This window comes from Acidithiobacillus sp. AMEEHan (assembly GCF_030996345.1).
Classification (GTDB): Bacteria; Pseudomonadota; Gammaproteobacteria; order Acidithiobacillales; family Acidithiobacillaceae; genus Igneacidithiobacillus.
Genome location: NZ_CP118747.1, coordinates 578,241 through 635,320, shown reverse-complemented (window position 1 = coordinate 635,320; position 57,080 = coordinate 578,241). Strand labels below are relative to the sequence as shown.

Here is a 57,080-nt window from a genome sequence, read left to right as displayed (position 1 = left end):
TTCTTGGAGAATGCTCGCAAAATGTTTCACCGGTACCGATTTGGTTTTTGCGGCACCATGGATATCCACAAACTGCGCCAAGACATACTGAATGTCGTTCTCTCTCAGAAAGACCTCTGCTTCTTCCAGTGTCATCATCACAACCCCCGCAGTACATGGAAATCCGATAGGGAAAGATCGGGCACGATCTTCTCGAGCATTTCTTGAAAATAATGGCTGTAACTGCCATCGAACCAAAGGGATATCTTTTGTAGATCGGCCTCTGGTACGGCAATGACCGATACCCCCATCATGCTGGTGAGAACCACCGGTCGCGTATCGAGGGCGAGGGCGGTAAAATCAACACTGCAGATTTGGCGCAACAGACTGGGCACGCCTCGACCTTCCAGAAGCAGCGCCGCACCATCGTGCCAGACGGGATATACGCTGTCTTGTCGGATACTCTGGCGTAGAGATTGGATGCAGAATTCCTCTGCTTCTAATAGAAATTCGCTACGCCCCAATCGGTATACCGCCCATGCCCCATCCCGGATCCAGCTGTTTGAGCCAGGTGGGATCGGGATGCCTTGGCCCTGCAGCCAAGAGGCCGCCGCTGGGCCCTTGCAACCCCAACGCGGCTGACGGGAACGATCGACCACGCGCAGGAGTGGTGTCGACCAATTGTGCAGGAAGGTTTGTCGCTCGGGCATGGTCATTTGTTGGATGCCTCCTGCTGTCGGCGTTGCTCGGGATCATAAAACGGAAGATCGACAATATCGGCATACACCAATTCACCGTTGCTCAAGCGGATGGGCAATAGCTTGCTGTTGGTGACGAAGTCCCGTTCTACCAGGGCCAGACCGATGTAAGCATCGAGCGTCGGGCTGAAAGCGATGCTCGTCACCCGGCCCACTATATGGTCTTCGGCAATCACGAGATGATTTTCGAGGGGCGGGGTTTGTTCGTACTCCCTGCGCAAGCGGAACCCACAGAGACGACGCTGCTTCGGGTGACGCTGCAAAATCTGCAAACTGCGCTGCCCGATAAAAAATGTTTTGTCCATTTTGACTGCCCAATCCAGGCCCAATTCGTAGGGATGGGTGAGACCGTCGCTATCCTGACCCAGGAGAATGTGGCCCTTCTCCAGGCGCATAATCCGTTGCGCCTCGACCCCGAAGGGTCGTATTCCCGCGGATGCTCCAGCGCTGAGTAGGGCATTCCATACGCCTTCTGCATAGCTGGCCGGTACGTGGATCTCGTATCCCCACTCCCCCACAAAACCGACGCGCAACACACGCGCCGGTGCGCCAGCTATCGTACCTTCCCGAATCCCGAGATAGGGAAAGGATTCGCTGCGCAAATCCAAATTGGTGATCTGCTCCAAAACCTCCCGCGACTTTGGGCCAGCAAGATTCATTGCCGCAAAGGTGCCGGTCAGGTTGACGGAGGTGCAGTCCAAACCCCACCAGGTATTCCAGCGACTCCAGTCCCGATAAACCGTGCTGGCTCCGGAAGAAGTGGTTGTGACATAGAAATGATCCGGCGCCAGACGACCGACTACGCCATCATCAATCACCACACCCTGCTCGTCACACATGACGCCGTAGCGCGTCAGCCCGATTTTGAGCTTGGCGTAGCGGGAGATATACACTCTCTCCAAGAATTCTGCCGCTTGCGGACCGTGGATCTCGATTTTGCCCAAGGTGCTGACATCGATCAGTCCTACCCCATTGCGGACGCTTAGCACCTCCGACCAGATACACGACAGGCGATCTTGTTGCTTGTCTTCACGATAAAACTCGGGACGTACCCATTCGCCCATACGCAGCATCTGTCCGCCGGTAGCCAGATGCGCCGCATGTAGTGCCGTGTGGCGATAGGGGTGAAAACCGCGTCCAGCAAGAATGGAGAGGGGAACGGGGTGATAAAACGGCCGCGCCGTGGTGGTTCCCACGGCCTCAGGCGACATCCCTTGCAGGCGTCCGAGGATTCGCAGCGCATTCATGTTGGAATGCTTTCCTTGGCTGGGTCCCATGCCATTGGTGGTGAATCGCTTCATCAGCTCAATGTTGTCGAATCCCTCCTGAGCGGCGTTTATGTAGTCTTTCAGCTGAATATCCTCGTCGAAATCGACGAAATTCTTGCCCTCGGGGTGTTCCACGATTGGCCAGGGAACGGTGGGGGAATGGGTTTCTGCGGGCGTGCTTTGCCTAGATACCGTGCCGTGACCAAGAAATGCCGCTGCCTCCTCACCCGCACGCAGTCCATCCAGGTATTGGTTGGCAGCAGTGAACACGCCTGTTACGCGGCCGCAGGCAAAGATTCCGTCGGGCAAAACCTCGGGAACAAATTGTTCGACGTGGGTGGCGTAGCGCATGCGTGCCCCTGCCTGGTAGAGCAGGTTGGCAGCGGGCGCCCAGCCGACACTGACGAGAATGCTGTCACAGGAGATGGCCTGGCTGGTCGACCAATCGACTTCCCCGTTGTTCCAAGGAGCGATCCGTGCGCCGGTGACCACATTCTTGCCAACCCCCGACAGCGCCTCGACCACTGCGTATCGGTACAGTAAGTTGACTCCCCTCTTTCTCAGTCGGCACTGGATCTCTTCCTTCACCATCTCTGGGCTACGCAGATCCACGATTGCCATGGGAGGGATGTCGTGAGCCAGCAAATCTTCTGCCAAACGGTAAGCGTCGTCGTTTCCGGCGAAAATCAATGGTGCCCTACCCGCAGCCACCGCGTGGCGATAAAGCAGCCGCTGTGCTGCCGAGCCCAACATTACCCCAGGCAAGTCGTTGTTCCGGAAAACGGCTGGCTGCTCGATACAGCCAGTCGCAATGATCACCGCGCGTGCGCGCAGTTTCGTCATTTGCTCCATGTCCACCAAAGCTAGCCAGTGGTCGGCATAATAGCCAGCTACTGTCGTCTGCATCCGCAGGCGAATATTCGGGTGTTCCGTCACTCGTTGCAGCCAGGCCTGCAGGACCCTGTAATCATCCTGAGAGCCCCCCCGCTGATACTGCGCTGAGCCGCCCGGTCGAGGATTCTCGTCGATCAACAAGACTTGTGCTCCCTGCTCGGCCGCCGCCCAGGCTGCCGCCAAACCAGATGGACCCGCACCTACGATGGCGACGTCGCAAAAATCATAGTCCTTGGGGGTGCTACGCCGCGGGGCCGTGAAATCTACGACACCTAATCCCGCGACCCGACGAAACAGCTTTTCCCAAAGAGGAAAGGTATTTTTTTGATAAAATGCCTTGTAGTAGAAACCCACGGGCAGAACAGGAGACAGCCGATCCAATATCGCCATGGGATCCTGGGCCAAGCTGCCCAGATGGTTCACCGCACGTAGCTGCATTCCCTCCTGTAAGGGAACGACATCTGCACGCAGATGGGGATCGTCTTCGCTCTGCAGCAACACGTTTACGTCGTGATTCGCAAACGACAAGATTCCTCGCGGTCGGTGATACTTGAAGCTCCTTCCAAGTACCTGTTGGCCTGCCGCCCAGAGGGCACTGGACACCGTATCTCCAGAAAACCCGGTGCAGGGTTTACCCTCGAACACGAATCGCAGGGGGCGACTACGGTCAATCCATTCGCCTGCAACCGGGGGTAGCCGAAAACCGCTCATTTCCGCTCCTCCACAGAAGCAGCGAGACCGAGAATCTCATCGGTGCGTGTGTCGCGTTCCAATAAAAACCAGGTATTGCACGGCAAATGGCACCACCACTCTTGTTTCACCCCTGCAGACCCGGCGCGATTGAAGAGGTAGTCTGTCCATTGGGCATCCGTGCAGGTGTTTGGATCGGGCATGTCACGCCGCACACCATAGTAGAGGAATTCCGAGAGGTTTCGGGTGCTACAAATTGGGCAGGGCAGTTGTTTCATGCAGCTTTTCCTTTAGTGCCCAACAGCAGCGGCGCCGCGCTCGCCGGTCAGCGAGAATTCCCGAAAGCGATCTAGAGAAAACCCTGTGATCAAGGGATGCGGCTTACCTTCCGCGATAGTCGCAGCCATCGTCTTACCCGCAATGGGAGTTGCCTTGAATCCCCAGGTACCCCAACCGGCATCCAGATAGAAGCCTTCCACCGGAGTTTTGCCCATGATCGGGGCGTAGTCGGGCGTCATGTCTGCCATACCGGCCCATTGTCGAACCACCTTGAGTTCTGACAAGAAGGGAAAGAGATCAAGAATGTGTGCCGCAAGACCTTCAGTAAAATCGAGGGTGGAGCGGGTGGAATGCAGTTCATAAGGGTCGAGGGAAGCACCCATCACCAGCTCTCCCCGCGCCGATTGGCTGACATAAACATGTAAACTTCCGGATACGATGATCGGATCCAACCACGGCTTGGTGGGCTCACTCACCATCGCCTGCAAGGGATGCACGTAGAGAGGCGAATCCAAACCAACCATCTGCAGAATTTCCGGGCTAGAGCCGGCCACTGCCGACAAGACACAGTCGGTGTGGATGACACCCTTTGTGGTCTCGACAGCGACCGCCTTCCCCGCTTTAACCTGAATCCCGGTTACCGCGGTCCTCTGATGAATTTCCACTCCCCGGAGGTCGGCACCCCGCCCGTATCCCCAAGCCACCGCATCATGCCGAACGATCGCCCCGGGGGCATGGTACAGGGCTCCGAGCACTGGTGCGTGACCGCCACAGCTGATGTCCATCATGGGCAAGGCACGATGGACAACATCCGCATCCACCACCTCCGAGGCAATCCCATAATGCTTGTTTACCTCCGCCCGCCACCGCATCGTGCGCATGGCCGAGTCACTGTGTGCCAAGGTAAAGTGACCGCGTGTGGAATAAAATAAATTCAGATCGAATTCCTCCGAAAGATCTTCCCACAAGTGTATGGAGGCGTCGTAAAACTGTACCCCCTCTGGGGTGAGGTAATTGGAGCGCACAATCGTGGTATTGCGTCCCGTATTGCCACCGCCAATGTAGCCTTTCTCCAACACACAAACCTTGTGGATGCCATAATCGCGCGCCAGGTAGTAAGCAGCGGCCAGCCCATGTCCCCCAGCACCGATGATGACAACATCGTAGTGATTCTGCAGGCGCTCTGGTGGTCGAAACATCCGCGGCTCTGGGTGGGTTTTCGCGGCCGCAAAGCGCAATAGACGTAACGGCATGGTTCCCCCTATCGAAAAACTACGGTTCGCTGACCGTTGAGCAGCACCCGATCTTCCAGGTGGTAGCGCAATCCCCGGGCCAGAACGGTTTTTTCTACATCGCGCCCGGACCGAATGAGCTCCTCCGGAGTATCGCCGTGATCTACCCGCAGCACGTCTTGCTCAATGATGGGCCCCTGATCCAACTCCTCCGTAACGTAGTGGCAGGTCGCTCCCACCAATTTCACCCCGCGGGCATACGCCTGATGATACGGTTTTGTACCGACGAATCCCGGTAGAAAACTATGGTGAATATTGATGATGCGTCCGCGATATCGCGCACACATCTCGGCATCGAGGATCTGCATGTAGCGCGCGAGAACCATGACATCCCCACGAACCTCGTCGAATAGATCGGCAATGGCCGCAAAGGCCTCTCGCTTGTTTGTTGATGTGACGGGTAGGTAGTGATAGGGGATCCCGTGCCACTCGACAAATTCCCGAAAAGTCTCATGGTTAGAAATGACCGCTGGAATATCGATAGCGAGTTCACCCGTACGCCAACGGCCCAGCAGATCGTAAAGGCAGTGTCCCTGCTGGGAAACGAGAATCACCACGCGCTTTCGGAGACGCGAATCGGTAATCGACCACTGCATCGCAAAGTCCTGCGCCAGGGCAGCAAAACGTGCGCGAAACGTCTCCACGTCGAAGGGAAGAGAATCGGTCCGGATCTGCTGCCGCAGGAAAAATCGCTTGCTAACGGGATCCGCATGGTGGCTGGCTTCGACGATCCAGCCGCCGTGTTCGGCAAGGAATCCCGCCACCCGCGCGACGATGCCAATACGATCGGGACAAGATAGCGTCAGGGTATAGTGGGGCGCGAAAGGCATGGGATCCGTATCCTCAGCACATCATCGACTGTGGTAGCATGATGAATGACCTGTTTATCTCATGTCAACTATATTTCCTGATCAGAAACACAGCAAGGAGCCCCCGCGATGGCCAGCATGGAACTCGGCAGTGACCTCGAAAGGTATATCGGAAACACCATCCGCGAACTTCGGAACCGCCAGGACCTCACCATCGCCGATGTCGCGGATTTGACGGGGATCAGCAAAGGCATGCTTTCGAAAATCGAAAACGCACAGACCGCCATGAGCCTGGACACTCTATCCCGTCTTTGCAAAGCCTTGGGCGTCTCCCTATCCGCCCTGTTTCGCAACTACGACGTGCCTGAAGGCAGTGCACAGATGGTAAAGAAAGGTGAAGGCATGGAAGTGGTGCGACGCGGTACCAAACGCGGGCATACCTACCACTTATTGGCCTATGACCAAGGACCGGGAAAGCGTTTTGAACCATTTTTGATCAGTATGGATGATGACGCCGAGGTATTTCCCACCTTTCAGCATCCAGGCACCGAGTTCATTTACATGCTAGAAGGCGTTATAGAATATCGACATGGTAACCACACCTACCTCTTGGAGCCCGGAGATGCCCTCACCTTTCGTGGCGACATACCGCACGGGCCGGAACGCATACTGCAGCTTCCTATTCACTTTCTGTCAATCATAATCTATGGAGAAAAAGAAAACTGATGCCTTTCATAAAAAATTATTAACTGGCGCTTTTTTTCGTCATCATTTCCGACCGTTTTATTTCGAACCGCCTCGATCTCCAACAGTAACTCATCCGTTGTGATTTGGCGACAGTAACCCCTATTGTTTTTCAAAGAAGATTGATGACGCTCAATCGAGTGTGTTGCGCACGCATCTGTTACCAGGGTCACGAGATATCCATAATCACAGGCGTCGCGCACGGTGGAATCAATACACTGGTCGGTAAGAACACCAGCTACGATGAGATATTTAACGCCCAAGTTGCCAAGAACGTAGTGGATATTGGTAGAAATAAACGGCGAGGATGAAGTTTTTGGAATGACGATTTCATCTTGCAAAGGGGAAATCTCATCAAGTACCTGTGCATCGCGCGATCCTTTGGGGCAGAACAATCCAGAAATTTTGTAATCCAACCCCATATCGCGTCCATCCAGTGTCAGACTTTCAATTACCGTATACATCACTTCAATTTTGGCAGTGCGACACGACTGTAGCAGTCGTTTCATGTTGGGCAACGCACGGCCGCGCATTTCTTCAAAAAAATAGCCGTATAGCTCGTTACGCTCTCGTATGCTCAAGTCGCCATACGCCCCACCGTCCAGAGCGGAATATTTTTGAACATCAACAAATAACAGTGCAGTAGATTCTATTTCTATGGGGACATCGCGCGATATGCCAAAATCTTTCATATAGCCTCTACTCAACTCAAATCATTAGCAACTAATGGCAGCAGTGCGGCCAATCTCACGGCCCACTCCTCCTGCCCGGATTCGCTCATTAACAGATCCTGCCGAATTTCAATGGCGACATAATCTAGTCCGCGGTGTTCTGCATGTACGGGAATACTAAAATCCGAGGCATCGCTCACGCGGTATGGCTCATTCTCCGCTACGATAAAGCCCTTTTGATCGCGTAGCAAAGTTGCCAACCGTTTCGAACATCGAGAATTCTTGTTATAGAGCGTTGAAACATGCATGGCGCGATCAGCACCCATATACTGTGGCGTAAAGCTATGCAGAGATACGAGAATTGTTGACTGGCGCGCGGCCATACGCTTGTCTAGCTCAATGGAGATAGCTGTATGATAGGGGAAAAATATTTGCGCATATCTCTCCCCTCTTTCTATATCACTAAGGCTGCTATTCCCTGGAATGAATGTTTTCTCCGATACAACTGGTATAGCGCTATCCCACAAAGGATTTCGGTTGCAATCAATTACCAAGCGAGAGTAATTTTGCATATACGCCGGTGCACCCAACAATCTGGACAGCCTCTCGGTAACACCGGCGATTCCAATATCCCAGGCAATGTGTCGACGTCTATCTTCGGCGCTGATGCCCAGTCCTGCCAACGAAGCAGGGATGGCATTGCCCGCATGGTCAGCAATCAGAACAAACATCGAGCCCGGCGTCCCAGTTATTCTTCGTACCACTGGACAATCATCATCCGACAAAAGCATGAACTGTACCTAGTCAATATACTTCGGAATAACGCTTGCATATTCCCTCTTCATCCAGGTTTTCGAGTGCGGCTATTTCTGCATTTTTAAAGGCAATATAAGAATTCATCGCATCTTCAGACCACCATGACGACGCGGCGGCATCAGCCTGCAAGGCAGCGGTAGCATCCATCAGGGAGCGGGGCAATATTTGACTTTCATCCGGGGACGCCTGCAACGACAAGCCGCGCTCTAAGCCCTCGAGACCAGCCCAAACTAGCGATCCAAGGGCCAAGTAGGGAGACGCGGAAGCATCCGCGACTCGAAACTCGACGTTGAACTGCGCCGCTGGCGTTTCCTCGGAGGTCGAAAAAATAGGTGCGACGCGGAGCGCAGCGCCGCGATCCTGCGAGCGAATATTCGCGTGCACGGGAGCCCACCGATTTGGCGTCAAACGGTAATACGATGCCACAGATGGAGCCGTAAATGCCGTGACTGCACTCATATGATCCAAAATACCCGCAAAAAATGCCGATGCTTCACGACCAAGGCCCAAGAACCCGGCGGGGTCGTGCGTTACTGGTACATCACCACGCCATAGACTCATGTGAATATGCGTGCCATTACCAATACCATCCGGCGTGAGCATTGGCGCGAAAATTGCCCGTCCCCCACTGCGCCAAGCAAGCGCACGTGCCATCTCACGTAACACCACGGCGGCGTCTGCTGAACGCAAACCCTCTTCAGGATGCAACGTAGCCTCATACTGTCCTGGACCATATTCAGGCAGAAAGCTGTCTGGCGCAAAGCCCGCGAGGCGCATGGCTCCCAATAATTTCTCGCCAAACGCACCTTGCCGCCGGAAGGCGTCAAGAGCATATGTCGCGCCGGGGCGCTGCTCGACATTGCTCAGCACGAATTCTTGCTCAAAACTCGCCAAAAGGTGCAGACCGAACCTCCCCTCAAGCCTGTCAAGAGCCCGTTTGAGAAATGTTCGAGGACAAAAATCCCATGGTGTGCCGTCGGTGTTGGTGATGTCGCTGAGGTAAAAACGTTCTGTGATATCATCCTCGAACACGACCTCAACATATGCCTGGGGATCTGGTCTTATTATCAGATCACCTTCCGTGCCAAACGGGGTCGTAAAGATTGGTCCGAAGCACGACATCATTATATTGGAGTGCGTTAATCCCACGCCCTTTTTGAGCCGACTCGCAAGATCAGCAACGGGAAAAGCCTTCCCACGGACCAGACCTGACCAGTCGCAAACACCGGCAAACACCAGTGGTTCTCGTTTCATCTACTTTTCCCCGAAACAAAAAGAAACGATAAACGCACTCCCAGCCTACCTGTGGCGGTGTTTGATTGCGTCGCGCCCACCCCCAGCAAATACCATGCCGCTTCTGAGCCGGAAGGGCAGACCCGAAAGATCTGCAGCACGGCACAGGTGCATGGGCAAACCCCGCTTCGCTCAGCAAGTCCTTGAGGGGGTGCGAGTATACGAACGTCCCTACGCGAGGGCGTGCACGAACCGCTCCTGATTGGCGAGACAGTTTTGTTAGCCCGATGAGGGGAGAATTTCTTCATAGACCTACTTGTTACGATAGCGACCGGGTCCTTGGCCTGCAGCAACAGGCTTGGTGTACCCCAATTTCCAGGAGGAAAGGGGTGGCAACAGGCTGGCTTGCCAGACTGATGATGCACTGTGCTAGTGCACCTGCACGATCTTGGGTCCCTATTCTAGGGCGTAACAGAGGCTGTCATGTATTTCAGAGGTCGCTCATAAGAGCTCGTCTGATTTCTCACTCAAAACGATTCTGAATTGATAGCGGTGTGGGTGTCTCATGAAATGAGCAAAGGCAAGTCGATGCGGGAAGCGCTTACTGATTCCATCGAAAAACTTGATGGTGTTTTTACCTATCTCATCTCCGATCAGAATTCCATTGGTCTTGCCAAAGATAGATATGCTATCAAGCCATTAGCTACCGTACAGGACGATGGGACGCTCTGCGCAGCTACGGAGGCGCAAGCGCTGCGTCGCATCTTTCCTGACGAGATTAAAATCGTCAATTATGAAGGACCAGCGGAAACAGCAAGCTGGGATAGTGGAGTACAGGTGGCATGAACAGTTTGTATACGCTAGATGCTAGTGAATTGACAACCAAGGGACTGAATAAAGAGATTCAGGAGCTTGCTAATTTTCACCCATATCTACGTCTGGTCAATCCGATGTCGCGCCACAATATTGGTATCGGACTGCCGCCAAATCTTGAGCTCTGTATCGAAGGATCTGCCGGATATTATTGTGCGGGGCTTAATACTCGGGCGACTGTGACGGTTACCGGAGATGTCAGCTGGGGTGTAGGTGAATGCATGAGCTCTGGCCACGTTACCGTGGGCGGCTATGCCGGTACGTCGGCCGGCGCTGCGATGCTCGGTGGACTGATCCACATAAAACGAGATGCAGGACCACGGACTGGAGTGGCAATGAAGGGTGGCTGTATTGTCGTTGGAGGACTCATTGGCGCACACGCGGGATTGGAGATGAGAGCCTGCCAGAAAAAGTAGATGTGGTAATTATCGGCGGAGGAATTATAGGCGCCACCTCCGCATTGGAGCTGACGGAACGGGGACTAAGAGTCGCACTATGCGAGAAAGGGGATATAGGGGCCGAACAATCAACGCGAAACTGGGGATGGGTTCGCCGTCAGGGCCGAGATCCTGTCGAACTACCGCTCGCAATGATTGCCCGCGACATGTGGCGAACATTGGCCACGCGCATCGGCGAAGATATAGGCTATCAAGAGTGCGGAATTTATTATCTAGCATCCTCTCGAAGGGAAATGGCTAAGTATGAAGGCTGGTTGGCGAGAGTGGCGGGGGCCGGGCTGGAGACAAAGCTGCTTGGCCCGAAAGACGTCTCAGCTATGCTGCCAGGTGCTAGTAAAAATTTTTTGGGTGGATTGTACACTGCCCATGACGGGCGTGCTGAGCCTTCCGTCGTTACCGCGGCGGTGGCGGAGGCAGCGAGACGGAAAGGAGCATCTTTACTAACCCGTTGTGCTGTGCGCGGAGTTGAGACATCGGCAGGGGAAGTCAGCGCTGTAGTCACCGAACGCGGGCACATTCGATGCGAAGCTGCGCTTGTAACCGCGGGGATGTGGTCGCGCATGTTCCTTCGGAATCTCGGAATAAACTTTGAGCAGTTATCCGTAACTGCAACTGTCGCGCGAATCGATGCCACGACAACTTCGATCGATGTATCCGTCGGAGGGACCGATTTTGCGTTTCGCAAACGACGTTATGGGGGGTATAGTATTGCTGTTAGAAATATGAATATGGCAAATGTGACTGTAGATAGTTTATTGCTAGCCAAGGAGTTCCTGCAGGCATTACGTGCTTCACGGGGCGACGTACGTCTCCGACTCGGTCGATACTTCATTGAAAGTATGGGGCATAGGAAACGTTGGACAAATGACGATATAACCATTTTTGAAAAGGTCAGAATCAACGGCGCCGATCCAATACGAAATATGGCAACCAAAGCGCTTTATAACGTCGTCAGTGCCTTTCCGGAGTTCAACGGATCGAGAGTTACGGATGCATGGTCAGGGGTAATAGACGTAACACCGACCTCTTTGCCGACAACATCTGCGCTACCAATATCTGGTCTATTCTTAGCGAGTGGATTCTCTGGTCACGGATTCGGTCTCGCTCCCGCAGTTGGCGGGATTACGGCTAGTCTAATTATGGGGAAATCGCCAGGTATGGACTTAAGCGCATTTAAATACAGGGCCTAGCGATTGCGATATTCAGCTATGGCGCTCGGCTAAAACTAATTCGAATTCATCAAAATACATAACTTGACAATATATGTTATTGATAACCGTGAGTTCGTGATCATGCAATTGCTCAGTTGCTGCCGTGCAGCCATCCTCTATCAGCACAACATTAAAGCTCTCATCAGCCAGACTGCGCACCGTTGACGAAATACACTGATCAGTGAATATCCCACAAACTACTACATGTTCGATTGCCATATTTCTGAGTATCAGCGCTAAATTGGTTCCGGTCAGCGCCGAATCAGTTGTTTTGGTAACAACAACTTCTCCGGGAAGAGGCGATAACTCCTCAACTATTTGCGATTCAACGCTGGCATGATAAAGAATAATGTCATTAAAGCCGGGGCGTTTTTGACTTAGGGAGCGATCTCGTCCATCCAATGTCAAACAGGCAATTCTTGCGTAGAATACTGGCAATGACCTCGCTCGAAAAAAATTAAGGAGCTTTTTTGCAGTAGGGATGACGCGATTCTTCAAACGATCGTAGAAATCCCCATCGAGCAATGTGGGCGATAGATAAGCATTTTGAAGGTCAACTATCAGCAACGCGGTTTTCTCCATCACCAAATTACAGTCAGGCACGACTGAACCAGCGTAATAAATAGATTTATGCCTTTCTTTCCAGTGCAGTTTTTTGCGATCCATTTTTCACCTCCGACGTCATAGTTTGGCTTCGGGCAGCGTTTGCCCACCGTCGATTATAATCCCCTGCCCAGTAATGAACCCCGCTTCTCTGCTAGCCAGGAATACCGCCAGCGCGCCGATATCTGCGGGTGTCCCCAAACGCTTCAACGGCACCGACTGCTCCATGAGAGATATATAGTCAGACCCCATCTGTGCAAGACCTTCAGTCAAGATATTTCCGGGTAGAATTGCATTTACGGTAATCCCGTAGGACGCAAGCTCCAACGCGGCGGTGCGCACAAAACCAAGCTGTGCTGCTTTCGAGGCGCCGTAATAAGACCAACCAGGAAAACCAGTGATAGGCCCAGTAATTGACGAGGTGACAATGATACGTCAGTATGCGCTTTTTTTCAGCTCCGGCAAGCTTGCCTGTACGGAGCAAATGGTTCCAAAAACATTGACGGAAAAAACATGGTCAAATAGTTTTGGGTTTTCTTGCTCAAGACTTCCGGATGGGAAAATGCCAGCATTGGCGCACAAAACGTCGAGCCGACCATATTTCTTTACCAATGTTTCTATGCCGCGTTGACATGAACTGGCATCAGAGACATCAACTTTGACACAAAGGGGCTCCGGTAACTTTTCGCCGATGAAAATGGATGCGGCATTATCCAGATCCACTGTACTTCGACCGCAAATTGATACCGCATAACCCGCTCGCGCAAACGCCATAGCGATTCCCAACCCGATACCTTTACTACCTCCCGTCACAAACACCACTCTTTGATCCATGATCCGTACCTCTTTCACAGCTTCTCGGGAACATACGCATGTTACATGCCAAGCGCACGTCGCCCTTGTAGCCTAATCGGCGTAATTAAATGCACGTATATGGTGCATTTTGCGTAAGAAAAGTGCACGCCTATGACAATCGCACTATAGCAGTGCGCGTAAGATGTCGAGGTGGTCAACCATTTTCACCTTGAATTACTATCGCTGGTAGTTACCCGGGCACGTTATTTGCTTAGCAAATTGTGTGTTGGTAGCTGGGATCAAACATTATGGACCTCAAACAGCAGTCCGCTGGATACGACTCTATATTTTCTTCAATTGACCTGATATCCACGCTCTATCCTGAGCTAAGTGGTACGATAACGAAAGTTGACTTTGTCACTAGCTCGGAAAACCTAACCTATCGCGTATCTTGTGGCTCGAGAAATTACGCTCTGCGCGTCCAGCGCCCTGGGTACCATAACGAGGAGGAAATCCATGCAGAATTGGAGTTTGTCAAGGTAGTTTCCGATTCTGGTGTTCGCACCGCCAAACCCCTTCCCCGTTACGATGGTAAGTATGTCTCTGTTATCGGTTCGCCAGGAGATGTGGCGAATCTTATTACAGTTTTCAAGTGGGTCGATGGCCGCCACCCCGAAGAACATGAGTTTTCCGCCATATACGCACGACTGGGCGAACTAATGGGCCATATGCACAATATATCCGCTAGAGTGTTAGGAGACCGCTCCCTACGTCGGCCAACCTGGGGACTTGAGCAAATCATAGGTGATAATGCAGTGTGGGGCAGCTGGTATGACTCCAAAAGTGTAGCTCCTTCTGAGCAGAGACTAATTTGCAACTTTCTTGCAGATTTTCAAACCCGTGCCGGCGACTACATTGATGAGGCAAGAAATATCGGATTGATTCACGCGGACATGCGTCCAACCAACATATTGGTCATAGACAACGATATTGCCATAATTGATTTTGATGACTGCTGTTACTCATGGCATCTTTACGATATCGCGGCATCTGTCAGCTTTCTCGAACATTACGCCAACATGGAGGAATGGGTTGCACGGTTTTTAGATGGGTACAGCCATGAAAGGAAAATGACTCGCGAGGAACTGTACCTATTACCATACTTCATTGGTTTGAGACGTGTGCACTTGATGGCTTGGTACCATTCCCATAAGTCAAGCAGTTATGGAACTTCGTTGGGACCAGATTGGTTCGATGCCTCATTTGAGGTGATCGAGAAAATTAGAATCGGTAAACTCCTAAATTGAACTAACAGGAGATGGATTTTATGTTGAAATTAAATAGCTACAACGTTATACCAGGCGGCTCGGGTCCCGAGTTTGTCAGCCGAAGGCGCGCAGTTCTAAGTCACAAATATGAACTCTTCTACGACAAACCATTAGTCCCGAGCGCTGCGTCAGGTCCGTGGATATTTGACGCGGACGGGAAGCGCTATCTTGATGCATACAATAACGTGGTATCAGTTGGTCACGGAAATCCACGCGTAGTAGAAGCCATAGGATCGCAGTCGGCGACGTTGTGCACGCACACGCGCTATGTCAACGACGAACTTTGCCGGCTCGTAGAACGGTTATCTTCGAAACATGCGATTGGGGAATGGCGAGGAATCCTCACGTGTAGTGGTAGCGAGGCGAATGATCTTGCACTACGCATCGCAATGGAGTTTACCGGAGGCGATACCTTTATCGTTACGGACCATGCGTATCATGGATTGACTGCTATGACGCAATCTTTGACTACGTCGATGGCTGGCTACTCACGTCTTGCGGACCGTCTTGGGGTGAGGGTGCTTCGTGTGCCTGCGCCCGTTTCTCACCAAGACGGTGCTAACGATTTTCTTTTAGGAATTGAAGATGCTCTGCATGCTTGTGAATCTAACGGGCACCGTATAGCTGGCGCAATATTTGATTCGTTTTTTACGAGTGACGGTTTATCAATTATGCCATTTGGATTCCTGACCAAGGCAATTGATATGATTCACGAATACGGTGGCATTTACATCGCTGATGAAGTTCAACCAGGATTTGGTCGTTCCGGCACACATTTTTGGGGTTTTCAAGTTCATGATGCAGATCCAGACATCATTACCATGGGTAAACCCATGGGCAACGGATACCCTACCGCGGGTCTACTGTTGAAGAGTTATTTGGATGATTATATACCTGACAGTTATTTTAATACATTTGGAGGGAACAATGTCGCTGTCGCCGCGGCGCACGCTGTTCTTGATGAAATCGAAGAAAATGAGTTAATGTCTAATGCGCGGAAGCAGAGCCTAATCATCGAAACTGGATTTCGAGATGTTGCAAAACGTTTCCCCCATCTCTCTGATATTCGTATTATCGGATTATCTGTGGGGGTGGATATTATCTCTGACGATGGGCTACCAGATGCGCAGGGAGCTCTTCGTATCGTTGATGCCATGAAAGAACTTGGCGTTCTGATTAGTACAAGTGGAAAGATGGGTAATACCCTAAAGATTAGGCCGTTATTAATCTACAATAACGAAGAAAGCCTATTTCTTGTCGAACAACTAGATCGGGCCGCGCGCCGCGTTCTGACATAGGAGATGCTTAATGTATATTAAACGTGAGTTTGAGGAAACGAGGCTACAATATCTGCACCAACTCATTCGCGATTATCCTTTGAGCACATTTATTGCTATGGGAGATGATAGCACTTTTGAAGTAAATCACATTCCTCTCCACCTGGTCCACACTGGGGAAGGTTTCGGGCTTTTACAAGGGCATATTGCACGCGCCAATCCTCTTACCAAACTATTAGCTGCTGACGTTGATGTGCTAGCAATATTCCATGGTCCGCAGGCTTACATCACGCCATCTTGGTACGAAAGCAAAATATCTGATGGCAAGGTCGTCCCGACATGGGACTTCGCCGTAGTTCATACTTTTGGTACTGCTCGACTAATCGAAGACCCTATGTGGTTAAGAACACATCTTGAGAGCATGACGGCCGAGAGTGAAGAGAAGTATTTTTCCGATTGGCGGTTAAGCGACGCTCCAGAGCAATTCATCGAGCGAATGCTAGCCGTAATCGTCGGAATCGAGATTGTTGTCAATCGGTATTATGGAAAATGGAAGGTGAGTCAGAATCAACCGCAAATCAATCAAAAAAGTGTCATTGCCGGGCTGCGGTCAAAAGGCCTTCACGACATGGCATCGTTGGTATCCAACTATATTACCTAGTGGGTCTCTAGGCCGACGGCCTAATAGACCCACGAGTCGTTCTATTATGCGCACTTAATTGGAATGTTTTTTATCTCTCCGTGTGCTTTACACAAATCGTTGCATTTACTATCTAACGAACAGCATAACGAGCAGATCGGGCCGTCGTGCGCGGGACAGCATGCCATATCTTCTTTCTCATATTCAAAGCCACAACTTACGCAGTTCAAAACGCTATGGTGCGTTCCGGCGTGATAGTGCGAATCTCTTGCAATGTAGTATTTCCCTCCCGTTAGTATAGCGATTAATGGCGATAGACTAAATGCCAGGAATAGTGCGATAAAGGCGCTAAAGGATACACCCCACGCACCAAATGCACCGAAGAATGCTGCTACTGAAACGATCGACGCAATAATCATTGCTCCAAAGCCAACGGGATTTATGTTATAAAGATGCGCTCTTTTGAATTCAACGTAGGAAGGACTAATTTTTAGCAGTGGCTTGTTAATTACTAAATCCGCAACCACAGCTCCGATCCACGCTACAGCGACATTAGAGTAAAAACCAAGAATGCTCCCAAGAATGGAGAACATGTTGCCCTCCATTAATGCTAATGCTATGCCAACGTTTAGGAAAATATAAATGACTCGACCTGGGTGCTTATGGGTGATCCGCGAAAAAAAGTTTGACCACGATAATGATCCAGAGTAGGCGTTTGTGACGTTTATCTTGATCTGGGACATGAAGATGAATATTGCTGCCAAAACTATGGCAATTCCAGGAAATGCATAACTAAATCCAGTTATATACATATGAATGGGTTCATTGGCGTTGGCCATCGGCACGCCATGCGTAACAGCAATGGAGGAAAGAAATGATCCCATCAATTGTTTTGTTGCTCCAAGTACAACCCAGCCGGGGCCCGCCGCCAAAACTGCAAACCACCATACCCACTTCTTGCCCGAACGTTTTTCTGGCATAAACCGCAAGTAGTCGGCTTGTTCGCCGATCTGTGCGATTAGGGAAAGAGCAATTCCGGCTGCGCTGCCCCAAAGTAGCGGATCAAAATGACTCCCGCTAGGAGAGCGTCCGCCGAAGTTGAGCCACGCTGAAAACGCCTGCGGGTCATTTATCAGGATTGCACAGATGGGGATAATAAATAACGCAATCCAAATAGGGTTGGTCCATTTTTGCACTACTGATAGCGCCGTCATACCAAATACTACCAGGGGAATGATGATTAAAGATGCTATCACATAAGAAAGGGCTAGTGGTATCCCGAAAAAAATGGTTAACGCTTGGGACATCACGGAACCTTCCAAAGCAAAGAATATGAATGTAAACGATGCATATATTAACGACGTGATCGTCGATCCCAAGTAACCAAATCCGGCCCCTCGTGTCAATAAATCGACGTCAACGTTATATTTTGAGGAGTAGTAAGCGATTGGGATGCCGGTCAAGAAAATTATTACTGCAGCGGTCAATATCCCCCAAAACGCATTAGTGAAACCATATTGTATCGCTAGAGACCCACCAATTGCGAGGTCCGCCATGTACGCAATACTTCCCAGCGCCGACATGGCCACGGCATACTCTGACCATTTCCGGTAGCTGGATGGCGCATAGCGAAGTGAATAATCCTCAAGAACGGGGTTGGACACCCAACCTCCAAATTTCCTTTTCACGCTTGTTGTCGCGGTGCTCATCTTATACTCTCCCTATAGATCTCCCGGGGGAGTAGTACAGGCAAGAGCCATGCCAGGAAACCGCATGTCCTGTTTTATCGCTCATCAGAGAAGGCGCTGGCTCAATCGTGCTTACCATTTTCCTAATCAGTGCCTCAGCATGATGGGTCGGCAGCGTTTCCCGGAGTCTTCGTGCCTGACAAGCAGAAGGTGTATCTTATCAGTGATTCTTTTCCACAGAGGGTAAATGCCCACCTTGACCGTGCACCAAAGTAGGGTTCGTGTTGCACGATAATAGGTCAAAAGCCGCGTTATGCGCCCCCATACGGTGCACGCGCTTGAGAAAAATCTCCGCGATGTTAGCGCGTTTGGCGCGGGTGTAGATGGCATAGTCTTTGCTATATCGTTAACAATATTAACCGAAGGAGATATACATGAAACAACCCATGAAAATGTTGGTTCTTGGTGCGCTGTCCACCATTTGCTTTTCCGGTTTTGCTTGCGCAACTGGGTTTTCCATTCCCGCTCCAATCAAGGTCGATGCAGGCCCTATCGGGAAAATTAACGTTCAAGGAGTCGTCTCCGGCTTTGGCTTTTTACAAACTAATCCGGGCACCAGCGGTGGGCTCAATGGGAAAAACGCCGGCGCTGATATCTCCAGTGGTCTGATCACAGTGAGTAAAAATAGCGGTTTGATTCAGTTCAACCTCACCGCCGGGGCGTATAACTTTCCATCCTTGGGAGAACCTTTCAGTTCCACGAGTTCAACCATTGGCGATTTTGGCGCGTTGCCCTACGCATACGTCACCATCGCGCCGCTCAGCAATTTTTCCGTAAGTATAGGTAAGCTGCCGAGCCTACTTGGTTATACGGGCACCTTCACCTACGAACGTATGAATATTGAGGGTGGCTTCCCGTGGTTCCTTCAGACCACAGTCAGCCGTGGGGTGCAGGTCAATTATAGTGTTGGACCCATTTCTGCTTCGGTATCGTGGAATGATGGGTACTACACCAATCGTTATAATGTGATTTCTGGCTTGGTCACTTACACGATCAATTCGGAGAATTCTGTTTCGGTGTACGGAATGGGTAACGCCGGCCATACCGGGTATGCAAATGCAACGGCCAGATATTCCAGCAATTCTTACGTTGGTGGCGAGCTTGATTTAAACAACAGTCAGATGTACGGTGCTTATTACGCATACACCGGCAGTAACCTTACTGTTGTTCCTGAGGTTCAGTATATTTACACGCCAAAGAGCGTAGCATTTGGCGTCGACGAGAGCACGGATAATATCAGCGCAATGATTCACGCTGCTTACGATATTACTGATAACTGGTCAATCGCGGCTGGTGTAGATTACACTCACAACAGTTCGTCGCGTGCAGGCAGTTTTTCTTACGGTTTCGGATACGGCCCTGGTGCGAGTGCTCTGGGTGTCATGATCACCCCGACATACACCGACGGCGACTTTTTCGTTCGTGACGAGTTGTCCTATGTTCGCCTAACCAATTACACCTCTGGATTTGGCGCCGACAACCGACCTGACCAGCTTCGGGACATCCTCGAAACCGGCTTCTGGTTCTAATCTATCCTCGTAGTGGCTTCGGTGCCAGCCCGTTAGGCTGGCACTTTTTTCACGTCATAAAGCTGGTGAGTTGTGCAACCACAGCTTCCAGCCCTTCTCCCGTCTTTAGGTTGGTAAACACAAAGGGGCGATCGCCGCGCATTCGTCGCGTATCGCTTTCCATCACCTCTAGGCTAGCGCCAACGTAGGGAGCGAGATCAATCTTGTTGATTACCAACAAGTCCGAACGTGTGATCCCCGGCCCGCCTTTACGGGGTATCTTATCCCCGGCCGCAACATCGATCACATAGATAGTCATGTCGACCAGTTCAGGACTGAACATTGCGGCAAGATTGTCTCCGCCGCTTTCCACAAATAATAACTGCACGAGAGGAAAACGTATCTCGAGATCTTCGAGGGCCGCCAAATTCATGGAGGCATCCTCGCGGATGGCAGTGTGGGGGCAACCTCCGGTTTCTACCCCAATGATTCGGTCAGCGGACAGCGCTTGGGCGCGCTGCAAGAATTGTGCGTCTTCTTGAGTATAGATGTCGTTGGTAACTACTGCTATCTCGAACTGGTCGCGCAGGCGTTTGCAAAGTGCTTCCAGTAATGCAGTCTTTCCGGAACCCACCGGCCCAGCAATTCCTACACGCAGTGCCTCCATCACTCCTCTCCTTCAACTACGATACAGACGGCTATAGAGCGTTTCATGTTGCACGCTCGCCAAGGCGAGCCCCGTGCTACAAGCGTAAAGATCCTCTTCCACTGCGGACATCGCAAACTCCACGACCTGCTCTACCAATTCTTGTAGATCCCAAAGCAATTTCTGCCCGGCACTTTGCCCGAGTGGAATCAGGCGCACGCCAGCAATGACCAGATTCGCCAGCCAAGAATGAATATGGGTAAAAATCGCCTCTGCAGCAGGTAACTCTGCTGCCACACTCAGCAGCGCCAGAACTGTTACATACTGGCTTGGGGAACGCAGCAAGCCCAGCAGAGCCTCGTTGCCTACCAATTCCCGCGCGAGACGCCAGAGCGCACGCGCCATTTGCGAATTTTGCAGGGCCAATTCCTCGCTTTCCCGGCTGGCGGCCAGCCAGGCATCCCAGTACTCGAGGACTTCTGTCTGATGATGTTCCGCAGCAACGATCATGTGCCGAAGTACGGTAGCCTCCACACGGATTGGTCCATAGTGCAGTTGCTCTTCCAGCCAGCAACGCAGATCTGATTCTCCCGCCAAATGGCCTTGTTGCACCAATGTCTCCAGACCTTCAGAGTAGGAATACGCGCCTACGGGGAGATTGGCACTTCCCAATTGGAGGTATCGCCCTAGGGAGCGAAGACTATGCATGTTCGTGATGATGGTTTCGGTAGGCCCCGTGGTCTGGCAGAAAGGGGGCAATCTCCTCAACACACGCCACTCCGCCCAGATGCTCGATGAGATGCGCCAAGACATGATCCGGCTTAATGCGAAGATAGTCTCGAGCCAGCTCCATCGCGACATGCCGGTTACCCAAATGATAGGCCGCTCGCAACAGAGCAAAGGGGTCTTGGGCGCGCAAGGTAAATACCGGCTCCGCTTGCGCTTGTATTACCGCCACTGGCACGTCTTCCGCGGTACACAAGATTTCGCCCGGCACCAGAACACTTCCTCGCGGTAGCTGCAGAACAAGCTTACGCCCATCGCCGAGTAGCAGTCGTTGTCGTGCCTTTTCCCGCTCCTCCGCGGTCAATAGCAGGACCGGTAGTGATTCTGCCTCCAGCAGATGCGTCGGATTTCGTTTCTGGGTGATGCGGATCGTCATGACTAAAACAGAAAATAACGTTGGGCCAAGGGCAGCTCGGCGGCGGGATCGCAAATCAGGAGCTGGCCATCGGCATGTACCGCGTAGCTCTGCGGATCAACGTCGATGAGAGGAAGATAGTGGTTGTTGACCATGTCTTTCTTCTCGAGATGGCGCGTATTCGCGATAGGGACAACCTGCCGCTGCAGGCCGAGGCGGTGAGCGATGTCATGTTCCCAGGCGTATTGGGAAACGAAGGTAATCGAAGTATCTCTGCGAGCTGCGCCAAATGCCCCATACATCGGCCGCCCATACACTGGCTGCGGGGTCGGAATGCTCGCGTTGGCGTCTCCCATCTGTGCCCAGGCGATCATCCCTCCCTTGAGGACAAGATCGGGTTTCACGCCAAAGAAAGCCGGTTTCCACAAAACGAGATCGGCCAGTTTTCCCACCTCCACCGAACCGATGACCTGCGCCATTCCGTGGGTGATCGCCGGATTAATCGTATATTTCGCCACATACCGTTTGGCACGAAAATTATCGTGCCTCGCACTGTCTTCGGGTAAGGCACCACGCTGCACCTTCATTTTGTGCGCCGTTTGCCAGGTGCGAAGGATGACTTCACCTACCCGACCCATGGCCTGCGAATCCGATGCCATCATGGAGATGGCACCCAAATCATGCAAGATATCCTCGGCGGCAATGGTTTCCTGACGAATCCGTGATTCCGCAAAGGCCAAATCCTCGGCAATGCTGGCGTCCAGATGGTGGCAAACCATGAGCATGTCGAGATGCTCCTCCACGGTATTGACGGTAAAGGGTCGCGTCGGATTGGTGGAGGAGGGCAAGACATTTTTTTCGCCACAGAGTTTGATGATGTCTGGAGCGTGACCGCCCCCAGCCCCCTCGGTGTGGTAACTATGGATCGTGCGCCCGCGAAACGCGCGAATGGTGTCCTCTACGAAACCGGCTTCGTTTAGGGTATCGGTGTGAATTGCTACTTGCACGTCATAGGTATCCGCAACCGAGAGACAACAGTCGATGGCCGCGGGCGTCGTGCCCCAATCTTCATGTAGTTTGAGGCCAATTGCTCCCGCCTCTATTTGCTCCGCCAAGGCTTCTGGTCGAGAGGAATTGCCCTTTCCCAAAAAGCCGAGATTCATCGGAAATGCTTCCGCACTGCGAAGCATCTGCTGCAAATACCAGGGGCCGGGCGTGCAGGTCGTAGCGTTCGTCCCCGCTGCCGGTCCGGTCCCGCCGCCGAGCATGGTAGTAATGCCAGAGGCTAAAGCCGTCTCTATCAATTGCGGGCAGATGAAATGGATATGGGAATCGATGCCGCCCGCGGTAAGAATCATGCCTTCGCCAGCGATGATCTCCGTTCCCGGGCCAATGATGATGTTTACCCCATTTTGGGTATAGGGATTCCCCGCTTTTCCGATGGCGGCGATCCGCCCCTCTCTCACCCCGATATCGGCCTTGACGATGCCCCACCAGTCCAAAATTACGGCATTGGTGATGACCAGATCCATGGCTCCTTGGGCTTGGGTCAGCGGGGATTGCCCCATGCCGTCTCGGATGACCTTACCTCCGCCAAATTTCACCTCCTCACCATACTGCGTGTGGTCCTGCTCGACTTCGATCCAGAGCTCGGTGTCGGCCAAGCGAATGCGATCCCCCTTGGTAGGGCCGTAGTGCTCTGCGTATCCACGTCGATCGATCTGTGCCATACGCTCATGCCCCCGTATCTAGGAAACCTTGAATATGTCCCCGAAAACCATAGACCTTGCGTTCACCGGCAAGGGGAATTAGCGCTACCTCCCGCTCATCACCAGGCTCGAAACGCACCGCCGTTCCTGCAGCAATATCCAGGCGTTTGCCGCGGGCAAGTTCACGCTCGAATTGCAAGGCGGCATTGGCCTCGTAAAAGTGGTAGTGGGAGCCAATTTGTATGGGCCGATCTCCCGTGTTCGTTACGCGAAGCCGCGTAACGACAGCGCCAGCGTTCAATTCCAGCATTCCTTCCTGCGTTTGTATCTCTCCTGGGATCATTGCCTTCCCCGCTCAGCGAATCGGTTGATGTACGGTAACCAGCTTCGTGCCATCGGGAACGTCGCCTCGACCTGAATCTCGTTGATCATCTCCGCAACCCCATCCATCACGTCGTCGCGGCCGAGAATTTCACACCCTTCACTCATCAGGGCACTGACCGACTTTCCGTCACGCGCACCCTCGAGGATCGCTGCGGAAATATAGGCCACAGCTTCGGGATAGTTCAGTTTGAGCCCCCGTGCCTTGCGCCGCTCGGCTACCAATGCCGCGGTGAAAATGAGCAGCTTATCCCGCTCTTGCGGACTGAGATTCATCGATTCTCCTTAGGTATTCCAGACTCGTGGCAAACACAGGGGGCGCTGACGCAGTTGCTGGCGGAGAATGCGCCAGAGCTCCGTAAAGACGGCTTTCGCTTCTGCTGTCGAAGGCCCCAAGTAACGGGCAACGAGCCCTTGCCCACGCGCAACCCGGCCGACGGCCCAACAAGCGGCTCCTCGCAAACCTACACCTACCGATCTGCACAGATGCAACAACTCCTCCGAGATGGCCTCTCCAATCCAGGCAAGGCTCGCCAAGACGGGGTGCCCGCTGAGCCCAAAACGTGACTGCAACAGTGTCGCACCCCCCGTTATCTGCCGACGGTCTATCCACAACGGAACCCCATCGCGCCAGATTTCTGTAGAGGCCCGCCACTGTCCGCGCAAAAAACGTTCACCCGCACCACTGCGCCCAAAACGCCAGATATCCCAGCCCATCCAAGTGGCTTGGGGGGACAAATCTACCCGCATCGAGCTTTGCATGTTGGCACCGTCAAAGAGAATATTTTCTTGCGGAACCCATTCCAGATGCGCGCCTTGCTCTACCCGAGCACGCACAAATTGTGCCGCCTGCCGCGAACTCCCATAGAATTTCCCGGCCCCCGGGGTGGTGAGGAGCACCGCCGACTGCGGGCCGAGATGAAATTCCATCCCTAGCTGATCACCTTTGGCGAAACCTCCAGGCGGGTGGAGGATAACACCATGGCACACCCCTGGCCCCTCAGGATACAACACCTTTTGAAAAGCCAGGGGCATGCTCACCCGTTTCTCGACCAGGCGAGTGGAAGGGCCCAGGCAATCGAATCGCAGAGAGAGATTTCCCTCCCAGCGTTCGCGCCACTCGGCGGTCGTGTTCACGACAAGCTTTTCTCCTCTACCAACTCAAACACAAAGGTACCCTGCCGTTGATGCCGATGCCAGCGCAGGTACAACACATAAGCTACGCCAAGGGCGAGAAATACCAGGACGGTGCTATCGATTCCAGGGGCAATGTACTGCGGACCAAAGTAGAGAAACAGCAGTTCGACACTGGCCAACGTGAAGACCACAAAGAGGGAGGCAAGGAACAAGGCCCAGTGGCGATGCCGAGATAGGCGCTGGTGCTGATGCTGTTCCCGTTGATGATGTCCAGAGGCGAGAAAGTAGGCCATATTTATGCCATCGAGTAGAAATTCGGCGACGAGAAAGAAACCAGCCGCACTCAATACCAGATCAAACAGCGACCTCGTACTCGGGAAAAACAGTTGTAGCGCAACGATCAACATCGAGAGCACGATTGGCAGCACAATCGCCCAATGCGGTGCGTGCGCTCGATTGAGTCGGGTAAACGGGCTTGGCATGATCCGGTCCCGCCCCATGGCGAATAAGGCACGGGACAGGATGAAGGTCGTTAACCATAGGCTGCCGGCTGTCGATGCAATGACGGCAATCTGCATCCAAGGAACGAAATTTGGAGCCACGTGCGCAGCCCACAGGCCCAAGCTGTTACTGCTCTGCTGTAACCCTGCCAAGGGAAGCTGATGCAGAAGCAGTGGCCAGATGAGCAAGTAGTAGGCAACCACACTACAGGCGCCCACCACCCCACCCCAACCTGGGGCGTGCCGGGGTTTGTGCGATTCCTCCGCCGCATAGGTATCGATCTCCCAACCATCAACAATGGTCGCAGCCACTACCATGCAGACTACCACCCCCACCCACTGGACGTGAGAAAGAGAGAATTTCCCCGCGCCCAGGGCAGCAGGACCCCAATGGCTATACCCCAGAACCGCCATGAAGGCGACGGATATCACCTCGATGATCAGAAAGACTTGGGTGACCCGGGCGGTAATCGACGCACCTTGGAGAAGTACCCAGCCCGCGAACAGTGCCCAAAAACCCGCCAAGGCTAGGCTGTAGGTCGTCGTCGAGGGCAAACCTAGCGCGCCGAGGGTAAATTGCGCAGCTGGCAACAAAATGGGGGGGATGGACCAAAAATAGGCCATCAGCACGATCCACGCCTGGAAGTTGGAATAATTACGCCCCAGGATGCGTCGAGACCAATGATAGGATCCACCGGCATTGGGGAAGTGCTGATTCAACGAGAGAAAAATCCAAGAACTCAGAATGAAAGGGATAGCGATGAGCAAAATCGCGATCGGCACATCCACGCCCGCAGCCTGGGCCATGGCTGGCCCAGCTGCTGCGACGCTGAAAATCGGCGCGACGCTAGAAACCGAAAGAGAGGAGAGATCCGAAAACCGCAACGCCGCGCGAAGAGGGGGAACATTATCCATCGTCTTCAAGTTGGTCTGTCTCCCTCTCCAGCAAAACCGAAAAGAGGCATAGGAGTTCCGCTGCAATCTGAGCACCAGCAATGGCGGTTATTTCGCCATGGTCGTACGCTGGAGCAACCTCCACAACATCGGCGCCAATGAAGTGCAACCCAGCCAGCCCACGCAGCACCGCAAGTATACTCGGCGTGGACAAACCACCAATGACGGGGGTGCCCGTTCCAGGTGCATAGGCAGGATCGAGGCAATCGATATCGAAGGTCAGATATACCGGCCCGTCACCAAGTACTGATCGGATGCGCGCAATCACCTCATTCTCACGCATTTCGTGAAACTCCACGGCGGAGATTTGATGAATACCCAGCGTGTCATCATTCCAAGTTCGTATTCCAACTTGAACGGAATGTTCAACATCGATAAAGCCCGCATGTACGGCCTTATAAAACATCGTGCCATGACTTATGCTCGTCATGCTTGGATCTGGCCACGTATCCGTATGGGCATCGAAGTGCAGTAAACGCAAGGGGGTTCCATACTTATGGAAATGCGCTGCCAACAAAGGATAGCTAACGTAATGATCTCCCCCTAACGTCAGCAGTTTTCCTCCCCGCGCCAACAACGCGCTCGCACCCTCGACAATTTCCGCATAGATATTCTCCGGATGTTGAATATCTAACTGTAGATCGCCGCCATCCTTTATGCCCATTACATCCGACGGATTGAATCCCCACGGGAACATTTTACGGCGCGCAAGTTGTGCGCTGGCAGCGCGGATGGCAGAAGGACCAAAACGCGCCCCTGGTCGGTACGTCGTCCCCAAATCGAAAGGTACACCCAATATAGTAACTCCGGGAATAGTCTCTTCGTCGCGACGTAGCGGCGGACAGCGCATAAACGTACAAAACGTGTTAAATGTATTGACCTCGGGATGTTGCCACCTGCCCAAAGAGTCGGTCATTGCGAACCTCACAAGAGTAGTAATTATAGCTCAAGCGGACCCATCTCCAAAAGCTGATCCCCAGGCCCGGGATTCCCTGCTGGAGATCTGCCACCCAAGTGTCGAAACACACCCCAGACCGCGTTCAAGGCCGTCTGAATTGCTCCTTCTGCCCATCCCGGTGTCCATGATATATCATCTCCAGCCAAGAAGATCCCTTTCTCCTGAATGGGAAGATCTTCTTGATAAAATTGCGTATACATGGTCCTATTATAACGATAATGTCCGGGCAAAGCGCCCTTGAACGCCCCAAGGAAGTTTTCTTCTAGTTCCCATGAAATACTTACTGGACGGCTTCTTATGTGTCGCTCCAAATCCAAATCGGGGTAAATTTTTCGCAATGCCCCAAGAGACAACCTTGTGCGCTGATCTACGGTCAGAGGTAACATCTTGAGCGCGTCGCCCATCCATGAATAGGTGAGACATATTACCGCCGGCTTGTCCTGGCCGTAGTCGAATAAATATGTTCCTCGCGTTAACCGATCGGACAGTGTGGTTCTCAGCGGAATGCCATTCTTATGGTCATCATTTAGCCAGAATGGTCTATCGACAAGAACAAATGTTTTTGATGACTGCATGTAGCGTGTTCTATCCAATGCCATCCATAAACGATCAGAAAAAAGGCTCTCCTCGACATCAATGGATGTAGTCAGCAACCAACTCTGGCAGGTAACCAGGACGGCAGCAAAACTTTGACAATTCCCCCATTCATTTTCCACGACGATATTGGAACTGTCGCGCGCTCTAAAAATTTTTCTCACCTTGCCCTGCGGGGCACCTTGATTTAGATCAGAGACCGATAGACCCTCTGGGCTACATGGTTTTTTCCACAAGCCTAGGGCTATCTGTTGCGCGCCCCCAAGCACCAAGTATTGATCACTATCAAAATCCGCGTAGATAACGCGAAGGATTTCTAGCATGGTATTTTGAAAGTCCGAATCCCATCCACCAGTTCCAAATCCGATCTGCCCAAAAATCTCTTTGTAATCATATGGAAGCGCCTGGAACGCGGGTGATGCGCAAAGAAAATCGTAGAAAGATCTATCATCCCATTCCTGTACCACACGATTCCATATATCCTTCACTTTGGCGACATCACCATCTTTCCATGCCTGTTTAATCTCGGCCAACGACCCTTGTTGGTTTAAGGACAATCTCCACGCATCCATTATCTGACGAAAATGGTCCGGGAAATCATCCAGTTTACTTCCATAATGTAAGTTTCCCATTAGCTCAATCATTGTTGCTCCACTAGCAGGGCACATGGGATTGGGAAATGGCTTGCGAGATAAATCGAGTATGCTAGCGTAATGCCAAAACAATAAGGCTGAGGCCGGAAAGCGCATACCCCCCAGTTCCGCAATGACGTCTTCATCTACGCCATCGAATCGGTGTGAACGTAGGCGTCCGCCTATCCATCCGGCCTCGTACACGACCGGGCGAAGCCCTGCTTTCGCTAGCTCATACGCAGCTACGGTACCCGCCAAGCCAGCACCTATAACGGCAACACGCTCTCGAGAGGTGGCGGCTGGGAGACTCACAACTCCTTCTGGCGAAGTTATCCAGCGCAGGTAGTCGAACGGAAAATCGGGGCATATCGTATTGTACTTACGTTCATTTATTTCGCGTCGCATGTCAAACGCCTAGATCTGGCATTTTTCCAAGCTGCTCGAGATAGGCGCGCGATTCCTCATGAGGCACCGCGCAACGAAGTGCCAGCCAAAGGATAAATAAACTATACAACGCAACGAATGCCATATCCCAGTAGAAGGAAATCCAGCCGATCCCGCCGACTGCCGATGATGGTCCGAGCTTAGTCAAAACCCACATTCCACCAAAATAAGGAACTAACCACCACCCATATTTCCAGCCAAATGATAATTCGCGATTTCTCTTGGTGATATAGAACCAGGCGATGGCGAGCAAAAGGAATAATAGCAACATCCCAAACAAGAAATCCAATGTTTGCACGCCAGACCAAAAGATAATTAGGTTAGCTGCAATAAACGCGAATGGTGCGATTATAGAGGCGCCCCAAAGGCGAAATGGTCGATGTACGTCCGGCGCTGCGCGGCGCATCTGTAGAAGTACCACAGGGCCGAGACCGTACGATAGGGACGTTACGGATGCGACATAGGTCGTCATTTTTTGCCAGGATGGAAACGGTATCAAGAATAATAACCCCACGGCAACAACGGCAAGCACAGCGATAAACGGAGTTCCAGTTTTATTGATCGTTCTAAGGTTTCCAGTTGGTTTTTTGGGATACAATTCGCCAATTGCCATCGTGATTCTAGAACTTGTTGTGGTGTACATCATGGCAGTACCGGCTGGAGAAACCAAAGCATCCGCGTAGAGCAGGTATCCTAACCATCCCAAACCGATCATACCGGCTATAGCAGCAAAAGGACCATTAATACCAGGGAAGGAGATGTTTTCCCACCCCTTTTGGGCAACATATTTCGGATCTACACCAAGCAAAAAAGCATATTGCAATGCGACATATATTATTATTGCCGTAACCACTGAAAAAATAACGCCCACGGGAACGCTTACCTGTGGCCGTTTCGCCTCCCCACCAAGTTCGACCGCTTGTCGGAAGCCGAGGTAGCTGAACACGATTCCTGTGGTCGCAATGCTTGAAAACATGCCTTGCATGTACGTAGCATGATGATCCGCGGCGACGTGCAAGTTTTCTGGATGAAACGCAAAGCTCAGAAACAAAACGATCGTCAACAATGGAATTATTAACTTTACCACCATCAGCGCTCGACTCACATTAAGAATGGTTCCAATCCTTAACAGGTTGATGGCCGCCAACAGCATCATAAGTCCTGCACTTACAATGAAGCCGAGTCCGCTCAGCAATGAACTATGCACGGCGAGCAAGCCAGGAATGTAGTTATTCGCATAAGTAACTATTGCCACCACTTCAGTGGGCGCGGTGGTGACATACCCCAAAAACAATATCCACGTCCACACCATTGCCAGCATCGGACCGTTACCTACCCGGCTTATGTGTACTGCCGATCCACTGCGCGGAATGAGAGGCCCAAGCTCTGCATAACAGAGCGCGAGGGAGAGAATCAATATCCCACCTATGGCCCACGACCAAACGCCGTATGGTCCAGCTACCTGCGCTGTTTCCATTGGACCGAGAAGCCACCCTGAGCCGACGATACCTGTCAAACTCGCAAAGAGGAGACCTATCGTTGTCCCATCCCGTCTAAGCCCGCGTGCAAGCGAGAGTTTTACTGAAGTTTCAGGAATCATGTTGTCTGTCGTAGCCATTGCGGAATCTCCTTAGTAATTACGACACCGCGAAGCAAAGGTCGTGCCGCATACCAACACCCATCGATAACGTCCCAACACTCAACTCAAGATCATGTAATCAATAAGTTACGCCCCCTTTGGGGAGCCACTCCATGATTTTTAGAATACCCTGAATACCGGCCAGAACAACGCAAACCTGCGCTGCACTATGTTAGTGCAGCGCTTCGCGGCATGCACAGCCGACTAAAAAACATGCACGGCTTTGGTGCGCTGGCTCACACCCGTCGCTAGCTACTTGCCGAGCCACTTTTGCCAAAATTCTGCTGAGCCGCCAATGGGATTACTGTATGGCGAAAAGCCGAGCCGACGATACAAATGTTTCGCACGAACATTCTCCGAGAGCACCTCGAGGGTTATCTTGCCGAAACCAGAGTTCTTGGCATATTCGATCACGTGTGTTAGAAAGGTTGTTCCAACCGCTCTTCCTTGCCATGGTTCAGAGACAAAAAAATCATGTATGTTCAGTAACGGTTCTCCTTGAAAGGTTGAAAATCCCTCAATTGTTATCGCCATGGCGACGGCTTCGACATCAATGTATCCCAAGAACGCGTGCACCCAGAGCCGACGTCGCCCGAGATTTTCCCACAAGCTACTAAGCCTATCTTCCGCAATAGGTTTTCCTTGGCCTATTGGCAGAGTGGCATATTCATTCAGAAGGGTAAGTAGATGTCGCTTGTCGACATCAGAATCATAATTTACCTCGGCAAACCTCAGGTTCTGCATCCCTTACCCTATCCTGCGATGGCTTCGGGAAACACTGAGGAATCATTGACATAATTATTCATTAAGCGAGTTTCCTTGATTTGTTCTATATCAGCATCAGCCATTAGTAGATTTTCTCCCGCACCTGATTTACTTAAGACGTTGCCCAATGGATCACAGATGATACTTTTCCCGAAGTATTCAAAACTGTCATCATCTCCATAATAATTAGCATACACAATAAATACCCCATTCTCCACGGCACGAGCTGGGATTAGTATGTCCGAAACAAAATCGTAAGGCCGCATATTTGCTGTTGGCACCAAAATGATCTCTGCACCTGCCCGAGCGAGGGCCCGCGTCAACTCAGGAAACTCAATGTCATAACAGATCGCAAGTCCATATTTTACACCGTTTATCTCTATCGGCTTATGGATCTTCCTGCCTGCTACAAATTGTGTCCTATCAACGTCTCCAAACAGCATATATTTACGATACGTATCTATTCCGATAGCTGGCGAGATCAGGTTCGCAGAATTATACACATTTCCGAACTTATCCAACTCTGGGTACCCGTAGACGATAGTTATTCGATATTCGGAGGCTAATGTAAACACACGCTCCGCAGTCTCTCCATCACTTTCTTCGGCATGCGAACGCACCTGCTCGCTCCCGATAGCGTAACCAGTTGTAAACATTTCCGGAAATACCAATATGTCGACGGCATCCGCACGGGCTTTTTCGCAAACTCTCTTGATGAGATCGACACGTTCTTGTTTATTGCACGTTACAGATGGGGCACATTGGTACGCCGCCACTCTCGGACTCCGTCGCCGCACGTTTGCCGACATGTCCTGGTTCATCATCGCGCTTGTTCCCCTGGCCGAGTCAATAGTCATCATCTGGCCAACCAAGCATATATCAGGCCACGCGCGACGGCCCCTTATCGCAGATGCTCATGATTACGCGAGGACGCCAGCGCCTGCTGGAGGTGCGCGTGCTCATGTCGCGGGCTGTGGGTGGAGCAGGAAGCAATAGGCAGATACCTTGCGCAAGAAAGCGCGATCATCGCACCGTGCTGAGGAAAAAGCAACGGTGAGGGCATCGTAAGCGGGGGCTCTATCCCCTTGGCTTCAGCTATCACCAGAAGCACGCTATCCGCCCGCGACAGCGTCGAGACACGCCACGCCACTTTCGCCGCTCAGCCTCGTCCGATCAGACAGTCCTACCGACGAGGAATCGTCAGTTCCAAACACGCCTTGATTGCGCAGGAACAAGCGCCAGTGTCACCTGATCGATCCGTTGGAACACATTCACTGCCAACCACTAGACCCACATCCGTTGTTCCGTTTCGGGGCAAATCGCACCATTAGAAGGCATTCCTGCACCACTACGAGGCTTACCGTTCTGCAAACCACCCAAATCAGAAGCTAAACAGCACGCGGCACTTGGCATAGGTTATGCTTAGAATATTAGACAGACGACGATTGCAGGAATGAGTTGTGCTGGAACTAGCTACCAAGTCAAACGATACTCTGATCACACACCTTCGCAATGCTCAAGATGCGCATGGCAGCATATACTTGCGGGACCTACAGAAGACTTATGCGAATGGTTACGTGGCAACTGAAGACGTGACGTTGCACATACCTGCCGGTTCGTTTTTCACCCTACTCGGTCCATCAGGATGCGGAAAGACCACCCTTTTACGGATGATCGCTGGATTTGAGAAACCAAGCGCCGGCGATATATTCCTCAACGGTCAATCAATCGTTGACGTTCCGGCATTTAGAAGGCCAATAAATACGGTTTTTCAGTCGTATGTTTTATTTCCACATCTAACGGTATATCAAAATGTCGAGTTTGGCCTGCGCATGCGCGCTATTAAATCTGCTAAAAGAGCCCACCTGGTCAATGCCATACTCGAATCAATGCAACTCGGATCTTTCGCTCAATATATGCCAGCACAATTGTCCGGGGGACAGAAACAGCGGGTCGCGCTTGCACGTGCGTTGATCAACGAGCCTGAAGTTCTACTACTAGACGAGCCGCTCTCGGCGCTAGACGCTAAGCTGCGCCGCGAGTTGCAGGTAGAATTGCTGCGCCTTCAAAAAAGTCTAGGTACGACATTCATATTTGTAACTCATGATCAGAGTGAGGCAATGATCATGAGCGACCATGTGGGCATTATGCAACAAGGTAGACTGCGGCAGGTTGGACAGGTCCATGAGGTTTATGAGCGTCCGAAAAGCGTCTTCGTCGCGCGCTTCCTTGGCTTGCCTAATATCCTCCGACAAGAGGATCTAGGCGATTGGCTTAAAACATCCAGACCCGCGCACCACGTAATGATGCATCCGGAAAATATCAAGTTCTCCGTTTCTATCTCCCAGAGAGAAAAACATATTAACCTAAACGGCGTAATCAAGGAGCGCCTTTACCAGGGTGCGCGGACTGATTACGTCGTGGCGATAGCCGATCACCCGGATCTTCTGGTTGCGGACAGCAGCGCAGGCCACCGTTCGAGGGACGTAGGCAGCGAGGTTACTCTGTCGATCTCTGCTGACGATATTGTGCCGCTGGAAGGATAGGATGAGATCGTCAATACGCAGACTAACCACAAACACTGACGGCCGAGCCTCATCTAAAGGGAGACACGCGTTAGTTCCTGGCCTTCTCTGGATTACCCTTTTTTTAGTATTGCCAACCTTTCTTTTCCTCCCAATCGCATTCACTTCTACCAACCCCTACGGCCTGCCGGCACTACCAATAACCATGCATGCCTTCCGGGAAGTCATGGGATTCAATTTTCTCGGATGGTCCGCGGCTAACCTGCAGATCATATTCCGCTCTCTGTGGCAGGGCCTAGTAACCACCGTGGTATGCTTGGTTATCGCTTACCCCGTCGCTTTTTTTATCGCAAAGTCAAGAGATTACATAAAACCGTTATTGCTAGTTCTGCTGATTTTACCCTCTTGGACCAACCAAGTAGTGCGTGCCTACGCATGGATGGAGCTATTGGGGCCGAATACGTTTATTTCACATTTTGCGGTAGCTCTCGGCTGGATTGATCAGGATATGGGATTATATCCCAGCGCCGTAGCAGTATTCATTGGCTTAGTATATAGCTATTTGCCATATATGGTCATACCGATTTTCGCAAGCTTAGATGGCCTTGATTGGTCTCTAGTAGAAGCTGCATCAGACTTATATGCGAAGCCATCCCGGGTATTCGTGTATGTTATTCTCCCGCAAACATTGGGTGGAATCTTGGTGGGCGTAATTCTGGTCCTGATCCCTTCCTTTAGTAACTACATAATTCCAGAACTAATGGGTGGTAATAAATCTCTAATGTTGGGCAATTTGATTGCTGGACAGTTTTCTACCACGCCGGACTGGCCTTATGGTGCAGCACTTTCAATCACGATGATTTTTATTTCATTCATTCTCTTGGCCAGTATAAAACTACTGACGAAGAGTGCGACCATGACATCCGGGGCTATGTTGTGAGAAGCATAAACATACATCGCAGCGCCATGGGAGTGGCTTGGCTAACATATATTTTCTTGTATGGCCCCCTTATTCTTGTTTTTTGGTATTCTTTTTTGCGCTCTGGGACCGCTGGTATTAATAGCGGTTTTACGGCACATTGGTACACTGCAGCAGTCGACTCGGCCACCGTTCGCGAAGCTTTCCTAAACTCCATAACACTCGCCTGTGGATCGGCAATCATCGCAACTGTATTAGGCACAGTTCTCGCCTATGGACTCCAGCGTGGGAGCGAACGAGCGCGCGCCGGAGCGAGCTATTTGATATACCTACCGATCATTATGCCGAGCATCATTTTCGGAATTGCCGACATGATCTTCTTTCATTTTATCTACCTTGGTACCGGCCTATTACAGGCCGGGCTTTGGACCATGGTAATTGCGCATGTCACTTTTGAGCTTCCATACGTCGCGCTGCTGGTGTACAGCAAGCTACGTAGCCTAGATCCAGATCTACTGCTCGCTGTCAATGATCTGTATGGCAACGGCCGGAAGGCGCTCCTGCATTTATTTATTCCCATTCTTACGCCGACGTTAATTGGCAGTTTTTTATTGGTTTTCACGCTTTCCTTGGACGACCTGGTAATTAGCTTTTTCACTGCGGGGCCCGAGAGTGTAACAATCCCTATTTATTTATATGGAGCAATTGCAAAAAAAGGAGTGACTCCAGAGATCAACGCGATAGCGTCTATCCTGGTACTCGCGAGCATCGCTATTTCTCTTGCCGGCACAATCATTCGACGAGAGACCAGACAAGCATCGTAAACACTTTTAGCCAACGGCAACAGCACAGGAGATGATTCAAATGAAGACGAATAAGATTCGCAACACTATCGTTGCAGCCGCGGTTTGCGGGGTATGTGTCCCAGCTTTCGCCATGGCGGAGCCGACGTTATACTTATTCAACTGGACAGACTATATGTCGCCAAATATCATTAAAAAGTTCGAGGCGAAATATCACTGTAAGGTAGTGCAAAATTACTACAATTCGCTCGGGCAAATGGAGGCTAAGCTAGAAGCGGGAGGCGACTCTCAATATGATATCGTGGTGCCGTCAAACTATTTTATCAAACGCATGGTAGATGCGGGGCTGCTGAGCAAGCTCGACCCTAAGAAAATTCCCAACTTAAAGAATCTTCTACCACAGTTCAAAAACCCTGAATACGACCCGCTTAATGCCTATAGTGTTCCCTATCAATGGGGGATGACTGGCATCGGCTATGATAGTAGTAAAATTACTCTTCCGAAGAACGTCGATGGCTGGGCAATACTTTTCGATCCCAAGCTTAACGACAAGTATCCCTTTGCGTTAATGGGGGGGAGTGGACAGGACACCATTGGAGCTGCCTGCGCGTACCTGGGATACGGGTTCAACTGTACGGGAACCAAAGATTGGGAAGCGGCGGCAAAACTTATAGTGGCTACAGAAAAACGGCATAACTTTAGCGGGTTTCTTGATGGCACGCCAGCACGACACGCCCTAACGAAAGGAGTCATTGCTGCCGGCATTATGTTTAGTGGAACCATTTCCTACGATATACTTAAACATCCAAAAAAATTTGCACATATTCGTTACGAGTTACCTAAATCCGGTGCAGAGATCTGGGTAGATAACATGTGCATTCCCAAGAATGCGCCAGACAAGGCCCTAGCGTACGACTTTATCAATTTCATTTTGAGCCCCAAAATAGGCGCAGAACTATCTAACTACAACAACTACGCATCTCCTAATCAGGCTTCTATTCCTTATTTGAAGCCGCTCTTGAAAACGCCTTACTACCTTCCTCCAAAATCCGTATTGGCACACCTACGGTATCTACCAGAGTTGTCTGGTAAACAATTGCAGGAATACAACCAAATCTGGACGGCAATTCGAAGTCAGTAATAACAACGGCGTGTCCCACCGGGTTTAGGGCCTGGTGGGACGCATGTCGATATTATTTATTATTTGATCACGTATTCCGGCGCTCAAGCGCTGTGCTCTGGAGAATTAACATGGGAAACAATTTACGTAAAGATAGTCTTTCGTTTCTGGAATCCATTGTTATGGGCATTGCTGGCAGCGCGCCGGCCTATACGATTGCCGCTACCACGGCTGCGCTCGTAGGCACGGCGGGTGTTCTGGCGCCTGGGAGCCTGTTAATTTTTGCAATTCCCATGCTTGGGATCGCCCTTGCATACAAGCTGCTCAATCAACGCATGCCCAATGCTGGTGCGGCTTATGAGTGGACCAGCAAGCTATTTGGGCGCCTAACTGGCTTTTTATCTGGCTGGGCCTTGATAGTCGCATCACTGGTGTTTATGGTCACCGGAAGCATGCCTATAGCCACATCTACGCTCGATTATGTTGCGCCCCATCTCAGCAATAACGTCGTTGTCACGACATCGGTTGCGACGCTCTGGTTTCTTGCTATTGCCCTTGTGCTGATTACCGGTATCAAGCTGACTAGCAAATTGCAGATGATCATGAGCACAATTGAGCTGGTCATACTAGCCATCGTCGGAATCGCAGCATTTGCTCATGTTTCTATACATGGCGCGGTTAACTCTTTTTCCTGGTCATGGTTCGGCTTCAATTATTCTGCCGCTACTTTTGCTGAATCTGCTTTGGTGGTGATTTTCTTCTACTGGGGATGGGATGTCACCTCTAATCTGAGTGAAGAAACGAAGGATGCGAAAAGAAATGCTGGAAATGGCGGTTTTGGCAGCGTTTTTGTCACCATCACGTTTTACGTGGCATTCACTCTCGCGGCGCTATTCCTGTTTTCCGTGAAGGACGCCTCTGGGCTTAGCGATAACATTGTCTATAATATCGCCATGGCATCCGGGTTAGGGAGAAGCGGCGGACTGTTGGCCTCCATCGCGGTGATCTTATCTTCCATAGCGACGTTAGAAACCACCATGCTACAATTTTCCCGCACCTTGTTCGCCATGGGACGTGACGGCGGGCTTTCGCGCTTTTTGGGGGTCGTAGATCCTCGTACCCAAACCCCCGTCCGCGCCATGTACGTGCTGATTGGGCTTGGTGTCGCAACCCTCTGGGCGTCCTCTTTTATGCCTTCTATCAGCATGATCATCAATGATTCCGTCAACGCTATCGGCATACAGGTCGCCTATTATTACGGGCTAGCTGGTCTGGCTGCCGCGTGGCTTATGCGTGGCAGCTTTCGCTCCTCTTGGCTTCATGGGTTGGCATTCAGCGCCTTTCCTGGGCTTAGCGGGATTTTCCTCTTCGTAATGGCCGCCTACGCCGTCACCACCTTCGGCCTTGTAACCAACCTCGTTGGCGTTGGCGGTTTAGTCATTGGCCTCCTGTTTTTCCGGCGCCAAAAGAGAGGCACGACCAGTCCTGCCGAACCTGTTTTCGTAGCAGAATAGTCTACTTTTGATGATCGTTTTGGTAACCGTGGTCGAGAAAACTGGGGCAATTACCCTGATTTCTGGTCACTCTTCTGGAGATCTTCGTTATGCATAACAAACCCGTCGCCGTCGTCACCGGGGCATCATCGGGCATCGGCGCAGAGACAGTTCGGCTGCTTTGCGAAAACGGTTATTTAGTATTCATGGGCGCTCGGCGTCTTGATCGGCTACAGGCATTGGCGGAGAAATATTCTGCCATCCCAATCGTCCTTGACGTCAGTTCTGCAGAATCTGTCCACAGATTTACGGAAGAATTGCCAGACAGTGTCCAAGTACTCGTTAACAATGCCGGCGGAGCCCTTGGTCTGGAGCAAGTTGCCGAGTTTGATGAAGCCCACTGGCTAGAAATGTATCAGTCCAATGTTCTGGGCTTGGCACGCATGACCAAGGCCTTATATCCGCGCCTACTGAGCCGTCCCAACCCAGTTTCTCATGTCTTCAACATTGGTAGCGTTGCGAGTTTTGAGACCTATCCTGGGGGAGCCGGCTACACTGCATGTAAGCATGCCGTTCGTGCCATTAGTGAGACTATGCGTTTAGAGTGGCTGGGCAAGCCTATTCGTGTTACTGAAATCGACCCCGGTTTTGTTGAGACCGAGTTCAGTTTGGTGCGCTTTGGCGGCGATGTCGCTCGGGCAAGCAGCGTTTATGCCGGAATGGTGCCACTGACGGCAACCGACATCGCCGAAACCATTCTCTGGTCCATTTCGCGGCCACCGCACGTCAATATCGATGTCATGGTTGTGCGACCTTTAGATCAAGCCCGCATCGACAAAATCCATAGAGAGGCATAATGGCGGCAAAATCCGATTACCACAAACAACCTCTCATTGGCCTAAGTAGTTATGCCATGGATGAAAATGGACGCTACACCTTGCCGGCCGAGTATGTCCAAGCGGTATGCAATGCGGGGGGTATGCCGGTGCTTTTACCCCCGACTGAGGTGGCCAGCAGGAATCTTTTGTGTCGGCTGGACGGGGTAATCCTCACCGGGGGAGGAGATGTCTCGCCCAAGCTATATGGCGGCAATGAGAGGCATATCGCGCTCTACGGGCAGAGTGCCGTGCGCGATGAGTTCGAATGGCGCCTGATTGATTCCATTCTCGCCTATGACATCCCACTCCTAGGTATTTGCCGCGGTATGCAACTGCTCAACGTGTATCTGGGCGGTACGCTGCATGAACACCTACCAGACATTTTTGGGGAACAACTGCCCCATCGCAGTGATAAGCCTGGGCCAATCTTGCATCCGGTCTCTTGCGACCCGCGAAGCCGGCTTGGGGGCATATTGGGTGAAAGCGAGTTCGAGGTTGCCTCTTGGCATCATCAAGCAGTTGATCGCATTGGTTCCGGGCTGACAGTAGCTGCATGGGCGAGTGACGGGGTGGTGGAGGCCATAGAACTTGCCCAACATCGCTGGTGTGTAGCGGTTCAGTGGCATCCAGAACTTCCCAGTGCCGGTAACCGATGCCAGGAGGCCCTTTGGTTGGGCTTTGTCTCCGCGTGCGAACATTATAATAGACATAATATCGAATAACCATTGACGGAAGTATCATCAATGACGTATAGTGTTTAATATACTCTACGAGAGGGCAAAACCATGAGCTCCCAGGGCTTCACAGCATGGTTCACGCAAAACGGCATCACTGAGGTCGAATGTTTAGTGCCCGACCTTACCGGTATCCCGCGCGGCAAAATTGTTCCGGCTGGCAAATATCTGTCCGGTGGCACCCTGCGCTTACCCGAATCGATATTTTCGCAGACCGTCACGGGGGAGTATCCCGAGGACGAAGAGACAGGCTCTGATCCTGCCGGCATCGACATGTTTCTCCTTCCTGATGAAAGTACGCTAAGAGTGGTGCCTTGGGCGAAGGAACCCACAGCCCAGGTCATCCATGATTGTCAGTACATCAAAGGTGGCATTGTCTCCATCGCCCCACGGGCTATGCTTCGCGCAGTGCTTGAACTTTATGCCGCGCAGGGTTGGCGGCCGGTCATCGCACCTGAATTGGAGTTTTATTTGGTCGCTCGCAATACTGATCCCGACTATCCATTGGCGACGCCAATAGGTAGGTGCGGCCGGCAAGAGTCAGGGCGTCAGTCGTATAGCATTGATGCGGTGAACGAATTTGATCCGGTGTTCGAAGAGATGTACGACTTTTGTGAGCTGCAGGGTCTAGACATTGATGCGTTGATTCACGAGGAGGGCGCCGGGCAAGTTGAGATCAACTTTTTGCACGGCGATCCCCTTCAACTAGCGGATCAGATCTTTCTTTTCAAACGGACCATGCGGGAGGTTGCATTGCGTCATGAGATCTTTGCGACTTTTATGGCCAAACCCATGGAGAATGAACCTGGCAGTTCGATGCATTTGCACCAAAGTGTCGTAGACGCAAAAACTGGCGAAAATCTCTTTGGCGATAGAGACGGAGAGACCAGCAACGCGTTTCTTTCCTTTATTGGTGGATTGCAGAAATATCTGCCAGCAGCAATGGCTATTTTCGCGCCAAATGTCAACTCCTATAGGCGGCTTACACGTCATTCCGATGCGCCCATAAATTTGCAGTGGGGATATGACAACCGTACCTGTGGTTTGCGCGTCCCATATTCTGATTTAGCTAATACGCGAGTTGAGAACCGTGTGCCGGGTGCCGACGCCAATCCCTATCTAGCAATCGCTGCATCACTCGCGTGCGGTTACCTCGGTATGATTGAAGGATTGAGTGCGACGCCGCCTTATCGTGGTTCCGCGTATGATCTGCCGTATGCTCTTCCACGTGAGCTTTCCCATGCAATCAAAATCATGGAGAACAGCGCAGAGCTACAGCGAGTCTTGGGGGAGCGTTTTGTCAGAGTCTTTTCCGCCGTAAAACGCTTGGAATACGAAACGTACCTGCACGTAATCAGCTCTTGGGAGCGGGAACACTTACTGCTTAACGTCTAAATTCATAGGACGAAGGGGACTTCCATGGACCTATCTGCAAGCCATTTACGCAATTGTGACCTCGAACATCATTTACACCCTTTTACTGACTTCGCTGCGTTGGCTGCAGAAGGGGGGTCGCGCATTATCAGTCGTGCCGAGGGTGCCTACATCTGGGATATTGCGGGGAACAAAATCCTCGATGGTATGGCTGGGCTCTGGTGCGTCAACATTGGTTATGGTCGAAAAGAACTGGCTGAAGTAGCCAGTGCGCAAATGCAAACGTTGCCATATTACAACACTTTTTTTAAGACAGCGACGGTTCCAAGTATCAAGCTCGCTGAACGCCTAGTAGACCTGACTCCTGCAGGTCTCAACCACGTCTTTTTTGCCAATTCTGGTTCCGAAGCCAATGACACCATTGCGCGGATGGTGCGCTATTACTGGGAACTAGAGGGGCAAGCGCAGCGGCAAATCATCATCGGGCGACAATTTGGCTACCATGGCAGCACTACCCTTGCCGCGAGTATTTCTGGGCCTCACATGCACGGCCAAGGTGGCGTGCCTTTGCCGGGATTTTCTCATATTCGCGCACCTTATCGCTTTGGCGCCGAAGACCCCGGTCAGGACGCCGAAGCATTTGGACGTGCCGCGGCACAAGCATTGGAAGAAAAAATTCTCGAGCTTGGCGCTGAGCGCGTGGCTGCCTTTTATGGTGAACCTGTGCAAGGCTCTGGTGGCATGATTGTCCCGCCATCGTCTTACTGGCCCGAAATCCAGCGAATTTGTAAAAAATATGGCGTGCTTCTCGTTGTAGACGAGGTGATCACTGGATTTGGCCGCACCGGACGTTGGTTTGCTTCGGAGCTCTACGATATCCAACCCGACCTCATGACCCTTGCGAAAGGGCTTTCCTCAGGCTACCTCCCAATATCTGCCGTCATGGTCGGCGATCGCGTTGCCGACACGATTATCCACAAAGGGGGGAGTTTGCGCACGGGTTTACCTACTCCGGCCATCCCGTTTCTGCAGCGGTCGCCCTAGAAAATTTGCGCATCATTGATGAGGAACACTTGATCGAAAACGCAGGCAACGTCGGGGCATATTTACAAGCATGTCTGCACCACCTGGAGGATCACCCTCTGGTTGGTGAGGTACGCGGGGTCGGGCTGCTTGGAGCGATTGAGCTTGTGCAATGCAAGTCGCCTCGTCAGTTTTTCTCTCCTCTCGGCGAAGTTGGGACGCGCTGCCGCAACCATTGCTTTGCCAATGGACTGGTCATGCGCGCTGTGCGTGACACCATGATCATTTCGCCGCCGCTCATTTTTACCCGAGCGCATGTCGACGAATTGATCAGTAAGGCGCGTATCGCCCTTGATCTGACCTTGGCGGATTTGGAGGCAACATCTCCAAAGGACATCAATCATGCGCCAATATCCTGATCCCTCGGGCGTTGCAGAAGAGACAAGGATTAGTAGCCAAACCGTAGATTTGCTCCTGCCTGATCTGAATGGTATTCCTCGTGGGAAAAGAATCCCTGCAAGCATGCTAGATAAGGTCTTACGCGATGGTGTCAGTTTACCTGCATCCATCTTTGCCATTGACATTACGGGAAATACCGTCGAAGCGACGGGCTTGGTCTGGGAGTGCGGGGATGCCGACCATCTTTGTTTTCCAGTGGCGGATAGCCTGCATGCTGCTCCTTGGCGAGGCCCGTCAGCCGCGGATCTGTTGCTGACCATGTCGACACCATCAGACGCCAGCTTTTTTGGTGAGCCTCGTGCTCTTGCACAGCGCATGATTGCGGCGCTCGCGGCCTTAGGCCTCACGCCACAGGTCGCATTCGAGCTGGAGTTTTATCTTCTCCCACGGCGCGATGGAGCGTCTGTTGCGCCAGATACGTTGAGCGCGCCAGGAGACATCCAAGTTTACGATCTCGATAGCATTGACGCATACGGACCCTTCTTTTCCCTACTTGAGAGCACCTGCGCAAAATATGGCCTGCCTCTCGAGGCGATCGTTTCGGAAAATGCCCACGGTCAATTCGAGGTAAACCTTCACTACCAAAAAAATGCTTTGCGAGCAGCTGATGACGCCTGGTTTCTAAAGAGAGTAGTGAAGGGGGTGGCTGCGTCCTGTGGTTACACGGCGACCTTCATGGCCAAACCTTACGCGCAAGATGCGGGATCGGGTCAGCACGTCCACGTCAGTCTGGTAGACGAGGCAGGAGACAACGTATTCTCGCGTAGTCCGGAGCACTTGCACCATGCTTTGGCAGGGCTGCTACAAATGCTGCCCGAATCAGTGGCCCTATTTGCCCCCCATGCGAATTCCTACCGCCGTTTTCAGGAGGGCTCTTATGCGCCAACTCTGGCGTGCTGGGGGGAAAACAATCGTACTGCAGCATTACGTATTCCTCGCTCCGAGGCAGACGCCCGACGTATCGAACACCGCTTTGCCGGTGCCGACGCCAATCCCTATCTCGTCCTTGCCGCAGTCCTCGCAGGAATTTTGCACGGCTTGCGTGAGCGTCTGCCCGCACCCTCTGCAATCTCTGGCAATGCCTACGCAAATGGCGTCGCCAGCAGCGACCGTGGCACCATGCTTCCGCGCGACTGGCAGTCGGCACTGGATTTTTTGCTTACTGGGTCGCATTTGGCAGCCATGTTTGGCGACCCCTTCATCCACCTTTACACAACAGTAAAACGCCACGAGCTACAGACCTTACAAAGTAATTATCACCCCCTCGAATATCAATGGTATTTCGAGCGTAGCTAGGGAACCCGATGATAGACACTACCAATTATTATCAGGCGACCCGAAATCGCTCTCTTTCTACCGCAGAGTTGGCGGAGGACGTACGGGCCGATGTTTGTATCATCGGTGGCGGTCTAACGGGTGTATCAGCAGCTTTAGAACTTGCTGAAAAAGGCTACAAAGTCGCTCTAGTGGAGGCTCAGGACATTGGTTGGGGTGCGTCTGGCCGGAATGGTGGTCAGATTGTTCCGGGGCTTGCAACTGATATTCGGGTGCTAGAGAAATTGGTGGGGACGGAAACGGCAAAGATACTTTGGGACTTTTCTTTGGGCGCCATCGAGTCGATTCACTCGCGTGTTCAGAAACATCAAATTGACTGCGATTTGCGCTCTGGCTATCTCCACGCAGCAATAAAAAAACGTCAGGTGGAGGATCTTCTCTCCTGGCAAACTGCGTTAGATCGTTTTGGCCATCCACCAACAAAACTGCTGCGCGGTGCCGCGCTCCGTGGCGCGCTGGATAGTCCTCGCTACCTCGCAGCTTTGTCCGACCCTGCTGGCGGGCATCTGCATCCATTGAATTACACTCTGGGTTTAGCTCAGGCTGCGCAAGAAGCAGGGGCACAGCTTTTTGTACGTAGCCCAGTACGACAGATCAAACCCGGAACAGAGATCGTCGTAGAGACACCGAAAGGCGCGATACGCTCAGGGTTTTTGCTCGTCTGTGGGAACGCCTATCTCGGGCAATTACTGCCCAGCATTTCTCCCTATGTTATGCCCGTCGGTACCTATATCGCAGCTACCGAACCACTCGGTGAAGATCGCGCTCGGGCGCTGATCCCGAGTCTCGCGGCTGTAGCTGATCTGAATTTCGTTTTGGATTATTTTCGCTTGTCTGCTGACTACCGTCTCTTATTTGGCGGCCGCGTAAGTTATTCCACTGTACCGCCACCGCAATTAGGTAGCGCCATGTTACGACGCATGCACAAGGTTTTTCCTCAACTTATCGGCGTGCAAGCAGAGTACGCCTGGGGTGGGAATGTGGCGATAACGCGCAACCGCGCTCCCCACCTTGGGCGCTTACGCGATAACCTATTTTTTGCCCAGGGCTTTTCTGGTCATGGTGTCGCGCTGACCGGTTGGGCAGGCAAGCTGATGGCGGAATTGATCGCCAAACAGTCGACAGATTTTGACGTTTTTACCCGTATTCCGCATCGCAAGTTTCCGGGTGGACGATGGTTGCGTACCCCGGCCCTCCTCCTCGCTACTACTGCCTATCGTTTGCTCGACCTTGTGTAAGGAGATCCTCATGTCCACAACAGCAGCCCTCGAAGCCTTTTGGATGCCCTTTACCGCGAACCGTCAGTTCAAGTCCGCACCACGTCTTTTGGAACGCGCCCAGGGTATGTTCTATTGGGACGATCAGGGATGCGAGATTCTGGATGCCACCGCTGGGCTCTGGTGTGTGAATGCCGGGCATTGCCGGCCAGAGATCCACAGCGCGATTACCGAACAAAGCCAAAAAATGGATTTTGCGCCGACCTTTCAGATGGGGCATCCTCTTCCCTTCCAGTTCGCCGACCGGCTGATCCGACACACGCCCGCTGGATTGGACCATGTTTTTTTTACCAACTCCGGATCGGAGTCTGCCGATACCGCCCTGAAAATTGCGCTCGCCTACCACTATGTGCGAGGAGAGACGGAGCGAAACCTATTTATCGGGCGGGAAAAGGCATATCACGGTGTTGGTTTTGGTGGCATCTCTGTGGGCGGTTTGCCAAATAATCGTCGTGCCTTTGCCGGGAACCTCATCCCCGCCGACCACTTACCACATACCTTGGACCAAGAGCACAATCGTTTCCATGCAGGCTTACCCCCCTATGACACCTCACGCGCAGATGCTCTTGAAACGCTGATTAGCAAACATGGTGCGCAGCGCATAGCAGCCGTCATCGTCGAGCCGGTGGCGGGATCAGCAGGGGTAATAGTACCGCCGGAGGGATACCTGCAGCGATTACGTAAAATCTGCGACGAACACGGTATTCTGCTGATTTTTGATGAAGTCATTACCGGTTTTGGACGCCTTGGCACTCCTTTCGCGAGTCAGTTCTTTGATGTCGTTCCGGACATCTTAACGACAGCTAAAGCGTTGACTAACGCCGCCGTGCCAATGGGTGCCGTCTTTGCTAGCACAGCAATCCACGACGCTTTCATGCTTGCTCCGGAAAATCAAATCGAATTTTTCCATGGCTATACGTACTCTGGGCACCCCTTGGCCTGCGCAGCCGGGCTCGCGACTCTGGATATTTATGAGGGCGAGGGACTGCTGACGCGCGGCGCAGAGATGGCTGCTCCCTTTGCCGAGATGGTGCATAGCCTGCGCGACAGCCCAAATGTGCGGGATATCCGCAATCTTGGCCTAATGGCTGCCATCGAACTCGAACCCCGTTCTGATGCCATTGGTGCCCGCGGTTACGCGGCAATGGTTGAAGCATTTTATCGTGGGCTTCTAATTCGTGCCACAGGGGATACGATTGCGCTATCTCCTCCCCTAATCATCGAACTCAAACATTTGGACCGGATCTATCAAACTCTGCGTGATGTATTGCGCTCTATCTCGTGAGGACATTTTATGAAAATCGGTGTTCCTAAGGAAATCAAAAACCATGAATATCGGGTGGGTATGACACCTGCAGGTGTACGTGAGCTTTGCGCGAGCGGGCATCATGTGTTTGTTGAACGGCTTGCCGGCGCAGGCATCGGACTGAGCGATGAAGACTATCGCAAGGCCGGCGCAGAAATTTTGCCGGATGCGGAGGCAGTGTTTGCTGCCGCAGACATGATTGTAAAGGTCAAGGAGCCACAGCCGCAGGAGTGCCAACTACTGCGCGCAGAGCAAATATTGTTCACGTACTTACATTTGGCCCCCGATCCAAAACAGGCGAAACTCTTGATGGAATCAGGCGCAGTCGCCATTGCCTATGAGACGGTTACGGATGCAAATGGCCGCTTGCCGCTCCTCGCACCAATGAGCGAGGTCGCCGGCCGCATGGCAGTGCAGGTGGGGGCTTACTGTCTGGAGAAAGCACAAGGTGGCGCAGGGATTCTCTTGGCTGGTGTGCCTGGTGTCGCCGCTGGCAAGGTGGCCGTTCTTGGCGGCGGCGTCGTCGGTTTGAACAGTGCACGTATGGCGGCAGGACTCGGGGCCGATGTCACCATTCTCGACAAATCCTTGCCAAGATTGGCGGAAATCGATGCACTCTATGGTCCCCGTATCAAGACCTTGTATGCCACGACAGAAGCCATCGAAAAGGCGGTGTTTGACGCCGATCTGGTCATCGGCGCCGTCCTGGTTCCCGGCGCCAACGCTCCCAAGCTGGTCAGCAGAGCCATGTTGAAACAAATGCGTCCCGGCTCCGTTCTGGTCGATGTGGCCATTGATCAGGGAGGGTGTTTCGAAACCAGTCATCCCACTACCCACGCCGATCCAACCTATGTGGTCGACGGTATCGTGCATTACTGCGTTGCCAACATGCCTGGCGGTGTCGCGCGCAGCTCTACTTACGCTTTGACCAATGCCACCCTGCCTTTCGTCAAGCAGCTGGCAGATCTCGGTTGGCGTGGGGCGCTGGCGAGCAACCCACATCTGCGCGCTGGACTGAATGTCGTGGATGGCCATATCGCGCATCCCTCGGTTGCCTCGGCGCTTGGGGAAACGTTGTTTGAAATACATCAACTTTTTTGAGGGAGGTCACTATGCACAGCATTCCCGAACGAGCCTATTGGTGCAATCTAGCGGAAAAAATACGTTTTCCGAATCAACTACTGATTGATGGCAAATGGTGTGACGCGCAATCAGGGAAACGCTTCCCCACTATCAACCCTGCCACTGGTGCAGTGCTGGAGTTGATCGCCGAGGCGGATACCGCCGATGTTGATCGCGCCGTCAACATCGCGCGTCAGGCTTTTGCTGACGGTCGTTGGTCCGGCTTGCCGCCACGTGAGCGGGGTCGGCGATTGATCGCGCTCGCATCGCTCATCGAAAATCACCGGGAAGAGCTTGCATTGCTAGAGACACTCGACGTGGGAAAACCAATACGGGACAGTTTCTTGGTCGATCTGCCGGGAGTGGTGCGCACTTTCGCCTGGCATGGAGAAGCCGTCGATAAGGTGTATGATCAAATCGCACCGACCGATAAAGGTTCCATTGGCATGATTACCAGAGAGCCTCTGGGCGTTGTCGCTGCCGTCGTACCGTGGAACTTTCCTCTGGAAATGGCCGCTTGGAAGGTCGCGCCAGCGCTGGCAATGGGCAATAGTGTTATTCTCAAACCCGCAGAGCAATCCCCCCTCACCGCACTGCGTCTCGGGGAACTGGCACTCGAAGCTGGAATACCAGCCGGAGTGCTCAACGTGCTACCAGGCTATGGTCCGACGGCTGGCAAGGCATTGGGCCTGCATCAGGATGTCGATTGTATTGCCTTTACAGGTTCTACCGAAGTCGGAAAATATTTCTTGCAATATTCTGGTCAGTCGAACATGAAGCGTGTGTGGCTGGAATGCGGTGGCAAAAGTCCCAACATCGTCTTTGCCGACTGTCCGAATCTCGAGGAAGCGGCTCAAGCTGCCGCTGTTGCAATCTTTTTTAACCAAGGAGAGGTTTGTAGCGCTGGATCGAGACTTCTGGTAGAAAACTCTATACGCGAAGAGTTTCTCGAAAAACTCATTGCAGCAAGCAAAGACCTCCAGCCTGGCGATCCCCTTGATCCAGCGACGCGAATTGGCGCGATTGTAAGCGATGAACAGCTCCAACGAGTCATGGGTTATGTAGCCACCGCTACGCGCCAGGGCGCGCGCCTGCGCATGGGTGGAAATCAATTACGCACCGAAACCGGTGGTTACTATCTGGCTCCCACCGTATTCGACGGCGTCACCAGCGACATGACTATCGCCCAGGAAGAAATTTTTGGCCCCGTACTGGCGGTCATTGGCTTCGATAGAGAGGACGAGGCACTCATGATTGCCAACGATAGCATTTACGGGCTAGGGGCAGCAGTTTGGACGAGCAATATTGACCGCGCCCATCGTATGGCCAAGAAGATTCATGCCGGGACGGTGTGGATCAATAGCTACGAAGAAGGTGACGCCACGGTTCCCTTTGGTGGCTTTAAACAGTCTGGATTTGGGCGGGATAAATCGCTGCATTCGATGGATAAGTACTGTGACCTGAAAACCACCTGGATTCATCTGGACGTAGAAGGGTAGTACTAGAGATTGCCTCCTCCGTGACGCTCCCGTTATACTTCTCTTCGATCTGGGAGCCCACGGACACCTCACAAGCAATGAAAATCGATGAAGATATCGGCAAGAGACTGCAACTTGTACGCAAAATCTATGGGTTAACACAAAGAGAGTTATCGCGGCGTGCCGGGGTTACTAATGGAGCGATCTCACTAATTGAACAAGGCAGGGTAAGCCCATCAATTAGTTCACTCAAAAAAATTCTTGACGCAATTCCCATGTCGATTTCCGACTTTTTTACTATCGACTTGGTTGCAAGTGATAGCATTTTTTTCTCCGCGCAAGAAATGCCTGACATCTCTCTCGACAAGAAAATAATGATGTGCCTGCTGGGCGGTTCAACAAAGGGCCGCGCAATACAAATACTTCATGAATATTACCAACCGGGATCCGACACCGGCGAAACCATGCTGCGCCATCATGGAGAGGAGGGTGGTATAGTCATAAAAGGGTCTATTGAAATCACTGTTGGTGACAAAAAGAAAGTTCTGAATGCTGGCGATGGATATTACTTTTCGAGCCAGATTCCGCATAGATTTAACAATATAGGAGAAGAAGTATGTGAAATAATCAGCGCTAATAGCCCGCCGACATTTTAGGAAAGCTCCGCACCGTCTAGGTTCGCAAGTCCAGTTGGTCGGAAATACGTCGCCCTACTTGCTGTAGTCCAGATTGCTGGTCACCGTGATACTCACCTGCTCATAGCACGCAGCAATGCGGTCGTGGATACCCTCGTCCGGATATGACGTAGAGAGGCTTGAGGCCAAAATCGTCGATGATGAGCAGCCACCCGATTGCGCAGCTGATTTCGTCCTGGAGCAAGAGCGCCAGGAATTCCGTGTAAGTCTGCTCGCCCTCGATGGCTTGGCGACTGCGTGCTTCTGGGGATTGCGTCATGCCGCTGGAGATAGAGCGGCTACTGCTGTCGACTAGGGAGAATTTTCGTGTTGGCCCGTGAGATCACATCGACAAAGAAAAATAGGCGCAGCTGCACTATCCTGAAAGTAGCGGAAAATTGAACGGGGGCTTTCGTCCCAAGGAGATGGTGATGGCGCTGTGGGATGAGCCGCAGGTACAGGAGAAAATCCTGGATTATCTTGATGCACACCAAATGCTGGCAAGCTTTACCGGTATTGGTGGGGTGGCCGTGCGGGACGGGGCACACTGCCAGTGTCGATTGGTAGAAGCCGGCCAGGACCAGAACCTTCTAAGCTGTCTGGTCGATTTCGAGGAAGAAGTGGGCTTCGGTGCTGCCGAGCGGCAACGCCTGCGTCAGCAGGGTGAGCTGCACGTGGTCCTGGGCAGCGACGGGGTGGTGCGCGACGCCTGGCTGTGCCGTGGGGGAAGTTGCTGAGCGTTCATTCCGCCGCTCGTACAGCGCGTTCAATACGGCGATCGGGGACCAGCCAGAGTAGGGCTACGAGTACATATGCTGGCAAGGCCGGCCAGGGATGACCAAGAGCAGCGGCAGCAATACCTAATAGGTAGAGTAGTGGGGAAATTTTTTCCTTCCAATTTCGTCTTACGGCCGCGGCCAGCGGTGATCGCGGACCTTGGAAGGCGATGATCCGCGATTGCAGCAGCCAATATGCCAGGGCCGCGGCCAGCAAGACCATCCCATAGAGTAGGCCCGGAAGCGCGGCAAAATGATTTTCTCCCAGCCAGCCGGTGACAAAGGGAAAAAGAGACAACCAGAACAACAAGTGCAGATTAGCCCAGAGGATGCTGCCATTGACCTTGGGGCAAAGATGCAAGAGATGGTGGTGGTTATTCCAGTAAATCCCGATGTAGATAAAACTGAGAATGTAGCTGAAGAAAACCGGAAGAATCGGGATCAGGGCACTCAGGGATGTGCTCTCCGGCGGGCGTAGATCCAGAACCATGATCGTAATGATGATGGCGATAACGGCATCACTGAATGCCTCTAGGCGAGTTCTACCCATGTGTACCCCTTCCCTCGCGAAAACCTGCTTTTCAGCGGTACAGGTTTGCCTGCCCCGGACGCTGCCGGATTTGGCTCGGGCGCGCGCCTTTGGCGGCTGCCTGTCGCACCACCTCATCGATATCGTTCAGGAGTAACTGCCGTTGCGCCTCGCTGAGCAGTGGGTTGCGGGCGATGGCGTAACGCACGTTGGGATCGCGATCTTGGCAGAAGGCAGCGACTTGACCGGGACTGAGGTCAGGCCGCTTGGCGATGCACAGACGGATCACGTAATCGTAACCGGTCTCCCCGCGGCGTTCTTTATGCGGGCTTGCGGACGTGATACAGCGGAGAACGCAGGGGGTTGGCGGCGAAGTGCTCTTTCCAGAGTCTTGGGGTGAGCTGCGCCACGTCCTTGGCGGGGTGGGTGGCCACCCGTTGCAGGACATCGACGAGGTAGTCGTACGGGTCCACCCCCTGAAGCCGGCAGGTACTGAGCAGGCTCTGGATGATCCCGAGATACTCGGCGCCCAACTCGGTCCAGCAAAAGAGCCAGTTCTTCCGGCCCAGGGGAATCGGTCGGATCTGTCGTTCGATGTGGTTGCTGTCTATGGGTACGTCGGGATCTTCCAGAAAGACTTGGAGCGGACCTTTGCGGCTATGGACATAGGCCAAGGCCTTGGTGAAGAGGTTGCTCGGTAGCAGGGCGATGTCCTGGAGCTGTTGCTCTACCCAGTGGAAGAAGGCTGTCACCAGCGGCAGGGTATGTCGTCTGCGGTATTCCCGCTTGGCCTGCCCGGTGAGTTGTTTCTCCTGGATTTCTTCCTCGATGCGATAGAACTCCCGGATCTGCCGGAGGGCTTCGGCCACCCGCTCGGGCTCATGGGCCTCGGCCTTGACGAATTCTCTGCGGCTATGCGCCCAGCACTGGGCATGGACTAGCCCTTCGTTCTCTTTCTGGAACCGGGCATAGGCGGCATAGCCATCGCTCAGGAGTACGGTGCCCGGCGGCAGCTTGCCGAGTAGCTCTTCGATGTGGACCGTGCCCCGGGTGGCGGCATAGGGAAAGCAGATCTCCTGGGCATCGCCAAAGACGGGCCAGAAATACCCTCGGTGCATCTTGCCCTTCCCTGACAATCCGGCCTTGATGGGGGTTTCATCCATGGTCAGCACCCGCGATTGGCGAATGCTCTCGAACTGCGCCGCATAAATCGGTGCAAGCAGGAAGATGGAGCGTTGCACCAAGTCCGTGAGCCAGGAGCGGCTCACCCGCAGCCCCTGCTGGGTCATGCGCTGATGTTGCCGATACAAGGGCAGATGGTAGAGGAATTTGTCGATCAGGATTCCCGCCAGGAGACTGACGTCAGCCCGACCACCCTCCAAGACCGCGGCAGGCGCCGGGGCCTGGGTGATCTTTCCGGAGTCGCGCAGTTTCACTACGGGCCGCTCGTATTTGAGAACTACATAGCTGGCGGGCTCTTGGGCCAAGCGATAGCTGATCTTGGTGTCGATGATCTCATAGGCCGAAGGGTCCAGCCCCTGGGTCTCGGGAGCCGGCAGCACGATGGTTTCGACCGGCAGGCGCGATTCGTCGAAGAAGGGCAGGCTCTCTGCCTTCTCCTCGGGGCGCTTGGCCACCGTGCGGGTATGGGCAGCGACGGTACGGGTAGGAACCGGCTGTTTTTCCTGCGCCTCGAAGATCTCGCCGAGACTGAGCTGCTCTATGGGAGGAGGCGGAAGACGGCGCTCGCTCTTGGGTCCGAAGAGCTGGCGGCGAAACCAATCCAGCTGGGCTTGAAGACCTTGGATCTGTGCCTGAAATTCTTCCCGCAGGGACTGGTTGAGGAGCACCTGCAATTGCCAAGCGGCGAGGGCTTCGGGGTAGTTGCGTGGGAGCGAGGAAGTCTCTGTTTCCATTGCAGAATCATAGCGCTAACTCCCAGTTTCCGCCAGTTTTTCGGGGACTTGGCGCTGATAGCGACGGCGTGTTTTGGCCACTTCGAGGCCCTCGAGCAGGAGTTTCAAACCGGTCCAATCCAACTCCCCCGCTGGAGGTCGCTGCCAGCTCCAGAATTGGCCGCGCTCCAGGCGCTTGGCCCAGAGGCAATACCCTGTGCGATCCCAGTAGATCACCTTCATCTGCGTGGCGCGGCGGTTCACGAAGACGAAACAGTGCCCAGACAAGGGATCCTGCCCCAGGAACTGCCGCACCAAAGCCGACAGCCCGTCAAAAGACTTGCGCATGTCTACCGGTACCCGGCAGACGAAGACCCGGATGCGCCCCTCGGGAAAAAACATCTCAGCCGCGGCGAATGGTAAGGGTGCAGCCGGCGCCCAAGTCCAGACGAATCTCCAAGGAAGAAATCCCTGTCTCCCGCTCGCTTGGCAATCCCAGCTTCAGGAACTCGGGCAAGGGGGCAACGCTGGAAGATGCCGCCGTCTTTTGGCTGGCCCCACCCCGCAGCCGCTGCCGCCAGTAGTAAAATTGCGAAAGAACCAGACCCTGCCCTTGGCAAAACTGCGGCGTTGACAGCCCGCTGGTCTCTTGTGCCGTCACCATCTCCTGCCAATACCGCGTCTTTTCTTCCGAGCTGCGCATGATCTTACTTCTCCAAGCGTCCCAAGGAGCCATCATGCTGGCAACACAATACCCTCAACGAAAGAACGCCGCGGAGCGATCGCTTACACGTAATCGTCGTCGTTGGCGAATCGCGCGACTTCTTCGGGCCGCAGGTCTTGGCGACGGGCAAAATAACAGCGCGTTTGTACCCATTGCTCCTGGGCCAAGGCGTGCCGGTAGACGGTAGGAATTTCCGGGCTCAGGGCCCAGCGCAAACGGGTCTCGAGATCCAGGCTGCGCCAGTCGGGTAGCTCGCTGTCTTCCGTCATCCGCTACTGCGGGGTGCAGGTATAGCCTGGCGGGCAGCTGGGCGGTGGGGTGTTTTGGATACAATTGTATCCCGGCGGGCAGTTGGCCGGCTGCTGCTGTTGGCTTTTGGAGATTGCATAGCCTGCCAGCCCTCCCAGCCCCGCACCAATCGCCGCTCCCGTCAGGGGGCTGCCAGACTGATTGCCAACCACGGCACCGGCAACGGCACCCAAAGCGGCGCCTGCGGCAGTATCAGTGGTGGTTTTACTGTTGCCCAGAGGGCTGCTGTTGTACCCATAGGGGTTGCCATAGGGATTGTTCGCACAGCCGGCCAGCAACAGCGTTGCCAGCATCATGCCCAACCATTTTTTCATTGTCCTTCTTCTCGTTCTCTCGGTCGCAGAGTAACCCTAAGCCAGATAGCAGGAACCATGCCGACCACAGCAACTTCGGAAAATCAGGGTGTTGCCAGCACCGCAGCAATCCCCTGTCGGGACCTGGCGACATCAGCCTGCCGACGCCGCCATTCGCTTGCGATACTGGCTCAGATCCTTGGCGCTGCGGATTGGTACCTCAAGGAGCGCCGACAGATTGCGTAAGATGCCGTTGACCACCTTGCCCTCCCAGATACTATCGAAATGAATTTGGGTATCTAGCCAACGTTCCAGCCAGCCGGGATCGGGCAGGTGACTCTGCACGCTGTCTTGGGGATACATTTCCTTGTTGACGTGTAGGTTAGTGGGGTGCAGGGCCTTTGCGGTCTTGGTATTGGCCATCAACACGCCGATCTTGGCAAAGGCCAAGCGGGCAGAATCCCCCAGACGCTCTACCGCACGGCGCATGTACTTGAGATAGATGCCGGCGTGACGCGCCTCATCCCGCGAGAGCGTCTCGTAAATGAACTTGATGACTGGCTCTTGATGCCACTCGGAGGCGGCCTTGTACCAATGCGTAAGACGAATTTCACCACAGAAATGCAGCATCAAGGTCTCCATTGCTGGCGCTGGATCGAACTCGAAGCGCACTTGGTGCAGTTCTTCCTCGGTAGGCAGGTATTCGGGCGCGAAGCGGCGCAGGTACTCCATGAGGACTAATGCGTGTTTCTGCTCTTCATAGAACCAGATCGACATGAAGGCCGAAAAATCCGAGTCGTCGCGGTTGTCGCGCAGAAACATCTCGGTGGCAGGCAGGGCAGACCACTCGGTAATGGCGTTCATCTTGATGGTTTGCAGATGCTCCGGGGTGACCTTGCTGGCGTCGAACTGATCCCACGGGATGTCCTTCTCCATGTTCCAGCGGGCGGCCTCCAGGGCACGGAACAACTCCGGGTATAACATGTTGCCACTCTCTCCACAAAACAGGGCGCATATGCGTCGCGGGACTACCTTCCTGTAGAACAGGACTACTTCTCATTCTACGGCAAAGTTGGGAGAAGGGAATACCCTTTCCAGAAATCTGTGAGGGGAGGGTAAAAAGCCCCGCCGAGGCGGGGCGATGGATAGGGCGGATCAGTCCGCCTGTCGGCGCAGGAAGGCCGGAATGTCGAGGTCGGCGTAATCTGCCACGGGGCGTGGGGCGCTGCGCTGGTCGGTGCCGGTTGCGGCAGATCGCATAGCCTGCTGGCGCAGGGCTGCGGGACGATCCAGCTGACGCCAATCGACGGCATTGGCGGGCGTGGTTACCTCCGGACGCAGACGGTTGTTTTCTACCGCCAGCCGCACGGGTTCGCGCTGCAGACCCGTGGCGACGACGGTGACGCGCATTTCCCCTTCCAGGTTTTCGTCGATCACGGTGCCTACCTTGACGTTGGCGTCGTCCGAGGCGTAGCTGCGGATCAGCTCACCGACTTCCTCGAATTCGCCCAGGGACAGGTCGTTGCCGGCAGTGATGTTGACGAGGATGCCGCGGGCACCGGAGAGGTTGATGTCGTCGAGCAGAGGGCTGCTGGCGGCACGATTGGCGGCATCGCGGGCGCGACTCTCACCGCGGGCGGCGGCAGTACCCATCATCGCCAGGCCCATACCCGACATCACCGTGCGGACGTCGGCAAAGTCGAGGTTCATCAGGCCTGGACGAGTGATCAGCTCGGAAATCCCCTGCACCGCACCCATCAAGACGTTGTCGGCAGCGAGATAGGCATCGCGCAGGCTGATCTGCTTGCCCAGCACTGCCAGCAGTTTTTCGTTGGGGATGATCACCAGCGAATCGACGTGCTGGGCCAGTTCATCGATGCCCGACAAGGCGTATTGCTGACGCTTCTTGCCTTCAAAATTGAAGGGTTTGGTGACCACGCCGACGGTCAGAATGCCCATGTCGCGGGCGATGGCGGCGACCACTGGTGCGGCACCAGTACCCGTCCCCCCACCCATGCCCGTGGTGATGAACAGCATGTCGGTGTTTTCGAGAACGCCCCGGATCTCTTCCCGGCATTCCTCCGCCGCCTTGCGACCGATCTCGGGGTTGGCCCCCGCGCCCAGACCCCGGGTCAGTTCGCTGCCAAGCTGCAGGGTGCGCTGGGCATGGGAGTTGCGTAAGGCCTGGGCATCGGTATTGGCGCTGATGAACTCCACGCCTTCCAGGCCGGTCAGGGCCATGTTGTTGATTGCGTTGCCGCCACCGCCGCCTACCCCGATGACCTTGATGACGGCTCCTTCCTGCTGCATTTCGTTCAGTTCAAACATTGTCGATTCCTCTCGCTGGATCTGTGGGACGGGGGGACTCAGCCGAAGCTGGTCTGTACCCAGTTGCGCAGTTTGCCGAAGACGCCGCCTATGGCCGCGGCGCGATGGCCTTCGTCTCGCACCGTGCTGGTGGCGGCAGCGGGTTGTTGCACCGGCTCGGCCTGGCCGGCCAGCCCGTTGTGCATGCCGTACATGACCAGGCCGACCCCGGTGGCATGCCAGGGGGCGCGAACTACGGTTTCCATCCCCGCCAGATGCATGGGTTCGCCGGTGCGCACCGGCAGGTGCAGGATCTCTTCGGCCAGTTCGGCCATGCCCTGCAGTCGGCTGGA

The 57,080-nt window shown here is 53.1% G+C and carries 58 protein-coding genes and 3 pseudogenes (2 of these 61 cut by a window edge); 25 read left to right on the top strand and 36 right to left on the bottom strand.

Going from position 1 to position 57,080, the window contains the following annotated elements:
- The 6 genes in view from glnT to purU are tightly spaced (at most 12 nt apart) and all read right to left on the bottom strand, a layout consistent with a single transcriptional unit that may run on beyond the window.
- Positions 1–138: the 5' portion of a type III glutamate--ammonia ligase gene (glnT, locus tag ORD17_RS03270; protein WP_308389468.1), read on the bottom strand. 1,197 nt of this gene lie to the left of the window's left edge; the window shows 138 of its 1,335 coding nt (coding positions 1–138); the start codon lies at positions 136–138; its stop codon lies beyond the left edge, outside the window.
- Positions 138–695, bottom strand: coding sequence for a hypothetical protein (locus tag ORD17_RS03265; RefSeq protein ID WP_308389467.1), 558 nt, complete (start codon positions 693–695; stop codon positions 138–140). Before ORD17_RS03265 ends, glnT begins: the two co-directional genes overlap by 1 nt.
- The gene (locus ORD17_RS03260) at positions 692–3,610 is read right to left on the bottom strand and encodes an FAD-dependent oxidoreductase (protein WP_308389466.1); all 2,919 of its coding nucleotides are present in this window, start codon (positions 3,608–3,610) and stop codon (positions 692–694) included. Before ORD17_RS03260 ends, ORD17_RS03265 begins: the two co-directional genes overlap by 4 nt.
- On the bottom strand, positions 3,607–3,867 hold the full coding sequence (locus ORD17_RS03255) for a sarcosine oxidase subunit delta (protein WP_308389465.1): 261 nt from the start codon (positions 3,865–3,867) through the stop codon (positions 3,607–3,609). Before ORD17_RS03255 ends, ORD17_RS03260 begins: the two co-directional genes overlap by 4 nt.
- A gap of 12 nt (positions 3,868–3,879) precedes the next feature.
- Positions 3,880–5,121 (bottom strand): FAD-dependent oxidoreductase, encoded by a 1,242-nt coding sequence (locus ORD17_RS03250; protein ID WP_308389464.1) that lies wholly within the window; start codon positions 5,119–5,121, stop codon positions 3,880–3,882.
- Positions 5,122–5,129: 8 nt separating this feature from the next.
- Positions 5,130–5,990 (bottom strand): formyltetrahydrofolate deformylase, encoded by an 861-nt coding sequence (gene purU / locus ORD17_RS03245; protein ID WP_308389463.1) that lies wholly within the window; start codon positions 5,988–5,990, stop codon positions 5,130–5,132.
- Positions 5,991–6,098: 108 nt separating this feature from the next.
- Here purU and ORD17_RS03240 point away from each other — a divergent pair, with 108 nt between their 5' ends.
- Positions 6,099–6,695 (top strand): XRE family transcriptional regulator, encoded by a 597-nt coding sequence (locus tag ORD17_RS03240; protein WP_308389462.1) that lies wholly within the window; start codon positions 6,099–6,101, stop codon positions 6,693–6,695.
- Here ORD17_RS03240 and ORD17_RS03235 read toward each other — a convergent pair.
- From ORD17_RS03235 to ORD17_RS03225, 3 genes are read right to left on the bottom strand one after another with little or no spacing between them, the layout of a single operon-like run.
- Positions 6,674–7,405: an isochorismatase family cysteine hydrolase gene (locus tag ORD17_RS03235; RefSeq protein ID WP_308389461.1), complete on the bottom strand. Its 732-nt coding sequence runs from the start codon at positions 7,403–7,405 to the stop codon at positions 6,674–6,676. The two genes, ORD17_RS03240 and ORD17_RS03235, sit on opposite strands and share 22 nt — an antisense overlap.
- 11 nt (positions 7,406–7,416) lie before the next feature.
- A complete protein-coding gene (locus ORD17_RS03230) occupies positions 7,417–8,175 on the bottom strand; it encodes an N-formylglutamate amidohydrolase (RefSeq protein WP_308389460.1) in 759 nt (252 codons plus the stop codon).
- A 13-nt stretch (positions 8,176–8,188) separates the two neighbouring features.
- On the bottom strand, positions 8,189–9,454 hold the full coding sequence (locus tag ORD17_RS03225) for a glutamine synthetase family protein (RefSeq protein ID WP_308389459.1): 1,266 nt from the start codon (positions 9,452–9,454) through the stop codon (positions 8,189–8,191).
- A 510-nt stretch (positions 9,455–9,964) separates the two neighbouring features.
- Here ORD17_RS03225 and ORD17_RS03220 point away from each other — a divergent pair.
- From ORD17_RS03220 to ORD17_RS03210, 3 genes and pseudogenes are all read left to right on the top strand, one after another.
- A pseudogene (locus ORD17_RS03220) lies at positions 9,965–10,279 on the top strand (hypothetical protein); the annotation flags it as partial.
- The gene (locus ORD17_RS03215) at positions 10,276–10,722 is read left to right on the top strand and encodes a hypothetical protein (RefSeq protein ID WP_308389458.1); all 447 of its coding nucleotides are present in this window, start codon (positions 10,276–10,278) and stop codon (positions 10,720–10,722) included. The pseudogene ORD17_RS03220 and the gene ORD17_RS03215, both read left to right, overlap by 4 nt.
- Before the next feature lie 2 nt (positions 10,723–10,724).
- On the top strand, positions 10,725–11,954 hold the full coding sequence (locus ORD17_RS03210) for an FAD-binding oxidoreductase (protein ID WP_308389457.1): 1,230 nt from the start codon (positions 10,725–10,727) through the stop codon (positions 11,952–11,954).
- Positions 11,955–11,966: 12 nt separating this feature from the next.
- Here the strand turns inward: ORD17_RS03210 and ORD17_RS03205 are convergent, their stop codons facing one another.
- A complete protein-coding gene (locus ORD17_RS03205) occupies positions 11,967–12,641 on the bottom strand; it encodes an isochorismatase family cysteine hydrolase (RefSeq protein WP_308389456.1) in 675 nt (224 codons plus the stop codon).
- Positions 12,642–12,656: 15 nt separating this feature from the next.
- A pseudogene (gene fabG, locus ORD17_RS03200) lies at positions 12,657–13,412 on the bottom strand (3-oxoacyl-ACP reductase FabG).
- A 269-nt stretch (positions 13,413–13,681) separates the two neighbouring features.
- Between fabG and ORD17_RS03195 the strand changes: the two are divergent.
- The 3 genes from ORD17_RS03195 to ORD17_RS03185 are packed head-to-tail and all read left to right on the top strand — an operon-like array spanning position 13,682 to position 16,639.
- A complete protein-coding gene (locus ORD17_RS03195; RefSeq protein WP_308389455.1) occupies positions 13,682–14,680 on the top strand; it encodes a phosphotransferase in 999 nt (332 codons plus the stop codon).
- 20 nt (positions 14,681–14,700) lie between these two features.
- Entirely contained in the window at positions 14,701–15,999 is a 1,299-nt protein-coding gene (locus tag ORD17_RS03190; RefSeq protein WP_308389454.1) for an aminotransferase class III-fold pyridoxal phosphate-dependent enzyme, read from the top strand.
- 10 nt (positions 16,000–16,009) lie between these two features.
- On the top strand, positions 16,010–16,639 hold the full coding sequence (locus tag ORD17_RS03185) for an FMN-binding negative transcriptional regulator (protein WP_308389453.1): 630 nt from the start codon (positions 16,010–16,012) through the stop codon (positions 16,637–16,639).
- Positions 16,640–16,683: 44 nt separating this feature from the next.
- Here ORD17_RS03185 and ORD17_RS03180 read toward each other — a convergent pair whose 3' ends face one another.
- Positions 16,684–18,327 (bottom strand): hypothetical protein, encoded by a 1,644-nt coding sequence (locus tag ORD17_RS03180; RefSeq protein WP_308389452.1) that lies wholly within the window; start codon positions 18,325–18,327, stop codon positions 16,684–16,686.
- Positions 18,328–18,740: 413 nt separating this feature from the next.
- Here ORD17_RS03180 and ORD17_RS03175 point away from each other — a divergent pair, with 413 nt between their 5' ends.
- Positions 18,741–19,895, top strand: coding sequence for an outer membrane beta-barrel protein (locus ORD17_RS03175; RefSeq protein WP_308389451.1), 1,155 nt, complete (start codon positions 18,741–18,743; stop codon positions 19,893–19,895).
- A 49-nt stretch (positions 19,896–19,944) separates the two neighbouring features.
- Here ORD17_RS03175 and ureG read toward each other — a convergent pair whose 3' ends face one another.
- From ureG to ORD17_RS03110, 13 genes and pseudogenes are all read right to left on the bottom strand, one after another.
- Positions 19,945–20,541 carry an urease accessory protein UreG gene (ureG, locus tag ORD17_RS03170; RefSeq protein ID WP_308389450.1) on the bottom strand — a complete coding sequence of 199 codons (597 nt, stop codon included), beginning with the start codon at positions 20,539–20,541 and terminating at the stop codon, positions 19,945–19,947.
- Between the two features lie 12 nt (positions 20,542–20,553).
- Positions 20,554–21,132, bottom strand: coding sequence for an urease accessory UreF family protein (locus ORD17_RS03165; RefSeq protein ID WP_308389449.1), 579 nt, complete (start codon positions 21,130–21,132; stop codon positions 20,554–20,556).
- A gap of 88 nt (positions 21,133–21,220) precedes the next feature.
- Complete coding sequence (gene ureE, locus ORD17_RS03160) at positions 21,221–21,682, bottom strand: urease accessory protein UreE (protein ID WP_308389448.1); 462 nt, start codon at positions 21,680–21,682, stop codon at positions 21,221–21,223.
- 2 nt (positions 21,683–21,684) lie between these two features.
- Positions 21,685–23,391, bottom strand: a complete 1,707-nt coding sequence (gene ureC, locus ORD17_RS03155) for an urease subunit alpha (protein ID WP_308389447.1) — start codon at positions 23,389–23,391, stop codon at positions 21,685–21,687.
- Between the two features lie 4 nt (positions 23,392–23,395).
- Complete coding sequence (locus ORD17_RS03150) at positions 23,396–23,713, bottom strand: urease subunit beta (RefSeq protein ID WP_308389446.1); 318 nt, start codon at positions 23,711–23,713, stop codon at positions 23,396–23,398.
- A 12-nt stretch (positions 23,714–23,725) separates the two neighbouring features.
- Positions 23,726–24,027 (bottom strand): annotated as a pseudogene (locus ORD17_RS03145) (urease subunit gamma).
- 9 nt (positions 24,028–24,036) lie between these two features.
- Positions 24,037–24,888 carry an urease accessory protein UreD gene (locus ORD17_RS03140; RefSeq protein WP_308389445.1) on the bottom strand — a complete coding sequence of 284 codons (852 nt, stop codon included), beginning with the start codon at positions 24,886–24,888 and terminating at the stop codon, positions 24,037–24,039.
- Positions 24,885–26,303 (bottom strand): APC family permease, encoded by a 1,419-nt coding sequence (locus tag ORD17_RS03135; protein WP_308390041.1) that lies wholly within the window; start codon positions 26,301–26,303, stop codon positions 24,885–24,887. Before ORD17_RS03135 ends, ORD17_RS03140 begins: the two co-directional genes overlap by 4 nt.
- The gene (gene speB / locus ORD17_RS03130) at positions 26,296–27,258 is read right to left on the bottom strand and encodes an agmatinase (RefSeq protein WP_308389444.1); all 963 of its coding nucleotides are present in this window, start codon (positions 27,256–27,258) and stop codon (positions 26,296–26,298) included. The genes ORD17_RS03135 and speB overlap by 8 nt, the downstream gene beginning before the upstream one ends.
- 23 nt (positions 27,259–27,281) lie before the next feature.
- Positions 27,282–28,931 (bottom strand): NAD(P)/FAD-dependent oxidoreductase, encoded by a 1,650-nt coding sequence (locus ORD17_RS03125; protein ID WP_308389443.1) that lies wholly within the window; start codon positions 28,929–28,931, stop codon positions 27,282–27,284.
- 1 nt (position 28,932) lies between these two features.
- A complete protein-coding gene (locus ORD17_RS03120; protein ID WP_308389442.1) occupies positions 28,933–30,588 on the bottom strand; it encodes an APC family permease in 1,656 nt (551 codons plus the stop codon).
- A 273-nt stretch (positions 30,589–30,861) separates the two neighbouring features.
- A complete protein-coding gene (locus ORD17_RS03115; RefSeq protein ID WP_308389441.1) occupies positions 30,862–31,353 on the bottom strand; it encodes a GNAT family N-acetyltransferase in 492 nt (163 codons plus the stop codon).
- An 8-nt stretch (positions 31,354–31,361) separates the two neighbouring features.
- Complete coding sequence (locus ORD17_RS03110) at positions 31,362–32,150, bottom strand: carbon-nitrogen hydrolase family protein (protein ID WP_308389440.1); 789 nt, start codon at positions 32,148–32,150, stop codon at positions 31,362–31,364.
- A gap of 684 nt (positions 32,151–32,834) precedes the next feature.
- On the opposite strand from ORD17_RS03110, the gene ORD17_RS03105 reads away from it, so the two are divergent.
- The 16 genes from ORD17_RS03105 to ORD17_RS03030 all read left to right on the top strand — a co-directional run bounded on the left by ORD17_RS03105 (position 32,835) and on the right by ORD17_RS03030 (position 49,876).
- Entirely contained in the window at positions 32,835–33,920 is a 1,086-nt protein-coding gene (locus tag ORD17_RS03105) for an ABC transporter ATP-binding protein (RefSeq protein ID WP_308389439.1), read from the top strand.
- A gap of 1 nt (position 33,921) precedes the next feature.
- On the top strand, positions 33,922–34,839 hold the full coding sequence (locus tag ORD17_RS03100; protein ID WP_308389438.1) for an ABC transporter permease: 918 nt from the start codon (positions 33,922–33,924) through the stop codon (positions 34,837–34,839).
- Positions 34,840–34,865: 26 nt separating this feature from the next.
- Positions 34,866–35,642, top strand: a complete 777-nt coding sequence (locus ORD17_RS03095; RefSeq protein ID WP_308389437.1) for an ABC transporter permease — start codon at positions 34,866–34,868, stop codon at positions 35,640–35,642.
- A gap of 40 nt (positions 35,643–35,682) precedes the next feature.
- On the top strand, positions 35,683–36,762 hold the full coding sequence (locus ORD17_RS03090) for a spermidine/putrescine ABC transporter substrate-binding protein (RefSeq protein ID WP_308389436.1): 1,080 nt from the start codon (positions 35,683–35,685) through the stop codon (positions 36,760–36,762).
- Positions 36,763–36,872: 110 nt separating this feature from the next.
- Entirely contained in the window at positions 36,873–38,255 is a 1,383-nt protein-coding gene (locus tag ORD17_RS03085; protein ID WP_308389435.1) for an APC family permease, read from the top strand.
- Between the two features lie 89 nt (positions 38,256–38,344).
- Positions 38,345–39,091 (top strand): SDR family NAD(P)-dependent oxidoreductase, encoded by a 747-nt coding sequence (locus tag ORD17_RS03080; protein ID WP_308389434.1) that lies wholly within the window; start codon positions 38,345–38,347, stop codon positions 39,089–39,091.
- A 56-nt stretch (positions 39,092–39,147) separates the two neighbouring features.
- Positions 39,148–39,834: a gamma-glutamyl-gamma-aminobutyrate hydrolase family protein gene (locus ORD17_RS03075; RefSeq protein WP_308389433.1), complete on the top strand. Its 687-nt coding sequence runs from the start codon at positions 39,148–39,150 to the stop codon at positions 39,832–39,834.
- 63 nt (positions 39,835–39,897) lie between these two features.
- Positions 39,898–41,241 (top strand): glutamine synthetase family protein, encoded by a 1,344-nt coding sequence (locus tag ORD17_RS03070; protein WP_308389432.1) that lies wholly within the window; start codon positions 39,898–39,900, stop codon positions 41,239–41,241.
- A gap of 24 nt (positions 41,242–41,265) precedes the next feature.
- The gene (locus tag ORD17_RS03065; protein WP_308389431.1) at positions 41,266–42,264 is read left to right on the top strand and encodes an aminotransferase class III-fold pyridoxal phosphate-dependent enzyme; all 999 of its coding nucleotides are present in this window, start codon (positions 41,266–41,268) and stop codon (positions 42,262–42,264) included.
- A complete protein-coding gene (locus ORD17_RS03060) occupies positions 42,153–42,662 on the top strand; it encodes an aminotransferase class III-fold pyridoxal phosphate-dependent enzyme (RefSeq protein ID WP_308390040.1) in 510 nt (169 codons plus the stop codon). Before ORD17_RS03065 ends, ORD17_RS03060 begins: the two co-directional genes overlap by 112 nt.
- Before the next feature lie 103 nt (positions 42,663–42,765).
- Entirely contained in the window at positions 42,766–43,998 is a 1,233-nt protein-coding gene (locus ORD17_RS03055; protein ID WP_308389430.1) for a glutamine synthetase family protein, read from the top strand.
- Positions 43,999–44,066: 68 nt separating this feature from the next.
- Positions 44,067–45,275, top strand: coding sequence for an FAD-binding oxidoreductase (locus tag ORD17_RS03050; protein WP_308389429.1), 1,209 nt, complete (start codon positions 44,067–44,069; stop codon positions 45,273–45,275).
- A 10-nt stretch (positions 45,276–45,285) separates the two neighbouring features.
- Complete coding sequence (locus ORD17_RS03045) at positions 45,286–46,599, top strand: aspartate aminotransferase family protein (RefSeq protein ID WP_308389428.1); 1,314 nt, start codon at positions 45,286–45,288, stop codon at positions 46,597–46,599.
- A 9-nt stretch (positions 46,600–46,608) separates the two neighbouring features.
- Entirely contained in the window at positions 46,609–47,721 is a 1,113-nt protein-coding gene (ald, locus tag ORD17_RS03040) for an alanine dehydrogenase (RefSeq protein ID WP_308389427.1), read from the top strand.
- An 11-nt stretch (positions 47,722–47,732) separates the two neighbouring features.
- Complete coding sequence (locus tag ORD17_RS03035; RefSeq protein ID WP_308389426.1) at positions 47,733–49,241, top strand: aldehyde dehydrogenase; 1,509 nt, start codon at positions 47,733–47,735, stop codon at positions 49,239–49,241.
- Positions 49,242–49,318: 77 nt separating this feature from the next.
- Complete coding sequence (locus ORD17_RS03030; RefSeq protein WP_308389425.1) at positions 49,319–49,876, top strand: cupin domain-containing protein; 558 nt, start codon at positions 49,319–49,321, stop codon at positions 49,874–49,876.
- A 100-nt stretch (positions 49,877–49,976) separates the two neighbouring features.
- On the opposite strand, the gene ORD17_RS03025 is transcribed toward ORD17_RS03030, so the two are convergent.
- A complete protein-coding gene (locus ORD17_RS03025; protein WP_308389424.1) occupies positions 49,977–50,174 on the bottom strand; it encodes a hypothetical protein in 198 nt (65 codons plus the stop codon).
- A 151-nt stretch (positions 50,175–50,325) separates the two neighbouring features.
- Here ORD17_RS03025 and ORD17_RS03020 point away from each other — a divergent pair, with 151 nt between their 5' ends.
- Positions 50,326–50,631 carry a hypothetical protein gene (locus ORD17_RS03020; protein WP_308389423.1) on the top strand — a complete coding sequence of 102 codons (306 nt, stop codon included), beginning with the start codon at positions 50,326–50,328 and terminating at the stop codon, positions 50,629–50,631.
- 4 nt (positions 50,632–50,635) lie between these two features.
- Here ORD17_RS03020 and ORD17_RS03015 read toward each other — a convergent pair whose 3' ends face one another.
- The 10 genes from ORD17_RS03015 to ftsA all read right to left on the bottom strand — a co-directional run.
- A complete protein-coding gene (locus ORD17_RS03015) occupies positions 50,636–51,220 on the bottom strand; it encodes a TMEM175 family protein (protein WP_308389422.1) in 585 nt (194 codons plus the stop codon).
- Positions 51,221–51,251: 31 nt separating this feature from the next.
- Positions 51,252–51,488 carry a hypothetical protein gene (locus ORD17_RS03010; protein ID WP_308389421.1) on the bottom strand — a complete coding sequence of 79 codons (237 nt, stop codon included), beginning with the start codon at positions 51,486–51,488 and terminating at the stop codon, positions 51,252–51,254.
- Positions 51,489–51,519: 31 nt separating this feature from the next.
- Positions 51,520–53,115: an IS66 family transposase gene (locus ORD17_RS03005; RefSeq protein ID WP_308387600.1), complete on the bottom strand. Its 1,596-nt coding sequence runs from the start codon at positions 53,113–53,115 to the stop codon at positions 51,520–51,522.
- 15 nt (positions 53,116–53,130) lie between these two features.
- A complete protein-coding gene (tnpB, locus tag ORD17_RS03000) occupies positions 53,131–53,496 on the bottom strand; it encodes an IS66 family insertion sequence element accessory protein TnpB (protein WP_308387601.1) in 366 nt (121 codons plus the stop codon).
- Position 53,497: 1 nt separating this feature from the next.
- Entirely contained in the window at positions 53,498–53,797 is a 300-nt protein-coding gene (locus tag ORD17_RS02995) for a hypothetical protein (protein WP_308387602.1), read from the bottom strand.
- Between the two features lie 83 nt (positions 53,798–53,880).
- Positions 53,881–54,087, bottom strand: coding sequence for a hypothetical protein (locus ORD17_RS02990; RefSeq protein ID WP_308389420.1), 207 nt, complete (start codon positions 54,085–54,087; stop codon positions 53,881–53,883).
- 3 nt (positions 54,088–54,090) lie between these two features.
- Entirely contained in the window at positions 54,091–54,441 is a 351-nt protein-coding gene (locus tag ORD17_RS02985) for a glycine zipper domain-containing protein (protein WP_308389419.1), read from the bottom strand.
- Positions 54,442–54,573: 132 nt separating this feature from the next.
- Positions 54,574–55,404 carry a ferritin-like domain-containing protein gene (locus ORD17_RS02980; RefSeq protein WP_308389418.1) on the bottom strand — a complete coding sequence of 277 codons (831 nt, stop codon included), beginning with the start codon at positions 55,402–55,404 and terminating at the stop codon, positions 54,574–54,576.
- Between the two features lie 171 nt (positions 55,405–55,575).
- Positions 55,576–56,748 carry a cell division protein FtsZ gene (gene ftsZ / locus ORD17_RS02975; RefSeq protein ID WP_308389417.1) on the bottom strand — a complete coding sequence of 391 codons (1,173 nt, stop codon included), beginning with the start codon at positions 56,746–56,748 and terminating at the stop codon, positions 55,576–55,578.
- A 38-nt stretch (positions 56,749–56,786) separates the two neighbouring features.
- A protein-coding gene (ftsA, locus tag ORD17_RS02970) for a cell division protein FtsA (protein ID WP_308389416.1) crosses the window boundary here: on the bottom strand, positions 56,787–57,080 show its final stretch. 987 nt of this gene lie beyond the right edge of the window; 294 of the gene's 1,281 nt are visible here — the last part of the coding sequence; its start codon lies beyond the right edge, outside the window; its stop codon occupies positions 56,787–56,789.

What these genes read in the sequence shown, in the direction of transcription:
- speB (WP_308389444.1), bottom strand. Translation starts at nt 27,258, where the DNA reads ATGACCGACTCTTTGGGCAGGTGGCAACATCCCGAGGTCAATACATTT.
- ORD17_RS03260 (WP_308389466.1), bottom strand. Translation starts at nt 3,610, where the DNA reads ATGAGCGGTTTTCGGCTACCCCCGGTTGCAGGCGAATGGATTGACCGT.
- ORD17_RS03030 (WP_308389425.1), top strand. Translation starts at nt 49,319, where the DNA reads ATGAAAATCGATGAAGATATCGGCAAGAGACTGCAACTTGTACGCAAA.
- ORD17_RS03045 (WP_308389428.1), top strand. Translation starts at nt 45,286, where the DNA reads ATGTCCACAACAGCAGCCCTCGAAGCCTTTTGGATGCCCTTTACCGCG.
- ORD17_RS02995 (WP_308387602.1), bottom strand. Translation starts at nt 53,797, where the DNA reads ATGCGCAGCTCGGAAGAAAAGACGCGGTATTGGCAGGAGATGGTGACG.
- ORD17_RS03240 (WP_308389462.1), top strand. Translation starts at nt 6,099, where the DNA reads ATGGCCAGCATGGAACTCGGCAGTGACCTCGAAAGGTATATCGGAAAC.
- ORD17_RS03020 (WP_308389423.1), top strand. Translation starts at nt 50,326, where the DNA reads ATGGCGCTGTGGGATGAGCCGCAGGTACAGGAGAAAATCCTGGATTAT.
- ORD17_RS03005 (WP_308387600.1), bottom strand. Translation starts at nt 53,115, where the DNA reads ATGGAAACAGAGACTTCCTCGCTCCCACGCAACTACCCCGAAGCCCTC.
- ORD17_RS03265 (WP_308389467.1), bottom strand. Translation starts at nt 695, where the DNA reads ATGACCATGCCCGAGCGACAAACCTTCCTGCACAATTGGTCGACACCA.
- ORD17_RS03175 (WP_308389451.1), top strand. Translation starts at nt 18,741, where the DNA reads ATGAAACAACCCATGAAAATGTTGGTTCTTGGTGCGCTGTCCACCATT.
- ftsZ (WP_308389417.1), bottom strand. Translation starts at nt 56,748, where the DNA reads ATGTTTGAACTGAACGAAATGCAGCAGGAAGGAGCCGTCATCAAGGTC.
- tnpB (WP_308387601.1), bottom strand. Translation starts at nt 53,496, where the DNA reads ATGTTTTTTCCCGAGGGGCGCATCCGGGTCTTCGTCTGCCGGGTACCG.
- ORD17_RS03025 (WP_308389424.1), bottom strand. Translation starts at nt 50,174, where the DNA reads ATGACGCAATCCCCAGAAGCACGCAGTCGCCAAGCCATCGAGGGCGAG.
- ORD17_RS02980 (WP_308389418.1), bottom strand. Translation starts at nt 55,404, where the DNA reads ATGTTATACCCGGAGTTGTTCCGTGCCCTGGAGGCCGCCCGCTGGAAC.
- ORD17_RS03185 (WP_308389453.1), top strand. Translation starts at nt 16,010, where the DNA reads ATGTATATTAAACGTGAGTTTGAGGAAACGAGGCTACAATATCTGCAC.
- ORD17_RS03095 (WP_308389437.1), top strand. Translation starts at nt 34,866, where the DNA reads ATGGGAGTGGCTTGGCTAACATATATTTTCTTGTATGGCCCCCTTATT.
- ORD17_RS03230 (WP_308389460.1), bottom strand. Translation starts at nt 8,175, where the DNA reads ATGCTTTTGTCGGATGATGATTGTCCAGTGGTACGAAGAATAACTGGG.
- ORD17_RS03190 (WP_308389454.1), top strand. Translation starts at nt 14,701, where the DNA reads ATGTTGAAATTAAATAGCTACAACGTTATACCAGGCGGCTCGGGTCCC.
- ureE (WP_308389448.1), bottom strand. Translation starts at nt 21,682, where the DNA reads ATGACGATCCGCATCACCCAGAAACGAAATCCGACGCATCTGCTGGAG.
- ORD17_RS03065 (WP_308389431.1), top strand. Translation starts at nt 41,266, where the DNA reads ATGGACCTATCTGCAAGCCATTTACGCAATTGTGACCTCGAACATCAT.
- ORD17_RS03075 (WP_308389433.1), top strand. Translation starts at nt 39,148, where the DNA reads ATGGATGAAAATGGACGCTACACCTTGCCGGCCGAGTATGTCCAAGCG.
- ORD17_RS03125 (WP_308389443.1), bottom strand. Translation starts at nt 28,931, where the DNA reads ATGCGACGCGAAATAAATGAACGTAAGTACAATACGATATGCCCCGAT.
- ORD17_RS03135 (WP_308390041.1), bottom strand. Translation starts at nt 26,303, where the DNA reads ATGGATAATGTTCCCCCTCTTCGCGCGGCGTTGCGGTTTTCGGATCTC.
- ORD17_RS03080 (WP_308389434.1), top strand. Translation starts at nt 38,345, where the DNA reads ATGCATAACAAACCCGTCGCCGTCGTCACCGGGGCATCATCGGGCATC.
- ORD17_RS03150 (WP_308389446.1), bottom strand. Translation starts at nt 23,713, where the DNA reads ATGATCCCAGGAGAGATACAAACGCAGGAAGGAATGCTGGAATTGAAC.
- ORD17_RS03015 (WP_308389422.1), bottom strand. Translation starts at nt 51,220, where the DNA reads ATGGGTAGAACTCGCCTAGAGGCATTCAGTGATGCCGTTATCGCCATC.
- ORD17_RS03225 (WP_308389459.1), bottom strand. Translation starts at nt 9,454, where the DNA reads ATGAAACGAGAACCACTGGTGTTTGCCGGTGTTTGCGACTGGTCAGGT.
- ORD17_RS02985 (WP_308389419.1), bottom strand. Translation starts at nt 54,441, where the DNA reads ATGAAAAAATGGTTGGGCATGATGCTGGCAACGCTGTTGCTGGCCGGC.
- ORD17_RS03090 (WP_308389436.1), top strand. Translation starts at nt 35,683, where the DNA reads ATGAAGACGAATAAGATTCGCAACACTATCGTTGCAGCCGCGGTTTGC.
- ORD17_RS03055 (WP_308389430.1), top strand. Translation starts at nt 42,766, where the DNA reads ATGCTAGATAAGGTCTTACGCGATGGTGTCAGTTTACCTGCATCCATC.
- purU (WP_308389463.1), bottom strand. Translation starts at nt 5,990, where the DNA reads ATGCCTTTCGCGCCCCACTATACCCTGACGCTATCTTGTCCCGATCGT.
- ORD17_RS03205 (WP_308389456.1), bottom strand. Translation starts at nt 12,641, where the DNA reads ATGGATCGCAAAAAACTGCACTGGAAAGAAAGGCATAAATCTATTTAT.
- ORD17_RS02990 (WP_308389420.1), bottom strand. Translation starts at nt 54,087, where the DNA reads ATGACGGAAGACAGCGAGCTACCCGACTGGCGCAGCCTGGATCTCGAG.
- ORD17_RS03120 (WP_308389442.1), bottom strand. Translation starts at nt 30,588, where the DNA reads ATGGCTACGACAGACAACATGATTCCTGAAACTTCAGTAAAACTCTCG.
- ORD17_RS03085 (WP_308389435.1), top strand. Translation starts at nt 36,873, where the DNA reads ATGGGAAACAATTTACGTAAAGATAGTCTTTCGTTTCTGGAATCCATT.
- ORD17_RS03235 (WP_308389461.1), bottom strand. Translation starts at nt 7,405, where the DNA reads ATGAAAGATTTTGGCATATCGCGCGATGTCCCCATAGAAATAGAATCT.
- ureC (WP_308389447.1), bottom strand. Translation starts at nt 23,391, where the DNA reads ATGGCACAGATCGATCGACGTGGATACGCAGAGCACTACGGCCCTACC.
- ORD17_RS03070 (WP_308389432.1), top strand. Translation starts at nt 39,898, where the DNA reads ATGAGCTCCCAGGGCTTCACAGCATGGTTCACGCAAAACGGCATCACT.
- ORD17_RS03115 (WP_308389441.1), bottom strand. Translation starts at nt 31,353, where the DNA reads ATGCAGAACCTGAGGTTTGCCGAGGTAAATTATGATTCTGATGTCGAC.
- ORD17_RS03180 (WP_308389452.1), bottom strand. Translation starts at nt 18,327, where the DNA reads ATGAGCACCGCGACAACAAGCGTGAAAAGGAAATTTGGAGGTTGGGTG.
- ald (WP_308389427.1), top strand. Translation starts at nt 46,609, where the DNA reads ATGAAAATCGGTGTTCCTAAGGAAATCAAAAACCATGAATATCGGGTG.
- ORD17_RS03195 (WP_308389455.1), top strand. Translation starts at nt 13,682, where the DNA reads ATGGACCTCAAACAGCAGTCCGCTGGATACGACTCTATATTTTCTTCA.
- ureG (WP_308389450.1), bottom strand. Translation starts at nt 20,541, where the DNA reads ATGGAGGCACTGCGTGTAGGAATTGCTGGGCCGGTGGGTTCCGGAAAG.
- ORD17_RS03100 (WP_308389438.1), top strand. Translation starts at nt 33,922, where the DNA reads ATGAGATCGTCAATACGCAGACTAACCACAAACACTGACGGCCGAGCC.
- ORD17_RS03250 (WP_308389464.1), bottom strand. Translation starts at nt 5,121, where the DNA reads ATGCCGTTACGTCTATTGCGCTTTGCGGCCGCGAAAACCCACCCAGAG.
- ORD17_RS03215 (WP_308389458.1), top strand. Translation starts at nt 10,276, where the DNA reads ATGAACAGTTTGTATACGCTAGATGCTAGTGAATTGACAACCAAGGGA.
- ORD17_RS03035 (WP_308389426.1), top strand. Translation starts at nt 47,733, where the DNA reads ATGCACAGCATTCCCGAACGAGCCTATTGGTGCAATCTAGCGGAAAAA.
- ORD17_RS03255 (WP_308389465.1), bottom strand. Translation starts at nt 3,867, where the DNA reads ATGAAACAACTGCCCTGCCCAATTTGTAGCACCCGAAACCTCTCGGAA.